Source organism: Microbacterium aureliae, assembly GCF_054780155.1.
The window spans coordinates 1-54,210 of the sequence record NZ_BAAGWW010000004.1 but is presented as its reverse complement, the minus strand read 5'-3'; the positions used below and the strand labels follow the sequence as shown (position 1 = coordinate 54,210).

Genomic DNA, 54,210 nt, shown 5'->3' with positions numbered 1-54,210 from the left:
TGCCCGGGAGTCTTCGACCCCCACGTACGCAACGCCTTCAGGTCCTCCAGCTCCAACCCGAACCCACCCAGATACAACTGCACGTACTGCGTCAACGACGAGTGCCCCGCCGACAGGATGAAGCGGTCGCGCCCCAACCACCCGGTGTCCGTCGGGTCGTGGCGCAGCACCCGCTGATACAGCAGGTACGCCGCCGGCGCCAGGCTCATCGCCGTGCCCGGATGACCGTTCCCGACCTTCTCCACCGCATCCGCAGCCAGCACACGAGCGGTATCCACCGCGCGCCCATCGATCTCATCCCAACGCAAATCCGACACGGTCGCACCTCTCCTTCGAGTCCGTCAGTCGCCCCTCTTGACAACCGCCGTCACCCCATTATGGTGTATATAACGTGATTCTTGTTCTAGATCACATGAACATCACATGAGGGCGGAGCCGCCCTCGCTGCAGCCAACGGGAGCGAAGATGCGCGCAGTTGTATTCAGTTCGGAGCGGGAGCTCGCGCTCGAAGAGCGGGCCACCCCCGAGCCGGGGTTCAAGGAGATCCTCATCGAGACCGCGGCCGTGGGCATCTGCGGCACCGACACCCACGTCCTGGACGGCGAGTTCGAAGGCACCGTCTTCCCGCTGGTCCCCGGTCACGAGGCCACCGGCACGATCGTCGCCCTCGGCGAGGGCGTGAACAGCGGGGTGTTCGACTTCAAGGTGGGCGACCACGTCGCCGTCAACCCGAGCACCACGTGCGGCGAGTGCGAGTTCTGTCTCAACGGCCACCAGAACCTGTGCCGCTTCTGGAACGGACTCGGCGTCGTCGCCTCGGATGGGGCCGCGCAGCAGTACTTCACCGCCCCCGCGGGCAACGTCTACAAGCTCAAGCCCGAGACCGACCTGTACGAGGCCGCCCTCATCGAGCCGCTGGCTTGCGCGATCCGCGGCTGGGACGTCCTGCCTCGTCGCCTGGGCGACCACGTCCTGGTGTACGGCGCCGGCACCATGGGCCTCATGATGGCCCAGCTGGCCACACGCGCGGGCGCGGCCACCGTGTCCATCGTCGACCTCAACGAAGCTCGCCTGAACACCGCCGCCGAGTGCGGCATCGAGCTGCGGTACACCTCGGCCGACGAAGCCCCCCGCGAGAAGTGGGACGTCGTCATCGACTGCACCGGCAACATCCGCGCCATCGAGGACGCCCTCACCCGCGTGAAGCCCGCCGGCTACTTCCAGGACTTCGGCGTCGCGCCCGCCGACAAGACCGCTCAGTTCTCGCCCTTCCGCGTCTACCGCGACGAGATCTCGATCGTCGGCACCATGGCCGTGCTCAACTCCTTCGGCCGCGCGGTGGAGATGTTCGAGGCGGGCGCGATCAACGCCACCGCGATGATCAGCCACTCGTTCACGCTCGACGACTACGCCGAGGCGCTCGAGATGTTCCGCCGCGGCGAGGGCCGCAAGCTGCAGATCCGTCCGAACGACACCCAGTCGCGGGTGCTGATCTGATGGCCGCGCAGACCACTGCGCCCGCCGGGCGCCTGTCGTCTCCGGCGGTCAAGCGCGGCATCCTCATCGCCGTCGGCGTCCTCGTGCTGCTGTTCCTCGTCCTCGGCACGAAGGTCGTCTCGAACGACGACCCGCTCGCCCAGGGCGAGATCGAGTTCGACCCCGCGACCTTCGGCGCCGAGACCTTCCCCACCGTGCGCGACGCCGTGACCGGGAAGGCCGTCGAGGCCACCGTCCTCGCCGAGGCGATCGCCGTCGACCCCGAGGCCGCCGCCGAGGAGTACGCGGTGCAGAGCTCCGGCGGGCCCGTCTACAGCGTCACGTTCAGCGGCGTGGTCGGCGAGGGGCAGTCCGGCATCTACCCCGTGGCCGTCGAGGGTCTTCCCGAGGATCTGCTGATCCGCGTGCAGACCGGTCCCGCCATCAACGGCACGGACCTGCGCGATGCCACCGGCGACATCCAGTTCGGTCAGTTCCGCAACCAGATCGAGTACCAGAACGCCGCGGCCGCCCTGAATGAAGAGGTCAAGACGCAGGTCCTCGCCGACATCGACACCGGTTCGCTGCAGGGGCAGACCGTCGAGGTGACCGGGGCCTTCACCCTGGTCAACCCCGCCGCCTGGCTCGTCACGCCCGTCGAACTGGCCGTGCAATGAGCGGCGTGGACCACTTCGACGAGGTCGTCCTCGAGGCGCGGGACATCGTCAAGAACTACGGCGGCACGCGCGCGCTCAAGGGTGTGAACTTCGAGATCCGCAAGGGAACGGTCACGACGCTGTTCGGCGAGAACGGCGCGGGCAAGTCCACGCTGATGAAGATCCTCTCGGGTGTCGAGCAGCCCACGTCGGGGCAGATCATCCTCGACGGCGAGCCGGTGTCCTTCGCGTCCACCAACGACGCGCGCGACCGCGGCATCTCGATCATCCACCAGGAGCTGAGCCTCGCCCCCAACCTGTCGGTGCGCGACAACATCTTCATGGGACGCGAGATCGTCGGCCCCCTGGGTGTCGACTACGCCGAGGAGACCCGGCAGACCCGCGCGCTCCTGCAAGAGATGCAGCTGGCGATCGAGCCGGACACGCTGGTCGCCGACCTGCGGGTCGGTCAGCAGCAGATCGTCGAGATCGCCCGCGCGCTCTCGGTCAACTCCCGCATCCTGATCATGGACGAGCCGACCTCGGCTCTCGCGGCGGCAGAGGTCGAGGTGCTCTTCGGCATCATCCGGGACCTGCTCTCGCGGGGCGTCGCAATCGTCTACATCTCGCACCACCTCGAAGAGGCGCTCGAGGTCACCGACCACGCCGTGGTGCTGCGGGACGGCACGATGACCGCGCGCGGCGAGCGCAAGGACATCGACCTCGAGTGGATCGTCCGCAACATGGTCGGCGAGAACTTCGACCTGGGATCGCCCCCCACCGGTTACGACTTCGGCGAGCCCGCGCTCGAGGTGCGCAACCTCACCGTCGTCGACCGCGAGAACCCCGAGCGCGCCATCGTCAACAACCTCGACCTCACGGTCCGGGCCGGCGAGATCGTGTGCCTGTACGGCCTGATGGGGGCCGGCCGCACCGAGCTGCTCGAGGCCGTCGCCGGCAAGGAGCCGGTCGCCGCCGGCGACATCCGGCTCGAGGGACGATCGATCCTCTCGCGCAGCATCGCCGAGCGCATCGAGGCGGGCGTGGGTCTCGTCCCCGAGGACCGCCAGCGGGACGGACTGGTGCAGACCTTCGACGTCGGCACCAACCTCACCCTCGCGAGCCTCGGCCGCAGCCTCGTCCGCGGTGTGATCTCGCGCAAGGCCGAGAAGGACCGAGCGCGGGATCTCATCAGGGACGTCACGGTCAAGACGCCCGGGCCCGACCTGCCGATCGGGTCGTTGTCGGGCGGCAACCAGCAGAAGGTCGTCATCGGCAAGATCATCGCGACCCACCCCCGCGTGATGCTGCTGGACGAGCCGAGCCGCGGCATCGACGTGGGCGCGAAGGCCGAGGTCTTCCGCCTGCTGTCCGAGCGCGCCCGGGCGGGTCTGGCGATCATCTACTCCACGTCCGAGGTCGGCGAATGCCTCAGCATCGCCCACCGCATCATCGTGCTGCGCCGCGGCCGGATCTCTGCAGAGTTCGGTCCGGACGCCACCAAAGAAATGATCATGGCCGCCTCCGGCGAAGCCGTGGCCGCCTGAATCCCGGAACGGACCTGACATGACGACAACGAATCTCATCGTCGAGAAGAGAAAGCAGTTCTCGCTGGCGAAGCTGCTGCTCGAGGGGCGCGCATTCCTCGCGCTGCTGCTCATCATCGTGGTGTTCTCGATGCTCTCGCCGAACTACCTCACGGTCGGCAACCTGCTGATCATGGCCTCGCACGTGGCCATCTACGCCCTGCTCGGTCTCGGGATGCTGATGGTCATCCTCAACGGCGGCATCGACCTGTCCGTGGGCTCGACCCTCGGCTTCTCGGCGATCATCGCCGGATTCCTGCTGCAGGGCGTGCCGATCAACGTCTTCGGGGTCACCCTGTTCCCCAGCGTCCCCGTCGTCGTGCTGCTCTCGTGCGGCGTCGGCGCCCTCGTGGGCCTCATCAACGGCATCCTGGTGGCGAAGTTCAACGTGGCGCCGTTCGTGGCCACGCTCGGCATGCTGTACGTCGTCCGCGGTCTCGCGCTTCTGATGACCAACGGCCTCACGATCAACGACCTCGACGGCGACCCGGCGCTCGGGAACACCGGCTTCGAGTGGCTGGGCTTCAACCGTATCCTCAACATCCCCATCGGCGTGCTGATCATGGGCGTGGTCGCGCTGCTCCTGGGCTTTCTGCTCGGACGCACCCGCTTCGGTCGCTGGCTGTACGCCTCGGGCGGCAACGAGCGCGCCGCCGAGCTCTCGGGCGTCCCGGTGCGCAGCGTCAAGATCTGGGTCTACGTCATCTCGGGCCTGTGCGCCTCGATCGCGGGCCTCATCCTCGCCTCGACGCTCACCAGCGCCAGCCCCACCGCCGGCAACACGTACGAGCTGACCGCCATCGCCGCGGTCGTCATCGGCGGCGCGGCCCTGAGCGGCGGGCGCGGCAACGTCCGCGGCACCCTGCTGGGCGCCTTCGTCATCGGCTTCCTCGCCGACGGACTGGTCATCGTGGGCGTCTCGGCCTACTGGCAGATGGTCTTCATGGGCGCCGTCATCGTCGTCGCGGTGCTGCTGAACACCCTGCAGTACGGCCGGCGCAAGCGCCCCGCAGCCCCCGCCACCCCGTCCACACCCGCCACCCCGTCCGCCGCACCGGCGGCGACGGCCCCCACAACGTCGGATCAGGAGCGAGCGGCCTCGGCCGACCGCGACCGATGACCGTCGAACTCGGCGGCAATGGACGCCGCCGAGTCATCAAGAAAGGACACATCACATGCTGAGCAAGAAGAAGGCACTCGCCGCGTTCGCCGCGGCAGGCGCGCTGGTCTTCGGTCTCGTCGGCTGCGCCGGCGGCAACGGCGGCGGCGGCGACGGCGCCGGCAGCGGCGACCAGGGCGACGGCGGCGGTGAGGCCGGCGGCCTCATCACGATCATCGTCAACGACCCCGCCAACCCCTACTGGAAGACCGAGGGCGATGTCGCAGCCGCCACCGCCAAGGAGCTCGGCTACGAGGCGACGGTCGGCGCGCACAAGGGCGACACCAACACCGAGAACACGCTGATCGACACCGCCATCTCGAACCAGTCGAAGGCCATCATCCTCGACCCGGCCAACGCCGACGGATCGATCGCCGCGGTGAAGAAGGCGACGGATGCCGGCATCCCGGTCTTCCTCGTCAACGCCGAGATCAACGAGTCGGGCCTCGCCAAGGCGCAGCTGGTCTCGAACAACGCCCAGGGTGCCGCTCTCGGCGCACAGGAGTGGGTGCGGCTGATGGAAGAAGCGGGTGACTACGTCGAGCTGTTCGGCGCCCCCTCCGACAACAACGCCCAGACGCGGTCGAACGGCTACACCACGGTCATCAGCCAGTACCCCGACCTCGCCCAGGTGGGCAAGGAGGTCGCCGACTGGGACCGCACCAAGGGTCACGACAAGATGCAGTCGCTGCTGCAGTCCAACCCGAACCTGAACGGTGTCATCTCGGGCAACGACGAGATGGCCCTCGGCGCCATCGCGGCGCTGAAGGAGGCCGGCAAGCTCGAGGGCGTCATCGTCGGCGGCTTCGACGGCTCGCCCGACGCGGTCGCCGCGGTCAAGGCCGGCGAGCTGGCCTACACCGTCCTGCAGCCGGTCGCGGTGTTCTCGAAGGAGGCGGTGGAGCTTGCGGACGAGTTCATCCGCACCGGTGAGGCCCCCGAGACCGAGAAGCAGTCGTTCGACTGCATCCTCATCACGAAGGACAACGCCGACAAGATGACGGAGCCCTTCACCTACGAAGGCTGATCCGTCGACCAGACGACCGTGCTCCCGTGCGGTCACGCGGGGGCGGCGCCCGGCGCCGCCCCCGCCCCTTTCCCCTCACTTCCCCGAAAGACACCATGAGCTACGTTCTGAACGATCCGGCCGACTTCGCCGAGGAGTCCGCGACCGGCTTCGTCGCCGCGAACCGCGGCCTTGTGCGCCGGGTCCCCGGCGGCGTCGCCCGTGCCCACGCCACGCCCGCCGGCCAGGTCGCCGTCGTCATCGGCGGCGGGTCGGGCCACTACCCGGCCTTCGCCGGCCTGGTCGGTGCGGGTTTGGCCCACGCCGCCGCGATGGGCAACGTCTTCGCCTCGCCGAGCGCCCAGCAGGTGTACTCCGTCGCCAAGGCCGTGGCCACCGAGGCGGGCGTCCTGCTCAGCTACGGCAACTACGCCGGCGACGTCCTCAACTTCGACCAGGCCGAGCAGCGACTTCGCGCCGACGGCATCCCGGTGCGCACGGTGCGCGTCACCGACGACATCTACAGCGCTCCCCGCGAGGAGTCCGCCAAGCGGCGCGGCATCGCCGGCGACCTGGCCGTCTTCCGCGCCGCGGCGTGGGCCGCCGAGCAGGGGCTGACGCTGGACGAGGTCGCCGAGATCGCCGCGCGCGCCAACGACCGCACCCGCTCGCTCGGGGTCGCCTTCTCGGGCTGCACCCTTCCCGGCGCGGACGCGCCCCTGTTCACCGTCCCCGCCGGTCAGATGGCTGTGGGGATGGGCATCCACGGCGAGCCCGGCATCGACGTCGTGCCCCTGGCGCCCGCCCGCGACCTTGCGGCCCTGCTGGTGCGCGGACTGCTCGACGAGCGTCCCGCCGACAGCGGCGAGCGCGCCGCGGTCATCCTCAACGGGCTGGGCTCGGTCAAGGCCGAAGAGCTCTTCGTCGTCTACGCCACCGTCGCCGAGCTGCTGGCCGACGCCGGCGTGAGCGTGGTCGAGCCCGAGGTGGGCGAGTACGCCACCAGCTTCGAGATGGCGGGGATCTCGCTCACCCTCTTCTGGCTCGACGACCAGCTCGAGCAGGCGTGGTCGTCGCCGGCCTACGCCCCCGCCTATCGCAAGGGCGCCGTCGACGTCGCCGCGGCGGTCGCCGCGGCGGACAGCGCCGAATCCGAAGACGCGGATGCCGTGCCCCCGGCCTCCGGGGAGTCCCGCGCGGTCGCGGCGACGGTGCGCGAGATGATCCAGGCGATCCGCACCATGATCGACCGCGACGTCGACGAGCTCGGTCGGCTGGACGCGATCGCCGGCGACGGCGACCACGGCATCGGCATGCAGCGGGGCGTGCGCGCGGCCGCTGCCGCGGCCGACGCCGCCGTCGAGGCGGGAGCCGGTGCCGGCACCGTGCTGACCCGCGCGGGCGACGCGTGGGCGGACCGCGCCGGCGGCACCTCGGGGGCCCTGTGGGGCACGGCGCTGCGGACGGTCGGCGAGCTCATCGGCGACGAGCACCGTCCCGCCGCCGACGCCGTCGCCCGAGCGGTGGACGCGGCCAGAGAGGCGATCCAGGCCTACGGCAAGGCGCAGGTGGGGGACAAGACGCTCGTCGACGCGCTCGTGCCGTTCGCCCAGACGCTCACCGCCCGGGTCGCGGCGGGCGACCGCCTGGCTGCGGCGTGGAACGTCGCGGCCGAGGAGTCGGCCGCGGCCGCCACCGCGACCGCCGAGCTGCTGCCGCGCATGGGACGCGCCCGGCCGCACATGGAGAAGAGCCTCGGCACCCCCGACCCGGGAGCGATCTCGCTCGCCCGGGCGATGACGGCGGCGGGACTGGTCCTGACCGCCGAAGACGACAAGGAGAACTGACATGGCCCGTACCTGGCGAGTGGTCGTCGGATCCGACGACGCCGGCTTCGACTACAAAGAGGTCCTCAAGAGCGATCTCGAGAACGACCCCCGCGTGAGCGAGGTCGTCGACGTCGGCGTCGACGCCGACGGTCACACCCCCTACCCGACGGTGGCCATCACCGCGGCCGAGATGATCCGCGACGGCCGCGCCGACCGCGCGCTGCTGGTGTGCGGCACCGGGCTTGGCGTCGCCATCGCGGCGAACAAGGTCGCCGGCATCCGCGCCGTCACCGCGCACGACAGCTTCAGCGTGGAGCGCAGCGTGCTCAGCAACAACGCGCAGGTGCTCACGATGGGCCAGCGGGTCATCGGCCGCGAGCTCGCCCGCCGGCTCGCCCGCGAGTGGCTCGGCTACGAGTTCGACGAGTCGTCGGCCTCGGCCGAGAAGGTCGCCGTGATCGAGGGCTATGAGCAGACGGGAAGCTGTGGCTGACGCGCAGGCCCCCGCCGCACGACGCCCGGTCCTGCTGGGGGTGAGCCTCAAGCTGTATCTCGACGTCGCCGCCACCGCGGCGTGGGCCGAGGGCGTCGCCGACGTGGCACGCCGGCATCCGTCGATCCTCGACGGCACCGTGGAGCTGTTCGTTCTGCCGTCCCTCCCGGCGCTGCCGGCCGTGCAGGCGGCGATCGCGGGGACGGCCGTCACGGTCGGTGCCCAGGACCTGCACTGGCAGGACCGTGGCGCGTTCACCGGCGCCGTCAGCGGCGGCGACCTCGCCGCGACCGGGTGCGAGCTCGTCGAGATCGGCCACGCCGAACGCCGCCGCATCTTCGGCGAGGACGACGACGTCGTGCGGCGCAAGTTCGCCGCGGCCGTCCGCAACGGGCTCATCCCCGTGCTGTGCGTGGGCGAGCGCGATCAGGTAGACCCGTCGACCGCGGCGGCGCAGTGCGCGAGCCATCTGGATGCCGTGCTGTCGGGTGTCGACGTGACGGGCGAGGTCATCGTGGCGTACGAGCCGGAGTGGGCCATCGGGGCGGCGAGCCCCGCCACGCCGGAGCACGTGCGCGCCGTGGTGGCCGCGCTGCGGGCGCACCTGGCGGAGCGAGGCGCGGCCCGTGCCCGCGTCATCTACGGCGGCAGTGCGCAGCCGGGGACCTTGACCGCGCTCGCCGGGGCGGTGGACGGGCTGTTCCTCGGCCGGTTCGCGCACGACACCGCGGCGCTCGAGTCCATCGTCGACGAAGCGGCGCTAGTTTAGGTGACGATGAACCCGGATCCGGATCCGGTCCCGATAGACCGGTTGGCCCAATCTCGCCAGAGCCGCCAGGCCGAACGTCAGCGTGCCATCAGCGAGGTGGTGATGGCCGAAGGCTCGGTGCGGATCGAAGAGATCGCCCGGCGCTTCGACATCAGTGTCATGACCGCGCACCGCGACCTCGACGAGCTCGAGGCGCGCGGCCTGCTGCGAAAGAGCCGGGGGGTGGCCACCGCGCTGTCCACGGCGCTGGTGGAATCCAGTGCGGTCTACCGCTCGAGCCGGCAGCTCGCAGAGAAGGATGCCATCGCCCACGCCGCGCTGGAGTTCATCGAGCCGGGCCAGGCGATCATCCTCGACGACTCCACCACGACGCTCCACCTCGTGCCGCTGCTGCCGGCCAAGGCGCCGCTGACGGTCATCACCAACACCCTCACGGTGATGAACGACCTCCAGGGTGTGCGGGGCATCTCGCTGCTGGGCCTCGGTGGCCAGTACTACAACTGGTGCAACGCGTTCATGGGGCGGATGACGACGAACGCGATCGCGGCCCTCCGCGCCGACATCGCGATCATGTCGACCTCGGCGATCACCGACGGCATCGTGTTCCACCAGACGCTCGAGACGGTCGACGTCAAGCGGGCCATGTTCGATGCGGCCAGCACACGGCTGCTGCTGGCCGATCACACCAAGTTCGATCGGCGCGCGCTGCACGCGCTGCTGCCGCTGTCGGACTTCGACGCCGTCATCGTCGACGACGCCACCGGCCCCGGCATCGTCAGCGACCTGCGGGATTCCGGCGTGAACGTGGTGGTCGCCCGCCCCCTGCACCACGCCCGCTGACGCGCGGCAACTCGCTCAGCCCTCCACCCCGCTGGTGAGGTGCGGCACCCCGACGGGCTTCGATTCGCTCGACCCTCGCTGGCGAAGGTAGATGGTGAAGGCCACCATCGTGCCGACGGCGAGGAACTCCGACTGCCAGTTCTGCAGCGTGCGGGACCAGAAGTCGGGGCTGACGAGGTACTCGCCCCACGTCACGAGCGGCGATCCGTGGTGCGCGTTCTCGTCGTTGAACACGACGAGGCCCGCGAGCGACTGCGCGAGCCATGACAGGACGAAGATCGTGACCATCGCCAGCAGCAGGGAGTTGGCGTACACCCAGCCGCGGATCCCACGCTGCCGAGCCCAGGCCGGTGCGTGGTTCCCTGCGTGGGCACCGACCTTCTGCTCCTCATCGCTCTCGAGACCCTCCTGGCCCGGCTCCTTCGACTCAGGTGAGCCCCGCTGAACGAGCCAGATCGTGCCGAGGATGAAGAGGGCGAACTGCAGGAACTCCGACTGCCAGTTCTCGGCGATGTCGACGAAGAACTCCGACGATGTCACGAACTGTCCCCACGACAGCACCGGCTGATCGTGATCGGCGAGGTCCTGGTTGGCCTGCGCGAGGCCGGCGATCGACTGCCCGAACAGTGCCACCACGAAGATCGCGAGGAAGGCCAGACTGAGTGCGTGATCGCGCAGATGCGAACGGGTCATCGTCATCTCCCCGTGAGCGGGACGAGGATCATCACGGCCAGACCGGCTGCGATGATCACGGTCCACGTCCAGAACACCACGGCCATGCCGGGGGTGCTCGGAGATCTCGACCCGGACATGACGTCTCCTTCCGTCATCCCTTGAGTCCGCCGGCACTGATGCCGTGGATGATCTGGCGCTGGCCGATGAAGAAGATGATGATCATGGGGATCGTCGCGATGACGCTGGCGGTGACGATGATCTCCCAGTGCCATTCGCCGCCGAAACCGAAGGCGTCCACCAGGGCCTTCAGGCCGCGGGGGATGGTGAAGGTCGCGCTGTCGCGCAGGTAGATGAGCGCGCGCATCAGGTCGGTCCACACCGCCTGCACCTCGAACACCAGGGTGACCGCCAGAGCCGGTTTCGACAGCGGCAGAGCGATCCGCCAGAACACCCCCCACTGGCTCGCACCGTCCACGCGCGCGGCGTCGAAAAGGTCGCGGGGAAGGCCCAGCATGAACTGGCGCAGCAGGAAGATGTAGAACGCGCTGCCGAACAGGTTCCCCGCCCACAGCGGCGTGAGGGTGCCGACCTGGCCGAGCGCATTCCAGATGAGGAACGTCGGGATCATCGTCACCGCGCCCGGGAGCATCATCGTGGCCAGGACGATCCCGAACAGCGCGCCGCGGAAGCGGAACCGGAAGTACGCGAACCCCCACGCCACCATCGCGCTCGAGATCGTGACGGCCACGGACGCCAGGACGGTCACGATGAGGGTGTTGAGCAGCCAAAGCCCGAGTGGCGCCTCCTGCCACACGTTGATGTAGTTGTCCCACGTGAACGTCTCGGGGATCAGCTTGTTGTCGAAGACCTGGCCGCGGGGCTTGAAGGACGCGGTGACCAGCCACACGAACGGGTAGGCGAACACGATCGCCAGCAGTGAGAGCGCGATCCACGCCAGCACCCGCGCGAGGCGGCTGGCCTGCGGACGACGGCGCCGCCGCGGCATCCGTTCGGGGACATCGTCGACGACGAGATCGGGTTCGGCGAGGGCGCGGGCTGCGGCCTCGGTGGGAGGCATGGTGCTCATCGGGCGTCCTCGCCTTCGTAGTAGACCAGGCGGCGCGACACGATCAGCTGGACGGTGGTGACGATCATGATGAGCGCGAAGAGCACCCACGCCATCGCCGACGCGTAGCCCATGTTGAGGAACTGGAAGGCCTGCTGGAACAGGTAGATGACGTAGAAGAGTGCGGCGTCGTTGCTGTAGGTGGTGTTCCCCGCACCGAAGAACGCCGTGTAGGCCTCATCGAAGGTCTGCAGGCCCGCGATGGTGTTCACCACGACGATGAAGAAGAGCGCGGGACTGATCATGGGCAGGGTCACGCTGAAGGACTGCCGCCAGAACCCCGCGCCGTCCAGACGCGCGGATTCGTACAGTTCCTCCGGGACGTTCTGCAGGGCAGCCAGCAGGATGATCACCGAGGCGCCCACCGTCCACAGGCTCATGAGGATCAGCCCCGGCTTCACCCATGCCGGGTCGGTCGTCCAGGCCGGCCCATCGATGCCGACGCTCTCGAGCACCTTGTTGATCAGGCCGCTCTGGCCGTTGAAGAGCAGCAGGAACAGCACCCCCACCGCGACGGGAGGCGTCATCTTCGGCAGGAAGAACACCGTGCGGAAGAACCCTGCGGAACGGCCCGCGCGGTTCAGCAGCAGCGCCAGCCCGAGCGACACGACGACGTAGAGCGGCACCTGCAGTGCCGTGAAGAAGAACGTGTTCCCGAGCGCCAGTGCGATCTTGGAGTCCGCGAACAGACGCGCGTAGTTGTCGAAGCCGACGAAGTTCGGGTTGTTGATGACGTCGTAGTCGGTGAGCGAGAGGTAGGCGCTGTAGACCAGCGGCCACGCCGTGAAGACGCCGAACCCGATCAGCCACGGGCTGAGGAAGAGCAGGGCGGATGCCGCGTTCCGCCGCCGCGCCCGCCGCCGGCCCCGCTCACGCGCGGGGGCGGTGGCGGGGTCGGCGGCGAGGGTGGCGGACATCATCCCTCCGATTCGAGCGATGCCCAGGCGTCATCCAGCGCGGACTGCGCCTTCTGCTGCGCGTCGGCGAGAGCGTCGGCGGGCTCTGCCTGGCCGTTGAGCACGGCGTTGACCGCATCGAACAGCGCGGCCCGGAACTCCGCATCCGCCGGGTTGGCGGGCAGCGTGAAGGTCGCCTCGTTGGCCTCGTACATCTTCGCCACCGCGGTGTCCCACGGCTCGCCGCCGGATGTGGTCATCTCCTGGATCATCGCGTCGGCCTCGGCGTTGCCGGTGAGGATGCCGGTGAACGGCTTGCCCTCGCTCTCGCGCAGGTCCAGCCGTGCCTGGGCCGCCGCCTCCCATGCGTCGAGCGATGTCATGACGCGGGCGAAGCGACAGGCCGCCTCGGGGTTGGCGCTGCCTGCCGGGATCGCCCAGGCGGAACCCGAAGCGTACGCGATGGTGTCGCCGTTGCGATCGCGCACGGTGTCGAAGGCCATGGGCGCATCCGGCGAGACGTCGTTCAGGACGTTGACGTACCACTGCTCCATCGGCATGACACCGAGCACGTCCGTGGCGAACTGGTTGCCTTCGCCGAAGAAGTCGGCCGAATCGCGATACGCCTTCACCTCGCTGAAGCCGCCCTGCGCGTCGTAGATGCCGACCGCCCACTCCAGTGCTTCGACAACGGCCGGGTCATCGAGGTTCGCCTCGCGGCCGTCCTCAGAGATCAGGTCCGCGCCGTTCGCCTTCGCCCACAGCGGCAGGAATTCGGGCAGCTTGCTGTCCACTCCGATGACCGAGAGCGACCCTTCGTCGCCGTCGGACAGGGCTTCGTTCGCGGCCGCCATCGCGTCCCAATCCGACCCGTTGACGTCGTCGAGGGATACGTCCGCGGACTGCAGCAGGTCGGCGTTGGCCATGACCAGTTGCACGGTGTTGAACTCCGGGATGCCGTACACCTGCCCCTCGAGGGTCACCTGCGCGAGCGCCGACTCGACGAACTGATCGGTGGGGATGCCCTCCCCCTCGATGCAGCGATCCAGGGGCACGATCGCGCCCCGCGCGGCAAGGGAGCCGATCTGATCGCGGTTGGCGTACACCAGGTCCGGCGGCTCACCCGTGGCGACGGCGGACAGCAACTGCTGCAGGTCGAGTTCGCCTTCGATCAGCGAGACCTTCGCGTCGCCCAGTTCATGCTCGGCCAGGTCGAGCCGCGAGGTCGCCACCTCGTCGACGCCCGAGAAGCCCATCACTGACACGTCGCCGGTCACTTCGGCATCCGGCGAATACTCCGCGCCGCTGTCGTCGGCGCCGCCCGTTCCCACGGCGCAGCCCGTGATGGCGATCACACTGAACGCGGTCATGGCCCCGGTCACCCTGAGCGTGCTCCTGCGTCGCATGTCAACCTCCGTACCCCGCACGCAGCGGATCCTCCCGCCGAGAAGTGAGCGGTGGGGCGAACGTAAGAACCGCGTGGCGGGGTCGCCGAGGGGGTTGACTTGTGTGCGCGCCTTGTTTAGGGGCTCGCCAGACCGGGTGGCTATCGTCGCGCCGTCCCGCCTGTCAACCCCCTCGGTGCGGGCAGGCGTCCCGGGGGAGGGTGCGAGCATGACCCTCTCGCTCTTCCGCCCGCTGAATCCGCGCGCCCGCGAGCACGTGCGCCTGGCCGAACGAGATCCGCGATGAAGGCCGTCATGTGGCAGGGGCGCCGGCACGTCGAGGTCGGCGACGCCCCGGATCCGCGCATCGACGAGGACACCGACGCGATCGTGCGGATCACCTCGACCGCGATCTGCGGCTCGGACCTGCACCTGTACGAAGTGCTCGGGCCCTTCATGGAGCAGGGCGACATCCTGGGGCACGAGTCGATGGGCATCGTCGAAGAGGTCGGCTCCGCCGTGACCGGCCTGCAGCCGGGTGACCGCGTGGTCATGCCCTTCAACATCGCGTGCGGCGAGTGCTTCATGTGCCGTCGCGGACTGCAGTCCCAGTGCGAGACCACGCAGAACGATCGCTACGGCACCGGCGCATCCCTCTACGGCTACACCAAGCTCTACGGGCAGGTCCCCGGCGGGCAGGCGGAGTACCTGCGGGTGCCGCTCGCCGACTACAACGCCGTGAAGGTCGGCCCGGAGCTGCCGGACGAACGCTACCTCTTCTTGAGCGACATCCTGCCGACGGCGTGGCAGGCAGTGGAGTACGCCGACGTGCCGCCCGAGGGCACCGTCGTGGTGCTGGGCCTCGGCCCGGTGGGCCAGCTCGCCTCGCGCATCGCCGTTCGTCGCGGACACCGGGTCATCGGCATCGACCCGGTCCCCGAACGCCGGTTCATGGCCGCCCGGCACGGTGTGGAGGCGTGGGAGGGTGACGACGACGTCGCCCGCGTGATCGCCCGCACGAAGGGTCGTGGCGCGGACGCCGTCATCGATGCGGTCGGTCTCGAGGCGCACGGCAGTCCCTTCGCGCACGCCGCGCACTCGGTGGCCGCCGCGTTGCCCGACGCGATCGCGCGTCCGGTGCTGCAGCACGCCGGCGTCGACCGCCTCGCCGCCCTGCACGCCGCGGTGGACATGGTCCGGCGCGGCGGGACGATCTCGGTGTCGGGGGTGTACGCCGGCGACAGCGACGTCATGCCGATGAAGACGATGTTCGACAAGCAGCTGACGATCCGCATGGGCCAGTGCAACGTCAAACGGTGGATGCCGGACCTCGTGCCCCTCGTCGAGGACGACGCCGATCCGCTCGGGGTCGGCGATCTGGTGACCCATCGCGGCACCCTGGACGACGCCCCCGCGCTCTACGAGCGCTTCCAGAAGAAGGCGGACGGCTGCATCAAGGTCGTCCTGCAGCCGGCGTGAGCGCCATGTCCCGCATGGAACGTCGGCGCGGCGAACGCCCTCACTCCGGCAAGCCGTTCGCCATCCCGCACCTGCCGCCCCTACGCACGGCGCCCATCCCTGTCAAGGATGTGGAAGACGCGAAGCCGTCGTGGCACGGTGAAGGAAGAGGCGAGGGGTCCTCCCCTGACGCCACCCCCACCGCGAACACCTCGCCTCGCCCGGGAGGGTCATGATCATGGGCAAGTTCATCTACGACGGAACCGTCAAAGTCGACTTCGAAGACCGCACGCTCGCGCACCTGCAGCTCGTCATCGGCAGCAAGCTCCGCCGCGGCGAGCCGTTCCACTTCACCTGGAAGGACGACACCTCGATCGGGGACGGCCGCACGACGGTGTGGATCCACCCCCGCTGCACCCTGGTGTACAAGTACTACGGCAGCCGCAAACCGCGCTTGAACATGGCCTGGATCGACGCGCTCGCGTACACGGCGAACTCGCCCGCGGGGCTCTACCTCGTGCCCGAACCGCCCGAGACGCCGCACCACGAGGAGTCCGAATGAAGCGCATCGACATCGTCTACGGCGACGAGCGCTACAGCGTAGGCGGGCGGGAACTCGCCGACGTCCAGCGCGAGGTCGTCGACGGGATGCTGAACGGGCCCGCGTGGCTCGAGGTCAACGAGGGAGAGGGCGAGCCGCGGCCGTCGTTCCTGCTGCTGATGCCGGGTGTGCCGATCGCCATCATCCCCATCCCCGACTGCGCGTGATCGGCGATCGCCGCCGCTCAGCGCTCGGCCTCGTCGGGCAGCTCGCTCCGGGTGATCACCACGACGTCCTGCACTTTCCAGTCCAGCCGCGTGATCGCCTCGCGCAGGTCCTCGACGCGGCCGAGGCGCACCCACGACCGGCGCGGCACGACGAACACCTCGACGTGGAACACCTGCCCCATGTCGCGCATGCGCACGGCGCCGGCCCGCACCCACGGTTCGGCGAGCGCGCGGTCCCGGATGCGGAACAGCAGGGGATGGATACGGGCATCGTCCTCGGTCCTCGCCCGCTGATCGATGAGGTCGAGGATCGCCGCTCGTGCGTTGCGGTATCCATCCCAGACGATTCCGGCGGAGATGAACAGAGCGGCCGCGCCGTCCAGCCACCACCAGCCGATGCCGATCCCGAGGACTCCCACGATCGAGGCCACAGAGGTCGTCCAGTCGGCCTTGGCCATGTCGGCATCCGCGTACAGCACCTTGTTGTGCAGCACCGGCGCGAGCCTCGCCTTGGCGTGGCCGTAGAAGAACGGGCCGATGACGACGACGGCCATCACCAGCACCATGAGCCACCCGAGCCACACCGTCCGACCGAACAGCACGATCGTCCCGATGGCGGGGTGCTCGACACGGACGAGTCCGAGGACGGACTCGATGGCCAGGCTGCCGCCGATCGCCAGCAGGGCGACGCCGGCCACCAGATGCCCGACGCCCATGACGCGGTGCAGCCCGAACGGGAAGGCGCGCGAGGGTGGATGCCGGATGAACAGCAGCGCGACGAGGAACGAGATCTGGGGGACGAGCGAGAGCATGTCCTCGATCCACGCGGTGCGCATCGCCTGCGATCCGCCGACGACGAGCGCGATGAGGACGATGGTGACGACGGTGTAGCCGATCGTGAACCACTCCCAGCGGATCGCCTTGCGCAGCGCCTGCTGCTGCTCGGCAGGCAGGTCCGTGCGCCCCAGGGACCTCATCGCCCGTACTCCTCGTCGAGGAAGCTCTCGAGCTCGGCCTGCAGGGCGTTCTCGCCCATCGGCAGCAGCACGACCACGGGCGCGCCCTTTGCCCCGGGGATGCCGGGGTACCCGCGGGTGACAGACACCTCGGTGGCCCACGGCGTCTGCTCGGTCATGCCGCCGATGGCGAGGTCCAGCCGCGCCGAGGACAGGTCGTCGACGAGGTCCTCCTCGCTGCCCACCGACCAGGTCACGCGCGCGTCGATCGACGCCGCGAACTCCTCGATCACCTCGGCCAGCGGCCCGGTGACCGCGGCGCCGTCGATGCGGACCAGTCCGTCGGCGGGTGAGGCCCCGACACGCAGCTCGTCGCCCCGCGCACGGTCGAGCGTCCCGTCGGGGTCCGTCGGGATGCGCAGCCCGCAGCCGGTCAGGACCAGCGCGGCGGCCAGCATCCCGACCACGCCTGCGAACGCATGGCCCTCGAGCGGATGGCGAGGTGTTCTCACGCGCCACACCGTCGCCCCACGCGCCGCCCGGGGCGAGAGCCTTGACCCCCGCCCGCGCCCCTGCTACCGCTGGGACTGCGGCACATGCACCCGGCCGATCGCGCCGGATGAGAGGAGCACCCGATGACGAGCGCGGTAGGACGAGTGGGCCGGGCGGCCCAGCAGCGGGGTGCGCGCCTGGCCGTCGCCGAATCCCTCACATGCGGCCTGCTCGCCGCCGAGTTCGGCAAGGGGGAGTCGGCGCAGGAGTGGTTCGCCGGTGGAGTCGTCGCCTATCAGACCCGCACGAAAGAGAACGCGCTGGGCGTGGATGCCGGCATCAACGTGGTGTCCGGCCAGTGCGCCGAGCAGCTCGCCGAGGGCGTGCGAGCGCTCCTGGACGCCGACATCGCGCTGGCGACGACCGGGGTGGGCGGTCCCGACCCCGAGGGCGAGCACCCTGCGGGAACGGTGTACGTCGGCTGGGCCACCGCCGAGGGCTGCGGGCACCGCCTGCTGCGGCTGGACGGCGACCCCGAGGCCGTGCTCGCCCAGACCGTCGAGCACGCCGTCGAGATCGCGGCAGAACTGATCGAGAAGATCGATCCGGATGCCGGGGCCCCGGCTGTCCGCATCCGCTCCCTCGCCGAGGGCGACGCCGGCGAGGTGCTCACCCTGCAGCGGTCCGCGTTCGTGCAGGAGGCCCTCATCTACGACTCCGTGCAGATGCCGCCCCTCACCCAGACGCTCGAGCAGGTCGAGGCCGAGCTCGCCGACAACCTCGGCTGTGCCGCGCTCGCCGCGGGACGGATGGTGGGGGCGGTCCGCGCGCAGCGCGACGGCGACCTGCTGCTGATCGGCCGCATCGCGATCGCACCCGACCAGCAGGGCGCGGGCATCGGCAGCCTGCTGCTGCACGCCGTCGAGGAGCGCGGCCGACGCGCCGGCTGCACCGAGGCGGAGCTGTTCACCGGGTCCCTCAGCGAGGCGAATCTGCGTCTGTACGAGCGCGAGGGGTATCGCGAGCGCGAACGGGTCGCCGGCGACGACGGCGTCGAGCAGGTGTTCCTGCGCAAGAGCCTGCTCGAGCGCTGAGCCCGGCCTCAGTCGACCGCCGTCACCTCGACCACGACCGCGCTCTGCGGGTACAGCACCGGCGGGCGGACGCCGATCGCACCGAGCTGCCGGCCCGAGAGGACCGTGTCGGCGGCGGCCCACGCGAGCTCGGACTGACCGGCGGTGTTCGGCGGTGTCAGCGCGTGGACGCTGATGCGGTACGCGCGCTCCGGCGCGAGCCCGGGCAGCCGCACCCGGCCCGCCGGGTACGCGATCGAGGTGTGCGCCTGCGTGAGGGTGAAGACGGCGGATGCGGCATCCTCGGCGACGATCCCGCGCACGTCCAGCCCGGGGTCGGTGCCGTCGACATCGATGGTGCGGCCGCGGGCGACCAGCGGGCGTACGCGCTTGGCGAGGGCGACCCACTCGGCGATGCGGCCGCGGGTCGCGGCATCCGTCTTCGTCAGGTCCCACTCGATGCCGAAGTGCCCGAAGAGGGCGACGGCGCCGCTCAAGCCGAGGCCGACCGTCCGCTCGGTGGAGTGGACCTTCGGGCTCGTCAGGTGCATGCCCATCATCTCGGGGGGCACGACCAGCGCCGTGTAGCGCTGGATCATCAGGCGCTCCAGCGGGTCCAGGCAGTCGCTGGTCCAGATGCGGTCGGTGCGGTCGAGGATGCCGAGGTCCACGCGGGCGCCGCCCGACGCGCAGCTCTCGATCTCGAGCCCGGGGTGAGCTGCGCGCAGCTCGTCGAGCAGTCGGTAGACCGCGAGGGTGTGCGCGTGGACTCGGGCTTCTCCTTCGGGCCCCGTGCCGGCGTCGACGAGATCGCGGTTGTGGTCCCACTTGAGGTAGGCGATGTCGTACTCGTCAAGCAGGGCGTGCAGTCGTCCGGCGATGTGCGCGTACGCGTCGGGGTGCGCGAGGTCGAGCACCTGCTGCTGACGTGCCGACGGGGGCAGCTCCATGCGCCCGCGCAGGATCCAGTCCGGATGCGCGCGAGCGAGGTCGCTGTCGGGGTTCACCATCTCGGGCTCGACCCACAGTCCGAACTCCATGCCGAGAGAGCGGACGTGGTTCACGATGGGGTGCAGCCCCTGCGGCCACACGTCCGCGTCGACGGTCCAGTCGCCGAGGCCGGCCGTGTCGTCGCGGCGGCCGTGGAACCAGCCGTCGTCGAGCACGAAGCGTTCGGCGCCGACCTCGGCGCCGGCGTCGGCGAGCGCGGTGAGCCGGGCAAGGTCGTGGTCGAAGTACACCGCCTCCCACGTGTTGAGCGTGACGGGTCGCGGGCGCCGGGGGTGCTGCGGGCGCGCGCGCCATTCGTCGTGGAAGCGGTGCGACAGCTCGCTGAGGCCGTCGCCCCACGAGCCGATCACCCAGGGCGAGGCGACCTGTTCGCCGGAGGCGAGGATCAGCTCTCCGGGTCCGTAGAGCTCACCGCCCGCGAGGAAGGCCTCGCCGGTGACGCTGCGTTCTGCCAGGGTGCGATGGTTGCCGCTCCATGCGACGTGGATGCCGTGGACGCGGCCGGTCTCGAAGCCGAAGCCGGGGCGGCCTGCGGCCAGCAGCAGTGTCGCGTCTGCGCCCGGTCGGCCGCGACGGCTTTCGCGCAGGTGCGTGCCGAAGGTGAAGTCGCGCCGCTGGGGCGACCGCTCGCGCAGGTGGCGGCCGGTGGTGTCGAGGATCTCGGTGGCATCCCACGGCACCGGAAAGGCCGGCTGCAGCGCCTGCACGGTGTACGGGGTGTCGCCGGCGTTGCGCAGCAGAACGCGTTGGTGGAACAGACCGCTCGGTCCGACGCGCAGCTCGATCTGGGCTGCGAGACGCGCCTCGGCGTCGACGAGGGCGAGGGTGGCCCGGTGGCCATTTGACTGCACGCCGACGAGTGTCAGCCTCGCGCTGAAGCCGGCGCCGGCACGGTGGCCCTCGAGCGCCGGGGTGCCGAGCCAGCCGCCGGCGGCAGTGGCGAGAACGGTGAGGCGTGCGGTGGCGTCGAGGCCGCCGGACACTCGCTGAGGCTGCGCCGCGCGGGCGAGGCCCTCGAGCGTCCGCGGCGTCGCCTCGTCGAGCTCCTCGCCCCAGTGGACGATGGCGGGGGTCGGTGAGGCGTCGAGGTCGACGACCACACTGGTGCCGCCGCGGCGGAGGTGCAGGATGCGGGGGGTGGCGCCTTCGCGAGGAGTCTCGGCGCTGAGATCGGTCGAAGCTGACTGCATGGATTAGTTCTACCATGGAATCAATAGTTCATGCCAGGATGAAATCAAATGCGCACGACGACCCGGACCCAGCGTGCTCACTGCCAGTGAAGCCGCGCTCGCACGCGCCGTCCTGATCCATGGACCTTTATCGCGGAGCGCTCTCACCTCGCGCCTCAACCTGTCGCCCGCGAGCCTCACACGCCTGGCGAAGCCCTTCCTCGACCGTGGCCTGTTCGTCGAACGTGACGAGGACGCCGACGGCCGAGTAGGCAGGCCGGCGAGGCCACTCGACGTCGCGCCCGGCCTGGGCACGTTCGTCGGCGTGAAGCTCACCGGGGACGCCCTTTACGCTGTCGCGACCGACGTGCGCGCGACCCCGCTGGCTGCTTCTGAGCATGAGCTGGTCGGGCACGATCCGGGTTTGGTGGCGGCGCAGATCCACGAGGCGATCCAGGGGTTCGCTCTCGACGATCTTCGCGGCGTCGGTGTATCGGTGGGTGGATCGGTGCGTGACGACCTCGTGGAGTTCGCTCCGTTCCTCGGCTGGGCCGGCGTCGATCTCGCGGGCCCTCTCAGCGAGTCCCTCGGTGTGCCGGTGACCCTCGACAACGACCTGCTGGCCCTCGCCGAGGCCGAGCACTGGTTCGGCGCGGGCCGTGGTCTGCCCGGATTCTCGGTCATCACGATCGGCGCGGGGGTCGGCCACGCCCTCGTGATCCACGACGATGTGGTCCGCTCGCGCGAGGCGGGTGTCGGGCTCGCGGGCCACCTGCCCCTCGCGCACGGCGGACCCAGCTGTGCGGAAGGTCACCGCGGGTGCTCGCAGGCCCTGCTCACCTCGGGGTCGATCGCCGCGCAGGTCGCGGCGCGACTCGGACGCCCGGTGGACTACGACGGCGTCCTCGCGCTCGCCGTCGACGGCGACCCCGTCGCGCGCGCGGTGGTGGATGCCGCCGCAGACGCCCTCGGCCGATTCATCGCGCTCGCCGCCAATCTCACGCAGCAGCCGGCGATCGTTCTGGCAGGTGACGGCATGCAGCTGTTCGCGATCGCCGAGGAGCGGGTGAGGGCGGCGATCGCCGGCGACCGTGACCCGCGGGCGGATCCCGTCGAGCTGTTCGTGGACGACAGCGGCTTCACCGGCTGGGCGCGAGGCGCGGCTGCGGTGGCGATCCAAGCCGCGTTGCGTCGCATCGATCTCAGCGCGTCGTGACCGGCGATGTTGCGTTCTCGGCCCCCGGCCTCAGTAGGATCGGCGGGAAAGTGACCGTGACGACGTCGTCCTGAGCGCGGTGTGAAGAACCAGCTCATCGAGAAGGGGGTGACGTGTCGCGCGTTCCTCAGACCCCCTTCTCGCGGGCCCACTCGGTGCGAACCTCGGTGCGCCGCGCATGGTCGCGCATCGCCCGGGGAGTGTCCGCCGGTCTCGTCCTCGGGGCGCTGGTCGTCGCCTCGCCGGCATCGGCCGCGCTGCTCGAGCCGGATGAAGCCCCACTGGCCCCGGAGTCCGGCGCCTACTTCGGCGTGACGCTTGACTGGGGGACCGACAGCGCCGCGGCGCAGGCGGAGCGACTCGGCGCGGCTCCGGCGGTCTTCGAGCACGTCACGCCGCTTCCCGTCACCGACGCCGAGGCCGAGTACCTCGAGCAGTTCCTCCGCCAGGCGGCGGCGCAGGGCGCCCTGCCGGTCGTGAGCCTGCACCCGGACACCGGGCTCGCCGACTTCGATGACGCCGACGCGCGTGAGGCCGTCGCCCACCTCATCGACGCGCGCGACGAGCAGACCTCGCCGGTGTACGTGCGGTTCGCGCCCGACATGAACGCTCCGTGGGTGCCGTGGGGGCAGGACCCCGAGGCCTATGTGGGTGCCTTCCGGGTCTTCGCGGAGGCCCTCCGCGAGGGGCTTCCCGACGCGGCCCTGGTGTGGTCGCCCTTCGATGGCGCGGGGTATCCCTTCGCCGGAGCTCCGGCGTCGAGCGACCCCGCGGTCGACACCGACGGCGACGGCGAACTGACATCCGGGGACGACCCGTACGGCCCGTACGACCCCGGGGCGGAATACGTCGACTGGGTCGGCCTGACCGCCTACCACGACCCGAGCGGGGGAGGCTCGCCGGTCAACCGGCTCCCCGGCGACGGTGACCTCGCCGCGAAGATCGACGGCGAGGGTGCGCTCGCCTTCTACACGCGTTTCGCCTCGCCATCCGAGAAGCCGATGATGCTCGACACGGGCGCGATGTACGCCCCGGGTGCGGGCGGCAGCGCCGAGCTCCCCATCAAGCAGAGCTGGTGGCGGCAGGTCATGGATGTGGTGGGCACGGACGCCTACCCGCTCATCGACGTCGCGCTGTGGCGGGATGCGACCACGCGGCGCGCGGTGGTCGGCGAGGTCGTCATCGACTGGACACTCACCGAGTCGCCCGCGATGGCGGCGGCATTCCAGCGCGACGCCGAGGAATCCGACCTGGTGTTCGGTCCCGTCTACGAACCGTCCGCGCTCGCGCCCGGCGGGGTCGAGTTCACGATCGAAGGCGCGTGGGCATGGGCCGGTGCGATCGGCATCCTCGTGCTGACCATCGCGCTCACGCTGTGGCTTCTCCTGCGTCGCAGGCCCGGGCCGCTCGCCTACGAAGGGCCCGGCAGCCGCGATCTGCGCATCGACCTCCTGCGCGGCGTCGCCATCGCCTTCGTCATCGTCAACCACCTCGCGCTCACCTCGCTCCTGCAGAACGCGACCCAGGAGGCGATCGGCATCGTGTCGGGCGCCGAGCTCTTCGTACTCCTGTCGGGCGTGGTCCTGGGCATGGTCTACCGGCCGAAGGTTCTGGCCGGCGGCATCGGCGAGGTGACCGTGCGCACGGGGCGCCGCGCGTGGAAGCTGTATGTGACGGCACTGGTCATCTCGCTCATCGTTGGCGCCCTGAGCCTGCTGCCCTTCCTCGACACCCGCGCGGCGACCACGTTCGTCGACGAGGGCACGGGTGCCGCCGGGAGCGCCGGTGCCGGACGCGTCTACGACCTGTACGCGGGGTTCGACCGTCTGACGACGTACCCCGTCGACCCCTCGGTGATCGTCGACCTGGCGCTGCTGCAGATCGGACCCTGGCAGGTCAACGTCCTCGGGCTGTACGTGATCCTGCTGGCGGTATCGCCGCTCATCCTGTGGGGTCTCGGACGCGGCCGCTGGCTGATCGTCTTGGCCGTCAGCTGGACGCTGTACATCGCTCAGGCGTTCCTGGCGCTGCGGATCCTGCCCTCGCAGTTCGAGGATTCGTTCCCGCTCCTCACCTGGCAGGTGCTCTTCGTCACAGGGATGGTCGCGGGGTTCTACCGCCGAGAGATCATCGCGTGGTTCCTCACCCCGCCTGGGCGTGTGGTGCTGGCGCTGTGCACCGTCGGTTCGGTCAGCCTGATGCTCCTGTCGTGGAGCAACCCCTACCTCTCGAGCGCGTGGGACGTGAGACTGGGTCTCGTGCCGGCCAACGAGTTCACCCAGCTGTATGCCACCTGGTTCGAGCGCACGACACTCGACATCGGTCGGCTGCTCAACGTGCTCCTTTTCACCGTCACGGCGTACGCCGTGCTCAGCGTGTGCTGGAAGCCGTTCGAGCGCGCGCTCGGGTGGTTCCTCATCCCCCTCGGGCAGGCCACCCTCTACGTCTTCATCATGCAGATGCTGTTCGTCCTGATCGTCGCCAACGTGCCGGTCCTCCGCGAAGGGAACGTGCTCATCAACACCCTGGCCTACGTCGCCGTGCTCGGTGCGCTGTGGGCGATGGTCAAGACGCGCTTCCTGTTCGGGATCGTGCCGCGATGACCTCCGCCCCGCCCACCACGCGCCGGGACACGCGAAGCACGCTCGCATCCCCCGGACGGATGCTGGCGCTGCGTATCGTGATCCTGCTCACCATCGTCCTCGGCGGCAACTACCTGCTGTGGCGGTGGACCGCATCGCTCAACTGGGACGCGTGGTGGATCGCCGTGCCGCTCGTGGTCGCCGAGACCTACAGCTTCATCGACGTGTGCCTGTTCGGCCTGACGATGTGGAGAGCGAAGGGCCGACCCGCACCGCCCCCGCCCGACCCGACGGCGACGGTGGACGTCTTCATCACCACGTACAACGAGCCGATCGAACTCGTCATGACCACGGCCCTGGCAGCCCGGAAGATCACCTTCCCGCACCGGACGTGGATCCTCGACGACGGCAGCCGGCCCGAGATGCGGGAGGCCGCCGAGGCGGCCGACCTCGGCTACATCACGCGTTCATCGGCGTGGGACGACCGGCCCCGGCACGCGAAGGCGGGCAACCTCAACAATGCCCTCGAGGTGACCACGGGCGAGTACATCCTGATCCTCGACGCCGACCAGATTCCTCGCCCTGACATCCTCGACCGGACGCTCGGCTACTTCCGCGACGACAAGGTCGCGCTCGTGCAGACTCCGCAGGTCTTCTCGAACGTCGCCACCGGTGACCCGCTCGGCAGCCAGGCGCCGCTCTTCTACGGGCCGATCCAGCAGGGCAAGGACGGCTGGAACGCCGCGTTCTTCTGCGGCTCGAACGCCGTGCTCCGACGCGACGCGCTCATGCAGCTGGGCATCGTGGGCTATGTGCGCGAACTCGACAAGCGCATCGCGCGCGCCCTGCCCGCAGCCGCGCGGGCGGTCACGAAGGCGTCGTCCCACCCCGCGGCGAAGGACCCGACCGTGCGCGCTGCGCTCGACGACGTCGCCGCCGCGATCGGCGACGCGCGTCGCGCGCTCGACGCCGGTGAGCCGGTGGCCTCGGTCACGTACGCCCTCGGTCGTCGGGTGGATGCCGCGAGCCTGTCGCTCGTGGCCTCGGACGTCGCCGAGGTCGAGCGCGACCTGGCCGAGATCCGCGCGCTGGCGCTGGCGAGCACGTCGGACGACCCGGACGCCGATCTCGATGTCGAGCGGATCATGGCCGCCCTGGTCGAGCAGGACCTGTCGCCCCTCAACGCCCTCGAATCGGTGCAGGCGATCCTGCAGGACATCACGATCGACCGCCCCGGCGAGGCGCAGCCGATCATGCCCCTGGCGACGATCTCGGTCACCGAGGACATGGCCACGTGCATGCGCCTGCACGGGCTGGGCTGGAAGAGCGTCTACCACCACGAGCTGCTGGCCGACGGCCTCGCCCCCGAGGACCTCGGCACGATGCTGACGCAGCGGCTGCGCTGGGCGCAGGGCACCATGCAGGTCTTCCTGCGCGAGAACCCGCTGGTCCAGCGCGCGCTGACGATCCCGCAGCGGCTGATGTACTTCGCGACGATGTGGAGCTATCTCAGCGGCTTCGCCGCCGTGGTCTACTTCGCTGCGCCGATCGTGTTCCTCGTTCTCGGCATCCTCCCCGTCGACACGCTCTCGTTCGACTTCTTCATCCGGTTCATCCCGTTCATGGTCGTCAACCAGCTGCTGTTCCTCGTTGCCGCGCGAGGAACCCCGACTTGGCGAGGTCAGCAGTACAGCCTGGCCCTGTTCCCGGTGTGGATAAAGGCCTGCAGCACCGCGTTCGAGAATGTGGTGCTGCGCATCCCGCTGGGGTTCGCCGTCACCCCCAAGACGCGTCCGCAGAGCACGGGACCGCAGTGGCACCTCATCCGGGTGCAGCTGGTGGTGATGGTGCTGCTGGTGTTGGCGATCATCATCGGGTGTGTCAATCTCTTCCTGAACGACGCCGAGGTGCTCGGGACCGCGGTCAACATCGCGTGGGCGATCTTCGACCTGGTGGTTCTGAGCGTGCTGTTCAGCGCTGCCACGTACCGCGGCTTCACTCCTGAAGACGCCCCCACCGACGAGAGGACGCCGTGAAGTTCGAGATCGAGAAGGCCCGCCGAGGAGTCGCCATCATCCGCGGTTCCGGCAAGCTCAACATGGTCAGCGCACCGGACCTGCGCGCAGCGGTGCTCAGCGCCGTCGAAGACCAGTTCACCCGCATCGTCGTCGACCTCAGCAAGATCGACTTCATGGACTCCTCCGGGCTCGGTGCCCTCGTGGGCTCGCTCAAGACCGCTCGGCAGGCGGGCGGAGATCTGCGCATCGCAGCGCCCAGCGCCCAGGTCACCATGGTGCTGCAGCTGTCGAACCTCGACCGGGTCCTGGCGAGCTTCGACACCGCCGAGGACGCCTACCGTGACTGAACGCACGCTGGTGTTCCGCACTCCGCCGGACGGAGTCGACGTCGTGCACGACCGGCTCGCCGCGCTGTGGAGCGAGTTCCCCGGGGTGAGCGACACCGACCGAATGATGTTCGAGACCGCCCTCATCGAGCTGACCAGCAACATCGTCCAGCACGGCAGCTCCGACACCACGATCGTGTGCCGCCTCGACCTCGACGCCGACGACGACGCGCTGCGGGCGGTGCTCGTCGACACCGCCGAGCCGCCGCGCGTCGACATCGAGGACGCGACCATGCCGGACGAGCTCGCCGAGTCCGGACGCGGCCTGGCGCTGATCTCGGCCATGGTCGACGAGTTCCGGCTGGAGCGCGACGGCGGCAGCAACGTCTGGACGATCGTCAAGACGCGTTCTTCGCCCCCCTCATGACGTCGACGCCGACGGCGACGCGCACGGGCGCCGCGCCGGCCGTCGACTCGCTCGCGATGGCAGCCATCGCGCTCGGCGAGCGTTCGGCGCTCATCAAGCAGCTGCCGGTCCTGGCGCTGTTCATCGTCGCCGCCGTGCTCAGTCTCGCCCTCCCGACGATCACGATCTCGAGTCCGGTCGCGTTCGCCGCGGCGATCGCGATGATGCTGGTCGCGACCGTGCTCGCGGCCGTCTTCCACCGCACCGACGTGTCCGACCGGGCGGTGCTGCTCGTCCCCGCGATCGATTTCGCCGTGGTCGGGGTGCTGAGGTTCGCCACTGGCGAGAGCGCGTCGATCTTCTCGTCGCTGGCGATCCTGCCCGCGGTCTGGATCGCCGCCATGCCCGGACGCCGATTCGTCATCTGGGCGTTCCTGGGGGTGGCGCTCGGCCAGCTCGTGCCGTTCCTTCTCGGCTCGAGCCTCGAGGAGAACCCGAACGAACTGGCCCGCACCGTCTTCTCTGCCGTCGCGTTCGGTCTTGCGGCGGCCATCGTCAACGACCTCGCCCGCGTCGCCAGGCAGCACGTGGCCGACATCGCCTCGCGCGAGCGGTCGACGCTGCTCGAGCTGGAACACGCGTCCACGGTGCAGCGCGCGCTGCTGCCCAAGGCCGGTACGCATGTGGCCGACTTCGGTCTCGCCGCGGTGTGCGTTCCTTCTCGGGCGATCGGCGGTGACTTCTTCGACTGGTACGACACGGCCGGCGGCACCGCGTTCACGGTCGGCGATGTGATGGGCAAAGGCGTCGGCGCGGGGATCATCGCCGCCACCGTGCGCGCGGTCGTCCGCAGCGCCCGAGGCGAGCGCGACCTCTCGGTCGCCGTCGAGCGCGCCTCAGAGGCGCTCGCCGCCGACCTCGGCGACGCCGGCGCCTTCGCCACCCTGTTCCACGCACGCGTTGATCCGCTGACCGGGGTGGTCCGCTACGTCGATGCCGGGCACGGGCTGAGCATCGTCGTACGCGCCGACGGCACGTGGACGCGGCTGCCGTCCCGGAACCTCCCGGTGGGCATCCCCATCGACGAACCGTGGGTCGTCGAGGAACTCGAGCTCGCGGCATCCGAAGCCCTCGTCGTCTGCAGCGACGGCGTCCTCGAGTTGTTCGAGGGCGATGTCGGGGCACTCGGCCGGATCGCCGACCTCGTCGCCGCCGAGCGCAACGCGGATGCCGTCGTCGGTCGGATCCGCGCGCTCGCCCGCGACAGCGACCCCGACGACGACGTCACGGTGCTGGTGCTGCGCCGCGACGCCGGTGACGCCTGACCGCTACTGGCGGCGCTGCGCCAGGGCGGCCGCGAACGCCGTCGCCGACGCCGCGGAGCTGTCGATGCGCCAGTCGGTCTCTTTGTCGTGGTGGAACCACACGAACCCGACGATGTCGGGCTGAGCGGCGAGGTACGACACCAGCGCGGTGTTCCAGTCCGCCTTCGACCCGCCTGCCTCGGCCGAGGCGGTCTCGGCGATCATGATCGGCTTGCCGGGTGCGATGGTCCGCAGCTCGCTCAAGCCGCCTGCGAAGAGGGCCTCGGGGGCCGTCCACGAACTCCAGGTGGCCGACGTGCCCCAGTTGTACCCGTCCAGTGCCACGACATCGACGTAGGCGTCACCGGGGTAGAGGCCGGTCAGAGGCACGGATCCCGTGTACGGGACATTCGGGCTCCACACCCACTTCACGTTCGTGGCGCCCTGTGAGGTCACCACGTCGTGCACGTGGCGCCACGCCGCGGCGTACGATCCGGGCGCGTTGCCGTTCACACCCTCCGCCCACGGGTACCAGTTGCCGTTCATCTCGTGGGCGTAGCGAACGTACACGGTGCCGCCCCACGCGGCCAGCGCCGTACCCCACTCCCGCAGGTACGCGTCATGGTCGCCGGCGGCGACGCGCGCGTTGGAGTAGGAGGACTGGGTCACGCCGCCGCCCCACCGCCAGGGCTCCCACGTCAGCATGCTGTCGGCGCCGCGGGCTGCGACGCTGTCGAGGCCCGCGGTCGGTGCCGGCTGGCCGAAGTCGTAGTACGACATCACGATCGACGGATTCTCGCCCGCGAGGGCCGCGACGGCGTCCAGTTCGGCGTTCGCCGTCGCGCCACCGGGCGTGGTGACCCCGAACCGCAGGGCTGCCGTCTCGGTCGGCGGGGTGTCGGGCTGACCGGTCACGGTGAAGGTCGCGGCGGCCGACGTCCGACCGACCGTGGCGGTGACGGGGAGGGTGGACGCCGTTCCCGAGGGGATCGTCACCGTGACGGTGAAGTAACCCGATCCCGTCGTCGTGACGCCGACCGTCGTGGTGCCCGCCGTGACGGTTCCGGTGGACTTCTTCGGAAACCGAAGTCCGGTCACGGTCACGGTCGTTCCCGCAGGGCCCGAGCTGGGGGAGAGGGTGATCTCGGCAGTGCTGGACGTCGAGGGCGGGGCGGCCGCCGCCGGTCCGGCAGAGGCCAGGGCGCCGGCGATCGCCAGCATGAAGGTGAGAAGCACGGCGGCGACGAGCCGCAGGTGCCGGATGCCGGCGGTCATGGGTCACTCCTGAAGAAAAACGGGTCACGGAATCGCGGGGGCTTTGCTTCGGGCGGTGTGATCAGAGTGCACGGCGCAGGTTCGCGGGTCAAGTGCGGTTCTGCCTCCGAGGCAGATCATCCGTTTCGAGCCCCGCCCGCTGAGACCTCGCTACCCTTTTCACTAGCCGAACTAGTGAGGTGCATCGTGGCGAAGAAGCACGAACAGACCTCGGTCGTCGAGTACGACCGCGTGGGAGACACCGACGTCCTCGAGGTGCGTCAGCATCCGATCGCGCCTCCGGGGGACGGCGAGGTGGTGGTCGAGGTCATCACGTCGGGTATCAACCACATCGACGGATTCATCCGCAGCGGCACCGAGACCGAGTGGGAGGAAGCATGGCCCCGGCGGTCGGGCAGCGACTTCGCCGGCATCGTTTCGGCCGTCGGGCCCGGTGTCACGCGTTTCCGGGTGGGCAGCGAGGTGATCGGGCACGTCCGGTCGGGCGCGCACGCGACCTTCCTCACGGTGCCCGCGGCGGCGCTGGTGGCCAAGCCGAAGACCGTTTCGTGGGAGACCGCCGGCAGCCTCTACCTCGCCGGCGTCACCGCCCTCGACACCCTCGATGACCTGCGCATCAAGAAGGGTGACGTCGTCGTGATCTCGGCGGCCGCCGGCGGGGTCGGCAGCATCGAGGCGCAGATCGCCAAGCACCTCGGGGCGGTCGTCATCGGCACCTGCGGCGACCGCAACTTCGACTACCTGCGGCAGCTCGGCATCAAGCCCGTGCGCTACGGGGACGGCATGGCCGACCGCATCCGCAAGGTGGCCGGGGCGCCGGTCACGGCGTTCATCGACAACTTCGGCCAGGACGGTCGAGACCTCGCCGACGAGCTCGGCGTGCCGGAGGAGCGCTACCGTTCGAGCGCGGATCGCCGCGACGTCGAACTCCGCCTGCTGCGGGACGACCCCGAGGAGCTCGCGCGGCAGACCGCGCAGCTCGAGAGGCTGACGAAGCTGGCGGAGCGCCGCGCCTTCACGGTGCTGGTGTCGGGCTTCTACCCGCTGACGGACATCGCCGAGGCTTACGCCGACCTCAAGAAGCTGCACTCGCGCGGCAAGGTGGTCCTGGCCACCCATCCGGTCACGACCTACCGCAGCCTCAAGGCGCGCGAGGTGCACGAAGCCAGCTGATCCGGGCCGGACACGTCGCCCCGAGCCTGTCAACCCCCCTCCCGATGTCGGCACCCGTCGGCATAGTCGGAGGCGGAGGTTCGAAGAATGACGCTCATCGAGGTCGCAGGCGACCAGGATTTCGGGAACGAGAGCGCGGGGGATCGAACTGACGAGTCGGTGCACCAGCTGCAGCTCCTCCCGCTCGACGACAACTCATGGCGGCTGTGCGACGGCGCCGTCGCCGCTCACGATCCGGACAGCGTGGTGGCGTACGTGGAGCGCTGCGAGGAGGGGCTCGCCATCGTGTGGCTGGTCGGGCCGCACACGCCCCGCTGGCTCGGCACGCTCGACGACGTGCTCGCCGAGGCCGTGAACCGCCTCGCCGGGCCGATCAGCGCGGGCCCGCGCCGGCCCACGCCTATACCGCACCGCGCGCCCTGGTGAGAAGACGCCCGTTGTCGCCGGGCGCGCGTCTACGCTGGGCCCTGTGAGCCCGGCTGACACCGATGTACCCGAGGCGCCCTCCGAGGCGCCGCTGCGCGACCCCAACAAGGGGCGCCAGGTCGCCCTGATCGCGGGCGTCACCGCGACGATCCTGTTCGCCGTCATGCGCGTGCTGGTCGCCGCCGGCGGTCATGAACCGCTGCCGCTGGATCTGTGGTGGGACGACCTGATGATCGCCTCCCGCAACGATGTGGTCCTGATCCTCGCGTGGATCCCCGCGATCGGCGGCGGCACCGTGGCGATGATCGTCATCCTCATCGGCTCGGTGGCGATCTTCGCCTGGCGCAGAAGACCGTGGGATGCCGTCAACATGGCCTCGGCGATCATCGTCGTGGTCGGGATCGGGGCGCCGCTGGCCGCCGTCATCGCCCGCGAGCGGCCGGACGGTTCGCTCGCCGAGAGCGTGGACACCTCGTTCCCGTCGGGCCACACCGCTGTCGCGACGACCTTCGTGATCACCCTCGCGCTGCTGCTGCGCCGCTGGTGGCTGTGGTTCGCCGGCACCGTGTGGGTGCTGTGGATGATGTGGAGCCGCACGTACCTGAGCGCCCACTGGCTCAGCGACGTCGTCGCGGGACTGTTCGAGGGCATCGCGGTCGCGACGCTCGTGTGGGTGGCGGTCGAGGCGTTCCGCGACCGGCGCGCGCATCGCAAGCTCGCGTCTCCCGACCATCCGGGCCGCCTTCCTGCCGAAGCGGCGCAGGCGGCCGAGGCCGAAGAAGACGCGCGGTGACAGCCGCGATCGCCGAGACGCACGTCGACTACCCGTCCGGCGCCGTCGAGGCGACGGCGACGATCCTGCGGGTGGAGCCGGCGGCATCCGGTCTGCAGGCGGTCGTGCTCGACCGCACCGCCTTCCACCCGGTCGACGCCCGCTGGCCCGACCAGCCCGCCGACCGCGGCAACCTGCGGCTGGCGGACGGGACGATCGTGCGCATCCAGGATGCCGTGATCGGCGGGACCGACGGCGGTCCGCTGCTGCTGGGGGCCGCCGTGCCGGTACGCACCGGCACCGAAGGCTGGACCTTCGTCGTCGCGCACCTGGTCGCCGGTGACGCCCCGCTGACCGTCGGCGACCTCGTCACGGTGACGGCGGATCGCGCGTACCGCGACGGGCTGTCGCGCGGGCACACCGCCTGCCACCTGGCCTCGCTCGCTCTCGACCGGGCGCTCGCCGAGGCCTGGTCGAAGGAGGTCCCGCGCGACGCGCTCGGCGCTCCCGGTTTCGACGCACTCGCCTGCGAATCCTCGCGCATCCTGCCCGACGCCTCGGTCGACACCTACCGCGTGGGCAAGTCGCTGCGCCGCAAGGGATTCGACGCGGCCGCGTTCGACGATCCCGCCGCCCTCGCCGCACGCGTGAACGACGTGCTCGCGGGGTGGGTATCCTCGGGCGCCGCAGTGCACGTCGACGCACCCGGCGACACCCTCACCGCGCGCCGCGAATGGGTGTGCGACCTGCCCGAAGGCGCCGCGCGCATCCCGTGCGGCGGGACCCACGCGACGTCGCTCGGTGAGCTCGGGCGCCTCGAGGCGGGCTTCACCGTCACCGACCTGCCGGGTGCCCGCGAGGTCGTCATGCGAACGAGCGTCATCCGGGAGTGATATCAACGAAGGCGGCCCTCGTTCCCTTCGGAAGGACACGCATGACCGCCCAGCTCGTCGAGATCACCGGTACCGTCCGCGACTACGCGTGGGGTGCCGCCGACGGGATCTCTCGCGCGCTCGGCCGTCGCGGCTCGGGCGGGCCCGAGGCGGAGCTGTGGCTCGGAGCCCACCCGTCGGCGCCCAGCCGCATCGCGTCGCCCGCGCCGTGGCGCGACCTCGCCGAGTGGGAGCAGCGGACGCCGGGACGTGTGCCGTTCCTGCTGAAGGTGTTGGCGGCCGGGTCGCCGCTGTCGCTGCAGGCCCACCCCACCGACGAGCAGGCCGCCGCCGGCTTCGCGCGCGAAGAGGCGGCGGGCATTCCGCGTGACGCGCGCGAGCGCAACTACAAGGACCCGTTCGCCAAGCCCGAGCTGATCGTCGCCCTCGAGGACGGCTTCGAGGCGCTGTGCGGCTTCCGTCCCGTGGATGAGACGCTTGACGAGATCCGCGGGCTCGCCGCGGATGCCGCCGATCCGGCTGTGTTCGTCCCCTGGCTGGACGCCCTCGCCACCCAGGGCGGGGTCCGGTCGGCGTTCGAGTGGCTGCTGGCCGGGGGCGACGCCGTCGGCGCGCTCGTGGACGAGCTCACCCGCTCGGCCGCGCCCCGGCATCCGCTCGTCGCCCGCCTGGTGGCGGAATACCCCGGCGATCCCGGAATCGCGATCGCACTCATGCTCAACCACGTCACCCTCGCCCGCGGCGAGGCGCTGTGGCTGCCGGCCGGCAACATCCACGCGTACCTCAGCGGCACCGGCGTCGAGCTCATGGGCCCGAGCGACAACGTGCTGCGGGGCGGACTCACCCCCAAGCACGTCGACACCGCCGAGCTGTCGCGGGTGCTCGATTTCACCCCCGGTCCCGCGCCTTACCTGCCCGCCGCCGAGGACGGGGCGCACACCGTCGCCTACCGGCCGCGGTCGCTGCCGTCGGGCGCGGGCGTGCCGTTCGAACTGCTCGAGGTCACCGGCGACGACGCCGTGTCCACGACCGGTCCGGCCATCGCCCTCGTCGTCGAGGGGGCGTTCACGCTGACCACCGGCGAGGCGGCGATCGACCTCGACCGGGGGACGGCGGTGTTCTTGACGGATGCCGGTGAACTCGGCATCCGGGGTGCGGGCCGGCTGTTCATCGCCGCCGCCTGAGCCCCCACAGGCGCGGGGCTATGCTTCCCCCGTGGGCAGGTTCATCTACGACACCATCGGCAACGCGATCGACATCGAGGACCGGACCCTGGCGCACCTGCGCATCGTGATGATGAACAAGCTGCGCCGCGGCGAGTCGTTCATGTTCGACGTCGAGGTCGGCGACGGCACGGGTCGCCGCAGCTTCTGGATGCACGCGTCGGTGCCGCTGCAGTTCCACTTCTACGGCAGCCGTCCGCCGCGCATCAACCGCGCGTGGGTGGACGACATGATGATCGCCGCGAGCGGACCCCACGGACTGACGATCGTCCCCGAGCCCGACGACGAGCAGCCGCCCGCGCGCGAGTGAGGCTCAGTCGGACTCCGCGTCGGGCGAGGCCACGTCCGCCTCACCGACGGTGAGCTTCTCGACGTCGAGGTGGTCCACCGACACGCTCCCGAGATTCAGGTCCCCCTCCGCCTGCGCGGGCTGCCCTTCGGCGACGTCGATCGGACCGGTGTCGAAGTGCTCGGCGACCAGCACGATGCCGCCCGACGAGGTCGCCGAGTTCGCCAGCTCCTCGATCCACTCCCGGCTGAGATCCGCCGGCTCGGGATCGTCGAAGACGAATCGCAGCGGGATCGACGGATGCAGCCAGATCGTGCTGCGCCCGCGGGGCTGGCCGTCAGGGTGCGTCCAGGACAGGGTGAACGTCTCGTTCCGGCGCAGCTTGGTCGAGATGACGACCTTCAGATGCGCTAGAGCCCGGTCCTCGATGTTGATCGGGGTGTCCGACCCGCCGTAGTAGATGGTTCCCACGGGGCCAACGATAGACCGTGCAGACGCCCGCGACGCCGCGCATTTCGCGCGGTGTCGCCGGCGGTCACAGCCGCGTCCAGGCCTCGGTCAGCACGCTCCGCAGGATCTGCTCGATCTCGGTGAACTCGCTCGCTCCGATCGTCAGCGGCGGGGCCAGCTGGATGACCGGGTCGCCGCGGTCGTCGGCGCGGCAGTAGAGCCCCGCGTCGAAGAGCGCCTTGGAGAGGAACCCGCGCAACAGCCGCTCGGACTCGTCGTCGTCGAAGGTCTCCTTCGTCGCCTTGTCCTTGACCAGCTCGATGCCGAAGAAGTACCCGTCGCCGCGCACGTCGCCGACGATGGGCAGGTCGGTGAGCTTCTCGAGCGTCTGGCGGAACAGCGGCGAGTACTCCCGCACTCGCTCGGGCAGCCCTTCCTCTTCGAAGATGTCGAGGTTCTCCATCGCCACCGCGGCCGACACCGGATGCCCGCCGAAGGTGTAGCCGTGGTAGAACGCGCGGTCGCCGTGGGCGAAGGGCTCGTAGATGCGGTCGCTGACGACCGTGCCGCCCAGGGGCGAGTATCCGCTGGTGACCGCCTTGGCGAACGTGATCATGTCGGGCTGGTAGCCGTACGCGTCGCACGCGAACATGTGGCCGATGCGCCCGAAGGCGCAGATCACCTCGTCCGACACCAGCAGGACGTCGTACTTGTCGCAGATCTCGCGCACGCGCTGGAAGTACCCGGGCGGGGGAGGGAAGCAGCCGCCGGAGTTCTGCACCGGCTCGAGGAAGACCGCCGCGACGGTGTCGGGGCCTTCGAACTGGATCATCTCCTCGATGCGGTCGGCGGCCCATACGCCGAATTCCTCGAGGCTCGAGGTGGGCGCGCCCATGTCGGCGGCCCGGTAGAAGTTGGTGTTCGGGACGCGGAAGCCCCCGGGGGTGAGGGGCTCGAACATCTCCTTCATCGCGGGGATGCCGGTGATCGCAAGCGCGCCCTGCGGCGTGCCGTGATAGGCCACCGAGCGCGAGATGACCTTGTGCTTGGTGGGCTTGCCCTGCAGCTTCCAGTAGTACTTCGCCAGCTTGAACGCGGTCTCGACGGCTTCGCCGCCGCCGGTCGAGAAGAAGACCTTGTTGAGGTCGCCCGGGGCGTAGTCGGCGATGCGGTCGGCGAGTTCGATCGCGGCCGGGTGGGCGTACGACCAGATCGGGAAGAACGCCAGCTGCTCGGCCTGCTTGGCGGCGACCTCGGCGATGCGCTTGCGGCCGTGCCCCGCGGCGACGACGAACAGGCCCGCCAGGCCGTCGATGTAGCGCTTGCCGCGGGAGTCGAAGATGTGATGCCCCTCGCCCTTGACGATGATGGGCACGCCGGGGCCGTCGGTCATCACGGACTGCCGGGCGAAATGCATCCAAAGGTGGTCCTTGGCCATCTGCTGCAGTTCGGCCTCGGTGCGGGATGCTCGTTCGGTGATCGTCGACATGCTGCCTCCCAGGGGCGTCGCTCCCGACGATACCGGCGGCCCCGGCATCCGTCCGTGGACGGTTCGTCCGGAACGCCCGCGGCGCTCATCGGAGTGTGTGGCGTCCGGCGGCCTAGAGTGAGCGGGTGGCAGAGGTGGCGGGCGTGCGGCAGGCGAACCTGTCGCGTCTGCTGCGGATCGTCCACGTCGACGGCCCCGTCTCGCGGGCGGCCCTCACCGGCGAGACCGGGCTCAACCGGTCCACGATCGCCGCCCTCGTCGCCGAGCTCGAGCGCGCCGGGCTCGTCCTGGAACGCGCCCCTGACCCGTCCCGCCGGGTGGGACGGCCCTCGCCCGTGGTCGTCGCCGATCCCCGCGTCGTCGCGATCGCCGCCAACCCCGAGGTCGACGCCCTCACGCTCGCCGCGGTGGGCCTGGACCGCGGCATCCGCGTGAGGGAGCGCATCGAGGTCGACCGCCTGCTCACACCCGCCGACACCGCGCGGCTCGTCGCCGAGCGCGTCGACCGCTGGCGCCGCGCCGAGCTCGCTGACGCCCGCCTCGCCGGAGTCGGCCTGGCCGTACCCGGTCTCGTCCGCGCCGCCGACGGACTCGTGCGCGACGCACCGCACCTCGGCTGGACCGACGCGCCGCTCGCAAGCCTCGTCACCGAGGCGACGGGCCTTCCGGCGGTCGTCGGCAACGACGCCGGCCTCGGCGTCCTCGCCGAGCACCTCTACGGCGCGGCGCGCGGCATCGACGACGTCGTCTACCTCAACGGCGGGGCCAGCGGCATCGGCGGCGGGCTGATCGTGCACGGGATGCCGGTCGCCGGCGCCGGCGGATACTCCGGCGAGTTCGGGCAGAACCGTCCGGGCATCGCCGCCGACGCCGACCGCCGCGCCGACGACGGCACCCTCGAGGACGAGGTGAGCCGCGCCCGCCTGCTCGCCGTCGCGGGGCTGACCGCCGCCGACGAGCCGACCCTCGCAGCCGCGCTCGCCGCCGCCGGGCCGCAGGCGGCCGCCGAGATCGCGCGCCAGCGGCGGATCCTTGCCACCGCCCTGGCCAACGCGGTCAACGTCCTGAACCCGTCGGTCGTGGTGCTGGGCGGCTTCCTCGCCACGCTCGCCGCCCCGGATCTGGACGGGCTCGCCGTGCTCGTGGCGGCGCAGGCGATGCCCGCGAACATGGAGGACCTCGCCATCCGCGTCGCCGTCCTCGCCGAGGACCGGCTGCTCATCGGCGCGGCCGAGGCGGCGTTCGCCGACCTGCTGCGCGCGCCGGCCTGACACGCGGACGCGGTCAGCGCGGCATCCGGTGCCCCTTCGGCACCGCGATCGCGAGCGCCCCGGGCTCGACGCGGACGGTGATGTGCACGGCCTCGCCGAACTCGTCGCCGTCCAGCTGCACGGGGTGCGCGCCGTCCGCCGCGCCCACCTCGACGCCGATGCCGCGAGAGTAGATCACCGAGCTGTCCTTCGTCCGCAGAGACAGGATGCGACGTCCCGCGCGGAAGCGGCGCAGCACGCTGTTGTCCCACGCCACGCGCCGCCAGACGAAGATCCAGCCGAGCGGGCCCTTGGGCTGGAAGATCGCGATGTCCAGCTCGCCGTCGGCGATCGAGGCGTCCGGGATCAGCTCGAGCCCCGCCGGCAGCGACCCGCAGTTGGCGAACAGGATGCTCTGCACGCGCGTGGAGTGCAGGCGGTGCCCCGCGATCTGGTAGACGACGCGGAACGGCTTGGCGTTGACGAGCGACCGTGCCGCGCCGTCGACGTAGGCCACCCACCCGACCGTCTTCTTCAGTTGCGGGCTGGTGTTGGCGATCATCGCCGCGTCCAGGCCCATGCCGCCCATCACGACGAACGCCCGCTCATCGTACGAGCCGTCGCGTCGCCGCATCCCCGCGAAGCCGATGTCGATGCGGGCGACGTCGCCGTCGAACGTCCCGCGTATCACCCGCTCGCGGTCCTCGAGGGGCAGCAGCAGGTTGCGGGCGAGCAGGTTGCCGGTGCCGCTCGGGACGATCGTCAGCGGGATGCCGGTGCCGGCCATCGCCTCGGACACCGCCCGCACCGTGCCGTCGCCGCCGGCCACGAGCACGGCATCCGCCCCCTGGGCGAGTGCGTCGCGGGCCAGCCCGTCGCCGAGCTCGTCGGGGGTCGTCTCGAAGAACAGCGGCTCCTGCCAGCCGGCGACGTCGGACGCACGCGCGACCATCGCCCGCAGCGACTGCTGCTCCACCTTGACCGGGTTGTAGACCAGCGCGGCGCGGCGGCGATGCTCCGGCCCGCCGCCCGCGTCGCTCGCCTCCCCCATGGGTACAGCGTACGTCCGGGGTGAGAGCGGATGCGGTCACCCCGGAGCGCCCGCCGACGCCGTCGTTCGCGGGGGCTGTGGACGCGGCATCCGTCGGAACCGCCCGACTAAACTGAGCGGATGATCGATCCCGTCCTTCTTCGCGACAACCCCGAGCTGGTCAAGCGCTCGCAGGAGGCGCGGGGGGAGTCGCCCGAGACGGTCGATGTCGCGCTCGCCGCGGACCGCGACCGCCGGGCCGCGATCACGGCGTTCGAAGAGCTCCGCGCCGCGCAGAACGCCCACGGCAAGCGGGTCGCACAGGCGCCGAAGGACGAGAAGGCCGCGCTCGTGGCCGAGGCGAAGCAGCTCAGCGAGCAGGTCAAGCAGGCGCAGCAGGCGGTCGGGGTCGCCGAGAAGGCGTTCGATGAGGCCTTCGCCCGCATCGAGAACATCATCGTCGAGGGGGTGCCCGCCGGCGGCGAAGAGGACTTCGTGACGCTGCGCACCCACGGCGAGGTGCCCGCCTTCGACTTCGAGGCGCGCGACCACCTCGCCCTCGGCGAGCTGCTGGGCGCCATCGACATGGAGCGCGGCGCGAAGGTGTCGGGTGCGCGCTTCTACTTCCTCACCGGCATCGGGGCGCGCCTGGAGTACGCGCTGATGTCGCTCGCGCTGCAGCGGGCGGTGGATGCCGGGTTCATCCCGATGATCCCGCCCACCCTCGTGCGGCCCGAGGTGATGCGGGGGACCGGCTTCCTCGGGCAGCACGCCGACGAGGTGTACCGGCTCGAAGAGGACGACCTGTACCTGGTCGGCACGAGCGAGGTGCCGCTCGCCGGCTACCACATGGGCGAGATCCTCGACCTCGGCGCGGGCGCGAAGCGCTACGCGGGATGGTCGACCTGCTACCGCCGCGAGGCGGGCTCGCACGGCAAGGACACCCGCGGCATCATCCGGGTGCACCAGTTCAACAAGCTCGAGATGTTCGTGTACACCACCCCCGAAGACGCCGAGGCCGAGCACCTGCGGCTCGTCGCCCTGCAAGAGGCGATGCTGCAGGACCTCGGGCTGTCGTACCGCGTCATCGACGTCGCCGCGGGCGACCTGGGCTCGAGCGCCGCGCGCAAGTACGACGTTGAAGCGTGGGTGCCCACGCAGGGCGCGTACCGCGAGCTGACGTCGACGTCGAACTGCACGACCTACCAGGCCCGACGGCTCGACATCCGCCACCGCCCCACCACCGAGGGCGGCGCGGGCAAGACCCAGCCGGTCGCGACCCTCAACGGCACGCTCGCCACCACGCGGTGGATCGTGGCCCTGCTCGAGACCCACCAGCGGGCCGACGGCTCGGTGGCCGTGCCCGAGGTGCTGCGGCCCTACCTCGGCGGGCTCGAGGTCATGGAGCCGGTCGCATGACCGAGGCCAGGCTGCCGAAGACCGGCAGCGTCAAGGTCGTCAAGCCGCAGAAGGCGGCGAAGCTCGTCGAGCGCGTCGCGCGCGACACCGAGGACCCGGCCAAGAAGGTCGAGCGCCTGCTGATCGTCCTCGACATCGACGGCACGGTCCTGCTCGAGGACGAGACGCTCAGCCCCGGCGTCGTCGAAGCCGTCGAGCACGCGCACCGCGCCGGCCACGAGGTGATGATCGCGACCGGACGCTCCTGGGAGGGCACACGCGGCATCCTTCGCGTTCTGAACATCGCACCCGAGTTCGTGGTGTGCTCCAACGGCGCCGTGGTGCTCAAGCGTCGCGATGCCGACGACCTCGACTACGAGCGGTGGCACATTGAGACCTTCGACGCGTCGGACGTGCTCGCCGACCTGCGCGAGCATCTGCCCGATGCGCGCTACCTCGTCGAACTGCCCAACGGCGACCGGCTGTACACCGAGTACCTCGACGACTGGAACCTCGTCGCCGCGCGCCGCGTCGCCTTCGACGAGCTGGGGAAGCAGCCGGTGTGCCGCGTCGTCGTCGTCGCGCCCGACCAGGCCGAGCAGGACTTCGTCGAGCTCGTCGAGCGCATCGGCCTGAACCACGTCTCGTACGCGGTCGGCTGGACGGCGTGGCTGGACATCGCGCCCCTCGGCGTCGACAAGAGCACGGGTCTGGAGCGCGTGCGCACCGAGCTCGGCATCGACCCCGCCCACGTGCTCGTGATCGGCGACGGCCGCAACGATGTCGGCATGATGCGCTGGGCGGTCGAGAACGGCGGCCGCGCGGTGGCGATGGAACAGGGCCCGCCCGAGGTGCACGACGCCGCCGGCGAGATCACCCTGTCGGTGCAGGCGGGCGGCGTCGCCGAGGTCCTCCGCCAGCTCTGACTCCTGGCGACGCTTCGTCTCGGTCGCTGCGCTCCCTCGCTCAGCGTCCGCTCCTGTTTCCCCCTCCCGGGGGCTGAGCGAGCGCAGCGAGACGAAGCCCCGCACCCGCCCCCGCGTCCTCAACTCCCGGGGGCTGAGCGAGCGCAGCGAGACGAAGCATGCTGTGCTCTTCGGCGACGCTTCGTCTCGGTCGCTGCGCTCCCTCGCTCAGCGTCCGGTCCTTTCCCCCTCCCGGTGGCTGAGCGAGCGTAGCGAGACGAAGCCCCGCGTCAGCCCCCGCGTCATCAACCCCCGGTGGCTGAGCAAGCGAAGCGAGACGAAGCCGACCTGTGGATAAGGACGCCCCATGTCCGGCATCCCGCTACCGTCGGCGGATGCCGCACGTCTACATCCTCGAATGCGCCGACGGCACGTACTACACCGGCAGCACGATCGACCTCGACCGTCGCCTCGCCGAGCATCAGTCCGGCGAAGGTGCGGTGTACACCCGCAAGCGCCGCCCGGTGCGCCTCGTGTGGTGCGCCGAGCACGACCGCGTCGAGGACGCGTTCGGGTGGGAGAAGCGGATCCAGGGCTGGAGCCGCGCGAAGAAGCAGCTGCTGATCGCGGAGCGGTACGCGGAGCTGCCGGGGTACAGTTCCCGGGCGCGGGCTCGGGGGCGGTGAGGCGCTTCGTCTCGGTCGCTTCGCTCCCTCGCTCAGCGTCCGGCCTGCCGGTGGCTGAGCGAGCGCAGCGAGACGAAGCCTGCCGTGTCCGGCCCGGCGCTTCGTCTCGGTCGCTTCGCTCCCTCGCTCAGCGTCCGGGGCCTGGGCCCGCGGGTCCTCGGCCTCCCGGGGGCTGAGCGAGCGAAGCGAGACGAAGCCGCTGGGCCCGGCGGGCGCGCCGTTCAGCGGGCCCACAGGCGTCGCTGGAAAAATGAGCCGGTCGGATAGACTCGACGCCGTTCGACGGATGCCGGTGGCATCGGTCGGGAGGGTTGTCCGAGCGGCCGATGGAGCTGGTCTTGAAAACCAGTGGGCAGCGATGTCCCGTGGGTTCGAATCCCACACCCTCCGCTCAAGGGCTGCGTCGGAGGTGAGAACCCCGAACCGATCCCGAGAGGATGCGAGTGAGCACTCCGAGAACGACGCAGGCGCGCCGCCGCACGGTGGCCCGCCACGCGTCGCTGTCGTCGCCCACCCCCTTCTCGACGATCATGAAGGTCGTCGGAATCGTCCTCGCCGTCCTGCTCGTGTCGGGTGCCGGAGTCGCCGTCTACGCCGCCTACGACCTGAGCTCGAGCTTCTCGGATGACGCGGTCGCCCTCGACGGGCAGGAGAACCTGCCGCCCGACATCGGCGCGATCGAGGGCGGCGTGAACCTGCTGGTCATCGGTACGGACGAGTGCGAGCCCGAGTACGCGAAGTACTTCGGCGAGCGGTGCACGGGTCCGGATGCCGAGAACCAGCTCAACGACGTCAATCTGCTGCTGCACATCAGCGACAGCCCGCGCCGGGTGACGGTCATCTCGTTCCCGCGCGACCTGATGGTCCCGCTGCCGGAGTGCACGGGCGAGGACGGCACCGAGAACGCCGCGGCCGAGCGGGCGCAGATCAACCTCGCGTGGGAGCACGGCGGCATGAACTGCGTCGTGCGGACCGTCTCGCAGCTCAGCGGCGAGAACATCCCCTTCGCCGCGAAGGTCACGTTCGGCAACGTGATCAACGTCACCGACGCCATCGGCGGGGTGGACGTGTGCATCGGCAACGGCGGTATCCGCGACCGCTACACCGGCATAGACTGGCCCGCCGGCGAGCGCACCGTCGAAGGCTTCGAGGCGCTGCAGTTCCTGCGGACGCGCCACGGGCTGCAGAACGGCAGCGACCTGGCGCGCATCTCGAACCAGCAGCAGTACATGTCGAGCCTCGCCCGCAAGCTCGTCAGCGAAGAGGTGCTGACAAACCCCGCGACGCTGCTGCGCCTGGCGACCACCGCCGTCGACAACATCACGCCGAGCCAGAGCCTCACCAACCCGGTGACCCTCGTCCAGATCGCGATGGCGGTCAAGAACGTGCCGTTCGACGAGATGGTCTTCGTGCAGTATCCGGTGCAGGAGGACCCGTACGACTCCAACCGTGTCGCGCCGGACTACGAGGCCGCCGAGCAGCTGTGGGCAGCGCTCGAGGCGAACCAGCCCATCAAGGTCACCCACGACCCGAACGAGGGCGGCGGCGTGATCGCCGAGGAGCCCACGCCCACCGCCGAGCCCGAGCCCGAGCCGCAGCCCGAGTCCACCCCGACTCCCGGGGCGACCCCGACGCCCGCGCCGACCGAGCAGGTCGTCGAGCTGCCCGACTCCATCCCCGGCACGTCCGCGGCCGACCGCACCTGCTCCGCCGGAAACCTGGCGGCACAGGGCTGATGGCGACGCAGACAGGGCCGCGCACCGCGGCCCGCAGACCCCTGGCGCGACACGCGCGCGTCGAGAGCCGGCATCCGCTTCTTCGAGCGCTGTCGATCCTCGGCGTGCTGGTCGCCGTCGTCACCACGAGCCTCGTCGGCGTAGGGGCGTTCAACGTGTGGGGTGCTGCGACCGCCCTCGGCGACAACGCGGTCGTGCTGGGTGAGGACGGGAACCTGCCCCCGTCGCTCGGTGCGATCGAGGGCGGCGTCAACATCCTGATGGTCGGGACGGACTCGTGCGAGGGGCAGGACCTGAAGCTGTTCCCGCGCTGCGCCGAGGATGACGGCGGCGAGCGCAACGACGTGACGATGCTCGTCCATATCAGCGACAACCCGCGACGGGTCACCGTGGTCTCGTTCCCGCGCGACATGATCGTGCCGATCCCCGCCTGCTCCGACGGCGAGGGCGGGGAGTACCCGGCGATGAGCGCGCAGATGATCAACACGTCGTACATGTATGGCGGGCTGGCGTGCACGGCGAAGACCGTCGAGGAGCTCACGGGCGAGAAGATCCACTTCGCGGCCGCCATCCGCTGGACGGGCGTGATCAACATGTCCGACGCGATCGGCGGGGTCGACGTGTGCCTCGCGGGCGACGTCAGCGACCGGCACACCGGTCTCGACCTGTCGGCCGGCGAGCACACGCTGGTCGGCGCCGAGGCGCTGCAGTTCCTGAGAATGCGGCACGGCATCGGCGACGGGTCCGACCTCGGCCGCATCTCGAACCAGCAGCAGTTCATGTCGTCGATGACACGCAAATTGCAGTCGGATGCCGTCCTGGCCAACCCGCCGGCGCTCTTCCGGCTCGCCACGACCGCCATCGACCAGGTGTCGAAGCAGCAGCTCACGCTGAGCTCGGGGCTGACGAACCCCACCCTGATGGTGCAGATCGCGATGGCGGCCAAGGACGTCGCGTACGAGGACATGGTGTTCGTGCAGTACCCGACGGTGTATTCCGACGACAGCGTGCACGTGCTGCCGGTGTACGAGGCCGCCGATGTGCTCTTCGAGGCGCTCCGCGAGAACCGGCCGCTGACGCTCACCGGCGAGGCCAGCGGCGGCTACGGCGTCGAGGTGACCGGCGAGGCCGAGAAGCCCGCCGCGACCGACGGCGAGGGTGGGGCCGAGGCGCAGCCGGAGCCGACGGCATCCGCGTCGCCGTCGCCGAGTGAGGCGCCCGCCGCCGACGAGCGGGTCGAGCTGCCGAGCGACATCACCGGCACGACGGCCGCGCAGGTCACCTGCACCGTCCCCGAGGGGTAAGTCCGGTAGGTCTCGGCGTCCGGAAATTGCCTCTCCTGACGGGGGCCGGCGATCCGGTACATTTTCGAATCAGTAGCGCGTTTGCAGGGGGCTGGGATGGACGACGTGACTGTCGACGACCTTTCCGCGGGCGTTGTGCGTCTGGATCAAGACGAACGCATCGTCGACGCCAGCAGCTGGTTCCGGGAGTGGATCGGTGAGGATCCGCTCGGGCGCGAACTCGATGATCTGCTGGCCGTCGCGCCGGACTTCCTCGACGACGCGGGCCTGCACTCCACGATGATGGTGAGCGTCCGCGAGCCCGACCGCGCGGTGCTCGCCGTCCGGCGGGCGACCTCGACCGGCAGCATCCTGACGATGATCGACGCCACCGACCGCTACGAGGCGGGACGTCGGCTTCGGACCTCGTACGCCCTCGCCGACCGCACACGAACCCGGCTGCAGCTGATCATCGACGCGTCGATCGCGTTCTCGGCAGCCACCGACGAGGAACGACTCGCGGACATCCTGGCAGCCACCGCATCCCGGGCGTACGGGGCGGAAGAAGCGGCGGTGTACCTCTTCGGCCGCGACGGCCGCCTGAATCGCGCCGCCGGCCTGAATCCCCTCGACATCCTGCTGCCCGATCACGAGATCGCCGCCGGCGTCCGTCAGCTGCGGGGCGTGCTGAAGGTCGATGCGGATGCCGAGGGGGAGCCGATCTCTCGCGCCCTGGTCGAGGCGATGCGGCGTGCCGGTGCGCACGCCCTGATCGCAGCGCCGCTGACCTTCGAGGGGACGACGTTCGGGATCGTCGCGTGCTTCTTCCGTCACGCGCGCGGCTTCGACGACGAGGCGGCGCCGCTGGCCGAGGCGCTCGCCGGGCAGGCGGCGCGGGCCCTCTCGGCCGTGCGGCTGCAGCGTCAGCTCGAGCACGCGGCGATGCACGATGAGACGACGAACCTGCCGAACCGACGCCGGCTGGACGTCATCGCCCGCGGCGTCGACCACGCGCATGCGTCGGTGGTCTTCATCGACCTCGACGGGTTCAAGGACGTCAACGACCGGCTCGGCCACGAGGTGGGGGACGAGGTCTTGCGCGAGGTCGCCCGCCGGCTGCAGGACAACGTGCGCGACGTCGATGTCGTCGCCCGGTACGGCGGGGACGAGTTCGTCGTCGTGTGCGACGCCGACCCGCAGTCCGCTCTCGAGATCGCCGACCGGGTGCGGCATGCCCTGTCGCGGGAGTTCCCGTTCCTGCCCGAGGGCCTTCAGTTGAGCGCGAGCGTCGGCGTCGCGACGGCGGATGTAAGGCACGGCGTGCTCGGCATCGATCGTCTGATCCGGGATGCCGACCAGGCGATGTATCTGGCGAAGGGGCGTGGCGGCAACCAGGTCGCCGTCGCCGGCCTCGCCGTCACCGGCACCTGAAGCCCGTTCGTGGCGGCCGCGCCCGTCGGGTTATGATGGGCGGGTGTGTTCGCGGCTCAGGCCTCGGATGCCTGGAGACGTCGCATAGTCAGGCCTAGTGCACCACCCTGCTAAGGTGGAGTCCCCTCACGGGGACCGAGGGTTCAAATCCCTCCGTCTCCGCCATACATCATCGGCCCCGATCCCCTGGAAACACTGGGATCGCGGGCCGTTTCCATCTCGTCTCGCAGCGATTTGAGAAAGATCTGAGAAACCTGGCCCCCGCAGTCTTCCAGAACCTTGCTTGTGATGTCTCAGGACATCGGTGATAGTTCTGCGGCAGGACATCGGTGACGATTCCTGTGCCTTGGGTCTTTCCGAGCAGCTGGTGGCTGATGTCGACGATTCGGCCCCGCACCTTGGTCGATCCGCTCAAGGGGTGATCGTCGCTACCGGGTCCGTCGAGCACGCGGCCATTCGGTGACGGCGCCAGCCGGAGGGTGCGCTCCAGTTGAGCGGGGTGTTTCCACCCTGCGCGTTGCTACGAGAGCCCAGGACCGCGAGCCGGTGGTTGATGCGGCCGAGGACGCGTCGTTGGCGTTGGGCGTTCCGGTTGGGGTTTCGGGCCGTCGGAACTGAAGTGCTCTGGGACGTTGGGGTTGAAGAGCATTGCCGCCCCGGATCGTGTCGCGGCGGTGTTGAGGGCGGTTGACACCTCGTCGAGGTCGTCTTCGAAGAGGTCAGAGTAGACGTCGAGGGTGACGCCCATCGAGTTCGAAGCCAAGCTAACCGAGCCGCTCACACTCGCGGCCTAAACCGAAACTGTCACCAGTTCGTTCCTCACGCCCGTAGGGCAACATCACCGTGCTCCTGGACAAGCTCCTCGGTCCCGAACTGCGGGACTGGTACGCCGGCCAAACCCTGACGCACGGATGGACCGGTGCCACGCTCGAGCACCCCATCAAGACCACCGCTCACCTGCGGTTCGGCGGGGCGCCGACGAACTTCGATCGCATCCTGGACCCGGGTGCGTCCGAGCTCGCGCAGCAGATCACGAAGGATCCGTACGTCTTCGACTTCCTTCGCATCGAGCCGGGCCACGCGGAGCGGGAACTCGAGCAGGCGCTGGTGGAACGCGCCATAAAGACCCTCGGAGAGTTGGGCAGCGGATTCAGCTTCGTCGGCCGGCAGGTCCCGTTCGACGTGGACGGCGATGAGTTCTTCGTCGACCTGCTGTTCTTCCATCTCGAACAGCTGCGCTACGTCGTAGTGGAGCTCAAGGCAGGTAAGTTCAAGCCGGAGTATGCCGGCCAGCTCGGCTCCTATGTGGAGCTTGTGGAGGGACAGCGACCCAGATCGCATTTGCTTCTGCCAGAACCGCCAGGACGCCAACCTAGAAGGCAGCCCGCCAACGCCGATTAGTCGCCCAGCGAGCAATGGTCCGAGCGTGTAGCCGAGGCTCTTCCACGACCCATAGCGACCGAAGTAGCGCCCCGTGCGACCAGCGCCGGCCAGGCGGGCAACCGCGGCAGACGACGCTGGCGAGAACGCTGCGGTGGCGGCGCCCTGCCCCCAGTCGTGCAACCGCCAGCATGATGGTGTTGTCAGCGCCAAGCCCGAACGGCGACAGTCCCGCAAACGCGAGGAGACCGCCGACGATCACGGGTTTGGCCCCGATCCGATCCGACAGGGATCCGAACAGCGGCTTCAGCAGGAGTTCGGCGACGTCTTACAGCGCCAGGATGTCCATCACCCGTGCGGCGGCGTTGGCACGGTAGCCGAATCATCATCGCCAGCCGAAGGTGGGTACGCTTCAGGAGTCTCCTGAGGGAGGGAGGACGGCGTGAACCTGGAGCTGGCGGTGGTCCTCGCACTTCTGATCGCGGCGATCGTGATGTTCGCGATCGGCCGGCCGCGCATGGATGTGGTTGCGCTATTGATGATCGTCGCGCTGCCGTTGACCGGCATTCTCTCCGTCCCGGAGACTCTCGCGGGTTTCGCCGATCCGAACGTCGTGCTGATCGCCGCGCTCTTTGTCGTGGGTGAGGGGCTCTCCCGCACGGGGGTCACGTACCGGCTCGGGGATTGGCTGGCGCGTACGGCGGGTGCGAGTGCGACGCGGGTGATCGTGCTGCTCATGCTCTGCGTCGCGCTGCTCGGCGCGGTGATGAGCTCGACGGGCGTCGTCGCGATCTTCATTCCGGTCGCGTTGAGCGTGGCATCCCGAACGGGCATCTCGGTCAGGCAGCTGTTGATGCCGATCAGCTTCGCCGGTCTCATCAGTGGCATGCTTACGCTGATCGCCACGACGCCGAACCTAGTGATCGACGCTGAGCTGCGGCGGCACGGTCTGAGCGGTTTCGGCTTCTTCGCCCCCACCCCGTTCGGGCTTGTCATCCTCGCCCTGGGCATCGGCTACATGCTGGTCGCTCGTCGGTTCCTCGGCGCGGATGCGATCGCGGATGCCGGTTCGCGCACCTCCTTCGGGAGCCTGATCCTCGACTACGGTGTGGACGCCCGCACCCGCCGATATCGAATCAATGCAGGATCGCCGCTGATCGGCCAACGACTGGCGGATGCCGAGTTCGGCGGCGGCGCGATGGTCGGAGTCCTGGTGCTCGAGCGCACCCGCCTTTGGCGTAAGACCGTACGCACCTCCGACGACGACACGATCCTCACGGAGGGCGACATCGTGGTGGTGGACCTGGAGGTGCCCAGCGCGGAGAGACGTCGTCTCCGGCTCGAAGAGCTGGCATTGACACCCGACTTCTTCGAATCGTACTCACGTCAGGTGGGTATGGCCGAGGTCATGATCGCGCCAGACTCGTCCGCGCGCGGCCTCAGCGTGCGGAGCATCCGGTTCCGGGAGAAGCACGATCTCGTCGTGCTTGGCGTCCGTCATCGGCGCGAGGCCGCCGGGCCGGCATTCCCCGTGATCCGCCTCGCCGCCGGCGACACACTGCTCGTCGCCGGCGGCTGGGATTCCATCCACCGGCTCCAGGCGCAGCGCCAGGATTTCATCATGCTCGACCTCCCGGCCGAAGTGAAGGAAGTGGCCCCCGCCGCCAACCAGGCCCCCTTTGCGATCGGCGCGGTGCTCGTGATGGTTGCGCTGATGATGACAGGCATCGTCCCCAACGTGATCGCCGCGCTCATCGCGTGCCTGCTGATGGGGCTCTTCCGCTGTGTCAACATGCCCAGCGCCTACCGATCGATCCACTGGCCGACGATCCTGCTCATCGTCGGAATGCTGCCGTTCGCGCTCGCCCTTCAGCGCACCGGCGGCGTGGACCTCGTCGTCGATGGCCTGCTCGGCGGGCTCGGCGACGCGAACCCGACGATCCTGCTTGGCGGCGTCTTCGTGCTGACCGCCGTCATCGGGCTCTTCGTGTCGAACACTGCGACGGCCGTGCTGATGGGTCCGATTGCGATCGGCATCGCAACACAGCTGGGGGTCTCGCCCTATCCGTTCGCGATGGTTGTCGCTCTGGCGGCTTCCGCCGCGTTCATGACACCCGTGTCTTCGCCGGTGAACACCCTCGTGGTCGAACCCGGCCGCTACAGCTTTCTCGACTTCTTCAAAGTCGGAGCACCCTTCACCATCGTCGTCCTCCTCGTCAGCGTGTTCATGGTGCCCCTCGTCCTCCCCTTCTGACCGACACCACGCGCCCGCCGAGGAGTGCACCCCGTCACGGTTTCACCCGCCAAAAAAGTGACGCCGCCCACCGACGGGTTCAGCGACTTCACTTCTCAACCTCGCGCAAGGATGACGGCGTTCCGAGCTGGCGGCGCGCGAGACCGGATCGAAGTGCGTATGCACTCGGGAAGCCCGCAACGCCGGATTCAGAGCGCTGGCGACGACCTCGTTGCACTCCAGCACGCTTCTTTGCGTGACGCACCGAATTGCCTCTGACGGACGCATTGTGATTATCGAAACGGGTGTCTACAATCGGAGGATTGCAATCGCGTCGGCGGCGCACAGGTCACAAAGCAAAAATGAGCTGGAGGCCGACAGCAGTGCAGTCGCTCGCTCACTGCGGTAGCGCAGCGTGCGCTGGACGGGCGATCATGCGTAACCGCACCCTGCCAAGGAGCACGCCAGATGAATATTTCTGAGACCGACCGCTCCCGCGCCGAGGCGCCCGCAGCGTCCTGGGCCATCACTGGGGGGGAGGTGTTGCGCGCTGTCGCTAGCGGGCCAGAAGGCCTGACGGAAGGCGAGTCCGAATCCCGTCTCGCGCGCGACGGTCGCAACGAATTGCCGACTCCGCCCGAGCCGTCCGTCTTCAAGCGTCTGCTGGCCCACTACGCTGACGTTTTGATCTACATCCTCATCGTGGCGGCCGTGCTGAAGGCGATTAGGGGTGACTGGGTCGACTTCACCGTGATCGCTGTTGTGATCGTGGCTACTGGGCTGATCGGCTTCATCCAGGAAGGTCGTGCGGCGTCGGCGCTCGCGGGATTGCGCAAGATGCAGTCGTTGAGCGCGCAGGTACGGCGCGACGGGACCTGGGGAGTGGTCGACTCCGCGACCATCGTCGTCGGTGACGTCGTCCGCGTTCGTAGCGGCGACCGGGTGCCGGCGGACGTCCGGCTGTTAACCTCCGGGCGGCTGCAGATCGACGAGTCTGCGTTGACAGGCGAGTCGGTGGCCGCCGACAAGAGCGATGAGATCGTGGCTGCGGATGCGGGCATCGGGGACCGAACGTCGATGCTCTTCTCAGGGACGATCGTCACCGCGGGCAACGGCGAGGGCGTGGTGGTGGCTACGGGGCGGGACACTGAGATCGGCCGTATCTCGGTGCTCGTGTCCGAGCAGGACCAGATGGACACCCCGCTCGCCCGACAGCTCGCCCACCTGGGTAAGCAGCTGTCGATCCTCATCGGCGTGCTCGCCGTTGTCATGTTGCTCGTCGGCTGGTTCGTGCACGGCCTGGATGTTGATGAGCTCATCTCGGCGGCCATCGGGTTCGCCGTGGCTGCGGTGCCAGAGGGACTGCCCGCCCTGGTGACGATCACGCTAGCGCTCGGCGTGCAGCAGATGGCTAAACGCCACGCAATCACACGCAAGATGGAGGCGGTTGAGACCCTCGGCTGCACGACGACCATCTGCTCTGACAAGACTGGGACGCTCACTCAGAACGAGATGACCGCCCGGACGGTCGTCACGGCAGTAAGCACATACACAGTCGAGGGCACCGGCTATGACCCCGTGGGTCGGGTCGTCAACTCCGACGGCCAGACCGCCGACCTCGCCGTCCACCCCGACCTCTCCGATCTCGTGCTGGCCGCCGGTCTCACCAACGACGCCCATGTCGAACAGACGGAAGACCGCTGGCGGGTTGTCGGCGTGCCGACCGAGGGAGCCCTCGACGTCCTGGCGGCGAAAGCCGGCGCAGCCACCGGCGCCGTGACCCGCGTCGGCGCGGTGCCGTTCGAGTCAACCCACAAGTTCGCAGCCACCCTCGACGAGCTCCCGACCGGCTCAACCCCCGACGGCGTGACCCGATTCGTCCACGTGGTCGGCGCCCCGGACCGCCTTCTCGACCGAGCCGACACCGAGCGCTCTGCCGACGGCGGCACCGCACCGCTCAACCGGGCGGCGTGGGAGGAGCGGATCGACGCACTCTCGGCCAAAGGACTGCGCGTGCTGGCCGCAGCCACACGCCCGGCCGACGGTGTCGACAATATCGCGCTGGGCGACCTCGATGGCGGCCTGACTTTCCTCGGCATCATCGGCATCGTCGACCCACCACGCCCCGAGGCAACTGCGGCGATCGCCGAGGCCCACGCTGCAGGTATCCGCGTGAAGATGATCACCGGCGACCACCGCGGGACTGCGACGGCGATCGCCCGTGAGCTGGGCATCGCCCCAGCGGAGGGCGAAGTTCTCGCCCTGACCGGCGCCGACCTCCAAGCGATGGACGACGACGAACTCCGCCGGGTCGTACGTGACGTGGACGTTTACGCTCGTACCTCCCCGGAGCACAAGCTGCGGATCGTGCGCGCCCTGCAGTCTCACGGCGAGGTCGTCGCCATGACCGGCGACGGCGTCAACGACGCCCCTTCGATCACGCTCGCGGACGTTGGCGTGGCCATGGGCATCAAGGGAACCGAAGCGACCAAGGAAGCGGCGGACATCGTTCTCGCCGACGACAACTTCGCGACTATCGAACGCGCTGTCGAGGAAGGCCGGCGGATCTATGACAACATCCGCAAGTCCGTAGTCTTCCTGTTGCCAACCAACGGCGCGCAGGCCCTTGTGATCATCGCTGCGGTCCTGGCGGGGATTGCTCTGCCGCTTTCCCCGGTGCAAATCCTTTGGATCAACTTGGTCACCGCGCTCACGTTGTCGTTGACCTTGGCGAGAGAGCCCGCAGAGCCAGGCATCATGCGGCGCATGCCGCGCTCAGCGACGGAGCAGGTCCTGTCGTCGCGGGCGATCGCCGTCGTCCTCACCGCCTCGGTCGTCATCGGCGTCGCGACCTTCGTCGTTTACCTTCTCGAGCGCGACCGCACCGGCGATTACGCCGTGGCGCAGACGTCCGCAGTCCTGATGCTCGCCCTCGGCCAGCTCGCTTTCCTTTTGAACTGCCGTCTGCTCAACGGTTCCGCGTTCACTGTTCGGGTACTTACCGGGAACCGCAACCTGTGGATCTCGGCCGGCCTGCTGATGGCTCTGCAGATCATGTTCACCTACGCGCCGTTCATGAACGACTGGTTCGACTCAACCCCCATCGGTTTCCACAGTTGGGCACTGACAGCTGGCCTGGCCGTCGGCGTTTTCGTGGTGATGGAAGGTGCCAAGGCCGTCATCCGACGGATTGGAAACCGCACGCCGCGAGAGCAGGGAGCACTGCCCGCAGGAAACGCGACGCATCGGGCTTGACGCTAAGCCTGTATCCACCGGTCGACGTGAGATTCTGACGGCTCGTCAAACCGAGAACGCTCATCTGATCAGGTGCAATAGGACTTGTCTAGAGCTCACTAAGGCTGCTCAGCAGCTCTGGACGTCATAGCCTGAACCCATGCGCGCAACTTTGATTGATGAGCGGGATGTCACGGAGGAGATCCATGACGCGGTGTTCCGCGTGTGGGGCCATCTGAATGGCGATGGCGCGGTCGCAGTGTATGAGATGGAGGGCGCCAGCCTGGTTGAGACTATCGACTGGGCGCGCGCGAACTTTCGTGAGGCCTGGTCCCTTTCAGCCGACATCCGCGGGTCGGACCGAGTCACAGCGGTGTGGCTTGTGGGCTCTGACCCGTCCGACCGCGCGGACCGTTCTGTCTAGATCGTTCTCCAGATTAGGTAGTTGTCACAACACACCGACAGCCGATCAGGTGGGTCCGAATGAGACCGTCACCCTGGTCTCCACTCAGGTTGTCACAGACAGCGTGACCACCTCTTCTTGGCAAGGCTGCGCAAGCCGCCGTGACGGCTCGCGCGCCTCGAGCACCTCGCCATCTCGTTTGCGATCCCGCTCATCGCACGACGATGGTGGTTGTCGCGAGCCGGGCGAGAACCTGTTCACTGGTGGAGCCGAGGAGGAACCGTGCCATCGCCCCGCGGCGGTGCGATCCGACTATGGTGAGGCGCGCGTGCGCCGCGACACGGTTGATGAGGAGGGCCGGTTCGCCCCGTTCAACGACCAGTTCCAGTCCCAAGTCCGGGTACTTCGAGGGAAGCCCACCAACAGAGCCGGCTAGCGTTTCCGCGGCCATGCGGTGCATGATGCCCAGGTAGTCGTCGGGGTAGGACCTGAGACCGAGAGGTACCGTGACTGGCGACCAAGCGCTGACGGCGGTGAGCACCTCTGCGGACCGGTCCGCCTCGGCGGCGGCGAACG

The 54,210-nt window shown here is 69.6% G+C and carries 47 protein-coding genes, 2 tRNA genes and 2 pseudogenes; 38 read left to right on the top strand and 13 right to left on the bottom strand.

Annotated features, from left to right (window positions below; translation table 11 throughout):
* Window positions 1–317 (bottom strand): annotated as a pseudogene (locus ACYVF4_RS13215) (transketolase); the annotation flags it as partial.
* 148 nt (window positions 318–465) lie between these two features.
* Here ACYVF4_RS13215 and ACYVF4_RS13210 point away from each other — a divergent pair.
* From ACYVF4_RS13210 to ACYVF4_RS13170, 9 genes are all read left to right on the top strand, one after another.
* The gene (locus ACYVF4_RS13210) at window positions 466–1,497 is read left to right on the top strand and encodes a zinc-dependent alcohol dehydrogenase family protein (RefSeq protein ID WP_460723543.1); all 1,032 of its coding nucleotides are present in this window, start codon (window positions 466–468) and stop codon (window positions 1,495–1,497) included.
* On the top strand, window positions 1,497–2,153 hold the full coding sequence (locus ACYVF4_RS13205; RefSeq protein ID WP_460723541.1) for a DUF2291 family protein: 657 nt from the start codon (window positions 1,497–1,499) through the stop codon (window positions 2,151–2,153). Before ACYVF4_RS13210 ends, ACYVF4_RS13205 begins: the two co-directional genes overlap by 1 nt.
* Before the next feature lie 5 nt (window positions 2,154–2,158).
* Window positions 2,159–3,679, top strand: a complete 1,521-nt coding sequence (locus ACYVF4_RS13200; protein WP_460723539.1) for a sugar ABC transporter ATP-binding protein — start codon at window positions 2,159–2,161, stop codon at window positions 3,677–3,679.
* Between the two features lie 19 nt (window positions 3,680–3,698).
* Window positions 3,699–4,838: an ABC transporter permease gene (locus ACYVF4_RS13195; RefSeq protein ID WP_460723537.1), complete on the top strand. Its 1,140-nt coding sequence runs from the start codon at window positions 3,699–3,701 to the stop codon at window positions 4,836–4,838.
* Between the two features lie 55 nt (window positions 4,839–4,893).
* Window positions 4,894–5,904, top strand: coding sequence for a substrate-binding domain-containing protein (locus tag ACYVF4_RS13190; RefSeq protein ID WP_460723535.1), 1,011 nt, complete (start codon window positions 4,894–4,896; stop codon window positions 5,902–5,904).
* Between the two features lie 95 nt (window positions 5,905–5,999).
* Complete coding sequence (locus ACYVF4_RS13185; RefSeq protein WP_460723533.1) at window positions 6,000–7,730, top strand: dihydroxyacetone kinase family protein; 1,731 nt, start codon at window positions 6,000–6,002, stop codon at window positions 7,728–7,730.
* Between the two features lies 1 nt (window position 7,731).
* Entirely contained in the window at window positions 7,732–8,205 is a 474-nt protein-coding gene (locus ACYVF4_RS13180; protein ID WP_460723531.1) for a ribose-5-phosphate isomerase, read from the top strand.
* Complete coding sequence (locus tag ACYVF4_RS13175; RefSeq protein WP_460723529.1) at window positions 8,198–8,974, top strand: triose-phosphate isomerase family protein; 777 nt, start codon at window positions 8,198–8,200, stop codon at window positions 8,972–8,974. Before ACYVF4_RS13180 ends, ACYVF4_RS13175 begins: the two co-directional genes overlap by 8 nt.
* 42 nt (window positions 8,975–9,016) lie before the next feature.
* Complete coding sequence (locus tag ACYVF4_RS13170) at window positions 9,017–9,814, top strand: DeoR/GlpR family DNA-binding transcription regulator (RefSeq protein WP_460723527.1); 798 nt, start codon at window positions 9,017–9,019, stop codon at window positions 9,812–9,814.
* A gap of 15 nt (window positions 9,815–9,829) precedes the next feature.
* Here ACYVF4_RS13170 and ACYVF4_RS13165 read toward each other — a convergent pair whose 3' ends face one another.
* The 4 genes from ACYVF4_RS13165 to ACYVF4_RS13150 form a co-directional block, all read right to left on the bottom strand.
* The gene (locus ACYVF4_RS13165) at window positions 9,830–10,507 is read right to left on the bottom strand and encodes a DUF6766 family protein (RefSeq protein WP_460723525.1); all 678 of its coding nucleotides are present in this window, start codon (window positions 10,505–10,507) and stop codon (window positions 9,830–9,832) included.
* A gap of 133 nt (window positions 10,508–10,640) precedes the next feature.
* Window positions 10,641–11,576 (bottom strand): carbohydrate ABC transporter permease, encoded by a 936-nt coding sequence (locus ACYVF4_RS13160; protein WP_460723523.1) that lies wholly within the window; start codon window positions 11,574–11,576, stop codon window positions 10,641–10,643.
* Entirely contained in the window at window positions 11,573–12,535 is a 963-nt protein-coding gene (locus ACYVF4_RS13155; RefSeq protein WP_460723521.1) for a carbohydrate ABC transporter permease, read from the bottom strand. Before ACYVF4_RS13155 ends, ACYVF4_RS13160 begins: the two co-directional genes overlap by 4 nt.
* Window positions 12,532–13,881, bottom strand: coding sequence for an extracellular solute-binding protein (locus ACYVF4_RS13150; protein ID WP_460723519.1), 1,350 nt, complete (start codon window positions 13,879–13,881; stop codon window positions 12,532–12,534). The genes ACYVF4_RS13155 and ACYVF4_RS13150 overlap by 4 nt, the downstream gene beginning before the upstream one ends.
* A gap of 318 nt (window positions 13,882–14,199) precedes the next feature.
* Here ACYVF4_RS13150 and ACYVF4_RS13145 point away from each other — a divergent pair, with 318 nt between their 5' ends.
* The 3 genes from ACYVF4_RS13145 (at window position 14,200) to ACYVF4_RS13135 (ending at window position 16,122) form a co-directional block, all read left to right on the top strand.
* Complete coding sequence (locus ACYVF4_RS13145; protein ID WP_460723517.1) at window positions 14,200–15,375, top strand: alcohol dehydrogenase catalytic domain-containing protein; 1,176 nt, start codon at window positions 14,200–14,202, stop codon at window positions 15,373–15,375.
* A gap of 217 nt (window positions 15,376–15,592) precedes the next feature.
* On the top strand, window positions 15,593–15,916 hold the full coding sequence (locus ACYVF4_RS13140; RefSeq protein ID WP_460723515.1) for a DUF7882 family protein: 324 nt from the start codon (window positions 15,593–15,595) through the stop codon (window positions 15,914–15,916).
* Window positions 15,913–16,122: a hypothetical protein gene (locus tag ACYVF4_RS13135; RefSeq protein ID WP_460723513.1), complete on the top strand. Its 210-nt coding sequence runs from the start codon at window positions 15,913–15,915 to the stop codon at window positions 16,120–16,122. The genes ACYVF4_RS13140 and ACYVF4_RS13135 overlap by 4 nt, the downstream gene beginning before the upstream one ends.
* Window positions 16,123–16,139: 17 nt before the next feature.
* On the opposite strand, the gene ACYVF4_RS13130 is transcribed toward ACYVF4_RS13135, so the two are convergent.
* A complete protein-coding gene (locus tag ACYVF4_RS13130) occupies window positions 16,140–17,099 on the bottom strand; it encodes a cation diffusion facilitator family transporter (RefSeq protein WP_460723511.1) in 960 nt (319 codons plus the stop codon).
* Window positions 17,096–17,590 (bottom strand): hypothetical protein, encoded by a 495-nt coding sequence (locus ACYVF4_RS13125; protein ID WP_460723509.1) that lies wholly within the window; start codon window positions 17,588–17,590, stop codon window positions 17,096–17,098. Before ACYVF4_RS13125 ends, ACYVF4_RS13130 begins: the two co-directional genes overlap by 4 nt.
* 123 nt (window positions 17,591–17,713) lie before the next feature.
* On the opposite strand from ACYVF4_RS13125, the gene ACYVF4_RS13120 reads away from it, so the two are divergent.
* Window positions 17,714–18,664: a nicotinamide-nucleotide amidohydrolase family protein gene (locus ACYVF4_RS13120; protein ID WP_460723507.1), complete on the top strand. Its 951-nt coding sequence runs from the start codon at window positions 17,714–17,716 to the stop codon at window positions 18,662–18,664.
* Between the two features lie 8 nt (window positions 18,665–18,672).
* Here the strand turns inward: ACYVF4_RS13120 and ACYVF4_RS13115 are convergent, their stop codons facing one another.
* Window positions 18,673–20,844 (bottom strand): alpha-galactosidase, encoded by a 2,172-nt coding sequence (locus ACYVF4_RS13115; protein ID WP_460723505.1) that lies wholly within the window; start codon window positions 20,842–20,844, stop codon window positions 18,673–18,675.
* Between the two features lie 73 nt (window positions 20,845–20,917).
* On the opposite strand from ACYVF4_RS13115, the gene ACYVF4_RS13110 reads away from it, so the two are divergent.
* From ACYVF4_RS13110 to ACYVF4_RS13085, 6 genes are all read left to right on the top strand, one after another.
* A complete protein-coding gene (locus tag ACYVF4_RS13110; RefSeq protein ID WP_460723503.1) occupies window positions 20,918–22,039 on the top strand; it encodes an ROK family transcriptional regulator in 1,122 nt (373 codons plus the stop codon).
* Between the two features lie 113 nt (window positions 22,040–22,152).
* Window positions 22,153–24,642: an OpgC domain-containing protein gene (gene opgC, locus ACYVF4_RS13105; RefSeq protein WP_460723501.1), complete on the top strand. Its 2,490-nt coding sequence runs from the start codon at window positions 22,153–22,155 to the stop codon at window positions 24,640–24,642.
* Between the two features lie 59 nt (window positions 24,643–24,701).
* Entirely contained in the window at window positions 24,702–26,657 is a 1,956-nt protein-coding gene (locus ACYVF4_RS13100; RefSeq protein ID WP_460723545.1) for a glycosyltransferase, read from the top strand.
* On the top strand, window positions 26,654–26,986 hold the full coding sequence (locus ACYVF4_RS13095; protein WP_460723499.1) for an STAS domain-containing protein: 333 nt from the start codon (window positions 26,654–26,656) through the stop codon (window positions 26,984–26,986). The genes ACYVF4_RS13100 and ACYVF4_RS13095 overlap by 4 nt, the downstream gene beginning before the upstream one ends.
* Complete coding sequence (locus ACYVF4_RS13090; RefSeq protein WP_460723497.1) at window positions 26,979–27,392, top strand: ATP-binding protein; 414 nt, start codon at window positions 26,979–26,981, stop codon at window positions 27,390–27,392. The genes ACYVF4_RS13095 and ACYVF4_RS13090 overlap by 8 nt, the downstream gene beginning before the upstream one ends.
* A complete protein-coding gene (locus ACYVF4_RS13085; RefSeq protein WP_460723495.1) occupies window positions 27,389–28,696 on the top strand; it encodes a PP2C family protein-serine/threonine phosphatase in 1,308 nt (435 codons plus the stop codon). The genes ACYVF4_RS13090 and ACYVF4_RS13085 overlap by 4 nt, the downstream gene beginning before the upstream one ends.
* 3 nt (window positions 28,697–28,699) lie before the next feature.
* On the opposite strand, the gene ACYVF4_RS13080 is transcribed toward ACYVF4_RS13085, so the two are convergent.
* The gene (locus tag ACYVF4_RS13080) at window positions 28,700–29,950 is read right to left on the bottom strand and encodes a glycoside hydrolase family 26 protein (RefSeq protein WP_460723493.1); all 1,251 of its coding nucleotides are present in this window, start codon (window positions 29,948–29,950) and stop codon (window positions 28,700–28,702) included.
* Window positions 29,951–30,136: 186 nt separating this feature from the next.
* Between ACYVF4_RS13080 and ACYVF4_RS13075 the strand changes: the two genes are divergently transcribed.
* The 6 genes from ACYVF4_RS13075 to ACYVF4_RS13050 all read left to right on the top strand — a co-directional run bounded on the left by ACYVF4_RS13075 (window position 30,137) and on the right by ACYVF4_RS13050 (window position 34,747).
* Window positions 30,137–31,123 (top strand): NADP-dependent oxidoreductase, encoded by a 987-nt coding sequence (locus tag ACYVF4_RS13075; RefSeq protein WP_460723491.1) that lies wholly within the window; start codon window positions 30,137–30,139, stop codon window positions 31,121–31,123.
* Between the two features lie 87 nt (window positions 31,124–31,210).
* Entirely contained in the window at window positions 31,211–31,549 is a 339-nt protein-coding gene (locus ACYVF4_RS13070; protein ID WP_460723489.1) for a hypothetical protein, read from the top strand.
* 43 nt (window positions 31,550–31,592) lie between these two features.
* On the top strand, window positions 31,593–32,342 hold the full coding sequence (locus ACYVF4_RS13065) for a phosphatase PAP2 family protein (RefSeq protein ID WP_460723487.1): 750 nt from the start codon (window positions 31,593–31,595) through the stop codon (window positions 32,340–32,342).
* Complete coding sequence (locus tag ACYVF4_RS13060; RefSeq protein WP_460723485.1) at window positions 32,339–33,214, top strand: alanyl-tRNA editing protein; 876 nt, start codon at window positions 32,339–32,341, stop codon at window positions 33,212–33,214. Before ACYVF4_RS13065 ends, ACYVF4_RS13060 begins: the two co-directional genes overlap by 4 nt.
* A gap of 41 nt (window positions 33,215–33,255) precedes the next feature.
* Complete coding sequence (gene manA / locus ACYVF4_RS13055) at window positions 33,256–34,398, top strand: mannose-6-phosphate isomerase, class I (protein ID WP_460723483.1); 1,143 nt, start codon at window positions 33,256–33,258, stop codon at window positions 34,396–34,398.
* Between the two features lie 31 nt (window positions 34,399–34,429).
* Window positions 34,430–34,747 carry a DUF7882 family protein gene (locus ACYVF4_RS13050; protein WP_460723481.1) on the top strand — a complete coding sequence of 106 codons (318 nt, stop codon included), beginning with the start codon at window positions 34,430–34,432 and terminating at the stop codon, window positions 34,745–34,747.
* Window positions 34,748–34,894: 147 nt separating this feature from the next.
* On the opposite strand, the pseudogene ACYVF4_RS13045 reads toward ACYVF4_RS13050, so the two are convergent.
* Window positions 34,895–35,197, bottom strand: a pseudogene (locus tag ACYVF4_RS13045) (DUF7882 family protein); the annotation flags it as partial.
* A gap of 64 nt (window positions 35,198–35,261) precedes the next feature.
* Window positions 35,262–36,665, bottom strand: coding sequence for an aspartate aminotransferase family protein (locus ACYVF4_RS13040; protein WP_460723479.1), 1,404 nt, complete (start codon window positions 36,663–36,665; stop codon window positions 35,262–35,264).
* Window positions 36,666–36,790: 125 nt separating this feature from the next.
* Here ACYVF4_RS13040 and ACYVF4_RS13035 point away from each other — a divergent pair, with 125 nt between their 5' ends.
* On the top strand, window positions 36,791–37,936 hold the full coding sequence (locus tag ACYVF4_RS13035) for an ROK family protein (protein WP_460723477.1): 1,146 nt from the start codon (window positions 36,791–36,793) through the stop codon (window positions 37,934–37,936).
* 13 nt (window positions 37,937–37,949) lie between these two features.
* Here the strand turns inward: ACYVF4_RS13035 and ACYVF4_RS13030 are convergent, their stop codons facing one another.
* A complete protein-coding gene (locus ACYVF4_RS13030) occupies window positions 37,950–38,966 on the bottom strand; it encodes a diacylglycerol/lipid kinase family protein (RefSeq protein WP_460723475.1) in 1,017 nt (338 codons plus the stop codon).
* A gap of 120 nt (window positions 38,967–39,086) precedes the next feature.
* Here ACYVF4_RS13030 and serS point away from each other — a divergent pair, with 120 nt between their 5' ends.
* From serS to ACYVF4_RS12970, 12 genes are all read left to right on the top strand, one after another.
* A complete protein-coding gene (gene serS / locus ACYVF4_RS13025) occupies window positions 39,087–40,364 on the top strand; it encodes a serine--tRNA ligase (protein ID WP_460723473.1) in 1,278 nt (425 codons plus the stop codon).
* On the top strand, window positions 40,361–41,269 hold the full coding sequence (locus tag ACYVF4_RS13020) for an HAD hydrolase family protein (protein WP_460723471.1): 909 nt from the start codon (window positions 40,361–40,363) through the stop codon (window positions 41,267–41,269). Before serS ends, ACYVF4_RS13020 begins: the two co-directional genes overlap by 4 nt.
* A 374-nt stretch (window positions 41,270–41,643) precedes the next feature.
* On the top strand, window positions 41,644–41,934 hold the full coding sequence (locus ACYVF4_RS13015) for a GIY-YIG nuclease family protein (protein ID WP_460723469.1): 291 nt from the start codon (window positions 41,644–41,646) through the stop codon (window positions 41,932–41,934).
* A 305-nt stretch (window positions 41,935–42,239) separates the two neighbouring features.
* Window positions 42,240–42,324: transfer RNA gene (locus ACYVF4_RS13010), tRNA-Ser, on the top strand.
* A 53-nt stretch (window positions 42,325–42,377) separates the two neighbouring features.
* Complete coding sequence (locus ACYVF4_RS13005) at window positions 42,378–43,670, top strand: LCP family protein (protein WP_460723467.1); 1,293 nt, start codon at window positions 42,378–42,380, stop codon at window positions 43,668–43,670.
* Window positions 43,670–44,974: an LCP family protein gene (locus tag ACYVF4_RS13000; protein ID WP_460723465.1), complete on the top strand. Its 1,305-nt coding sequence runs from the start codon at window positions 43,670–43,672 to the stop codon at window positions 44,972–44,974. The genes ACYVF4_RS13005 and ACYVF4_RS13000 overlap by 1 nt, the downstream gene beginning before the upstream one ends.
* Window positions 44,975–45,070: 96 nt before the next feature.
* Entirely contained in the window at window positions 45,071–46,384 is a 1,314-nt protein-coding gene (locus ACYVF4_RS12995) for a diguanylate cyclase (protein WP_460723463.1), read from the top strand.
* Window positions 46,385–46,457: 73 nt separating this feature from the next.
* Window positions 46,458–46,549 (top strand) — tRNA-Ser (locus ACYVF4_RS12990).
* A 678-nt stretch (window positions 46,550–47,227) separates the two neighbouring features.
* Complete coding sequence (locus tag ACYVF4_RS12985) at window positions 47,228–47,785, top strand: PDDEXK nuclease domain-containing protein (protein ID WP_051526156.1); 558 nt, start codon at window positions 47,228–47,230, stop codon at window positions 47,783–47,785.
* A gap of 421 nt (window positions 47,786–48,206) precedes the next feature.
* On the top strand, window positions 48,207–50,018 hold the full coding sequence (locus ACYVF4_RS12980; protein WP_460723460.1) for an SLC13 family permease: 1,812 nt from the start codon (window positions 48,207–48,209) through the stop codon (window positions 50,016–50,018).
* A 447-nt stretch (window positions 50,019–50,465) separates the two neighbouring features.
* Entirely contained in the window at window positions 50,466–53,252 is a 2,787-nt protein-coding gene (locus ACYVF4_RS12975; protein WP_460723458.1) for a cation-translocating P-type ATPase, read from the top strand.
* A gap of 139 nt (window positions 53,253–53,391) precedes the next feature.
* The gene (locus ACYVF4_RS12970; protein WP_028495563.1) at window positions 53,392–53,655 is read left to right on the top strand and encodes a hypothetical protein; all 264 of its coding nucleotides are present in this window, start codon (window positions 53,392–53,394) and stop codon (window positions 53,653–53,655) included.
* 190 nt (window positions 53,656–53,845) lie between these two features.
* Here the strand turns inward: ACYVF4_RS12970 and ACYVF4_RS12965 are convergent.
* Window positions 53,846–54,210 (bottom strand): universal stress protein (locus ACYVF4_RS12965; protein ID WP_460723456.1); only part of this gene is annotated, 365 nt, incomplete at its 5' end.

What these genes read in the sequence shown, in the direction of transcription:
- ACYVF4_RS13210 (WP_460723543.1), top strand. Translation starts at nt 466, where the DNA reads ATGCGCGCAGTTGTATTCAGTTCGGAGCGGGAGCTCGCGCTCGAAGAG.
- ACYVF4_RS13205 (WP_460723541.1), top strand. Translation starts at nt 1,497, where the DNA reads ATGGCCGCGCAGACCACTGCGCCCGCCGGGCGCCTGTCGTCTCCGGCG.
- ACYVF4_RS13195 (WP_460723537.1), top strand. Translation starts at nt 3,699, where the DNA reads ATGACGACAACGAATCTCATCGTCGAGAAGAGAAAGCAGTTCTCGCTG.
- ACYVF4_RS13190 (WP_460723535.1), top strand. Translation starts at nt 4,894, where the DNA reads ATGCTGAGCAAGAAGAAGGCACTCGCCGCGTTCGCCGCGGCAGGCGCG.
- ACYVF4_RS13185 (WP_460723533.1), top strand. Translation starts at nt 6,000, where the DNA reads ATGAGCTACGTTCTGAACGATCCGGCCGACTTCGCCGAGGAGTCCGCG.
- ACYVF4_RS13180 (WP_460723531.1), top strand. Translation starts at nt 7,732, where the DNA reads ATGGCCCGTACCTGGCGAGTGGTCGTCGGATCCGACGACGCCGGCTTC.
- ACYVF4_RS13165 (WP_460723525.1), bottom strand. Translation starts at nt 10,507, where the DNA reads ATGACCCGTTCGCATCTGCGCGATCACGCACTCAGTCTGGCCTTCCTC.
- ACYVF4_RS13160 (WP_460723523.1), bottom strand. Translation starts at nt 11,576, where the DNA reads ATGAGCACCATGCCTCCCACCGAGGCCGCAGCCCGCGCCCTCGCCGAA.
- ACYVF4_RS13155 (WP_460723521.1), bottom strand. Translation starts at nt 12,535, where the DNA reads ATGATGTCCGCCACCCTCGCCGCCGACCCCGCCACCGCCCCCGCGCGT.
- ACYVF4_RS13150 (WP_460723519.1), bottom strand. Translation starts at nt 13,881, where the DNA reads ATGACCGCGTTCAGTGTGATCGCCATCACGGGCTGCGCCGTGGGAACG.
- ACYVF4_RS13145 (WP_460723517.1), top strand. Translation starts at nt 14,200, where the DNA reads ATGAAGGCCGTCATGTGGCAGGGGCGCCGGCACGTCGAGGTCGGCGAC.
- ACYVF4_RS13140 (WP_460723515.1), top strand. Translation starts at nt 15,593, where the DNA reads ATGGGCAAGTTCATCTACGACGGAACCGTCAAAGTCGACTTCGAAGAC.
- ACYVF4_RS13135 (WP_460723513.1), top strand. Translation starts at nt 15,913, where the DNA reads ATGAAGCGCATCGACATCGTCTACGGCGACGAGCGCTACAGCGTAGGC.
- ACYVF4_RS13130 (WP_460723511.1), bottom strand. Translation starts at nt 17,099, where the DNA reads ATGAGGTCCCTGGGGCGCACGGACCTGCCTGCCGAGCAGCAGCAGGCG.
- ACYVF4_RS13120 (WP_460723507.1), top strand. Translation starts at nt 17,714, where the DNA reads ATGACGAGCGCGGTAGGACGAGTGGGCCGGGCGGCCCAGCAGCGGGGT.
- ACYVF4_RS13115 (WP_460723505.1), bottom strand. Translation starts at nt 20,844, where the DNA reads ATGCAGTCAGCTTCGACCGATCTCAGCGCCGAGACTCCTCGCGAAGGC.
- ACYVF4_RS13100 (WP_460723545.1), top strand. Translation starts at nt 24,702, where the DNA reads ATGCTGGCGCTGCGTATCGTGATCCTGCTCACCATCGTCCTCGGCGGC.
- ACYVF4_RS13085 (WP_460723495.1), top strand. Translation starts at nt 27,389, where the DNA reads ATGACGTCGACGCCGACGGCGACGCGCACGGGCGCCGCGCCGGCCGTC.
- ACYVF4_RS13080 (WP_460723493.1), bottom strand. Translation starts at nt 29,950, where the DNA reads ATGACCGCCGGCATCCGGCACCTGCGGCTCGTCGCCGCCGTGCTTCTC.
- ACYVF4_RS13070 (WP_460723489.1), top strand. Translation starts at nt 31,211, where the DNA reads ATGACGCTCATCGAGGTCGCAGGCGACCAGGATTTCGGGAACGAGAGC.
- manA (WP_460723483.1), top strand. Translation starts at nt 33,256, where the DNA reads ATGACCGCCCAGCTCGTCGAGATCACCGGTACCGTCCGCGACTACGCG.
- ACYVF4_RS13040 (WP_460723479.1), bottom strand. Translation starts at nt 36,665, where the DNA reads ATGTCGACGATCACCGAACGAGCATCCCGCACCGAGGCCGAACTGCAG.
- ACYVF4_RS13030 (WP_460723475.1), bottom strand. Translation starts at nt 38,966, where the DNA reads ATGGGGGAGGCGAGCGACGCGGGCGGCGGGCCGGAGCATCGCCGCCGC.
- serS (WP_460723473.1), top strand. Translation starts at nt 39,087, where the DNA reads ATGATCGATCCCGTCCTTCTTCGCGACAACCCCGAGCTGGTCAAGCGC.
- ACYVF4_RS13020 (WP_460723471.1), top strand. Translation starts at nt 40,361, where the DNA reads ATGACCGAGGCCAGGCTGCCGAAGACCGGCAGCGTCAAGGTCGTCAAG.
- ACYVF4_RS13015 (WP_460723469.1), top strand. Translation starts at nt 41,644, where the DNA reads ATGCCGCACGTCTACATCCTCGAATGCGCCGACGGCACGTACTACACC.
- ACYVF4_RS13000 (WP_460723465.1), top strand. Translation starts at nt 43,670, where the DNA reads ATGGCGACGCAGACAGGGCCGCGCACCGCGGCCCGCAGACCCCTGGCG.
- ACYVF4_RS12995 (WP_460723463.1), top strand. Translation starts at nt 45,071, where the DNA reads ATGGACGACGTGACTGTCGACGACCTTTCCGCGGGCGTTGTGCGTCTG.
- ACYVF4_RS12975 (WP_460723458.1), top strand. Translation starts at nt 50,466, where the DNA reads ATGAATATTTCTGAGACCGACCGCTCCCGCGCCGAGGCGCCCGCAGCG.
- ACYVF4_RS12970 (WP_028495563.1), top strand. Translation starts at nt 53,392, where the DNA reads ATGCGCGCAACTTTGATTGATGAGCGGGATGTCACGGAGGAGATCCAT.